This is a genomic window from Pseudomonas sp. 5Ae-yellow (assembly GCF_014077575.1).
In the GTDB taxonomy this organism is placed as follows: Bacteria; Pseudomonadota; Gammaproteobacteria; order Pseudomonadales; family Pseudomonadaceae; genus Halopseudomonas; species Halopseudomonas neustonica.
Map to the genome: position 1 here is coordinate 1 of NZ_JACGWE010000026.1, position 41,006 is coordinate 41,006.

General features: G+C 56.8%; 33 protein-coding genes, 1 pseudogene and 1 other annotated feature. Of the genes and pseudogenes, 16 read left to right on the top strand and 18 right to left on the bottom strand.

Annotated elements, in window-relative coordinates:
- Window positions 1-1,130 precede the first annotated feature (1,130 nt).
- Both H4J77_RS14180 and H4J77_RS14185 read right to left on the bottom strand, forming a co-directional pair.
- Entirely contained in the window at window positions 1,131-2,201 is a 1,071-nt protein-coding gene (locus H4J77_RS14180; protein ID WP_182249055.1) for a BMP family ABC transporter substrate-binding protein, read from the bottom strand.
- A gap of 237 nt (window positions 2,202-2,438) precedes the next feature.
- Entirely contained in the window at window positions 2,439-3,488 is a 1,050-nt protein-coding gene (locus H4J77_RS14185; protein ID WP_182249057.1) for an MBL fold metallo-hydrolase, read from the bottom strand.
- A gap of 202 nt (window positions 3,489-3,690) precedes the next feature.
- On the opposite strand from H4J77_RS14185, the gene H4J77_RS14190 reads away from it, so the two are divergent.
- The 3 genes from H4J77_RS14190 (at window position 3,691) to H4J77_RS14200 (ending at window position 8,888) form a co-directional block, all read left to right on the top strand.
- Window positions 3,691-4,797, top strand: coding sequence for an efflux RND transporter periplasmic adaptor subunit (locus tag H4J77_RS14190; RefSeq protein ID WP_123888006.1), 1,107 nt, complete (start codon window positions 3,691-3,693; stop codon window positions 4,795-4,797).
- Window positions 4,797-7,871: an efflux RND transporter permease subunit gene (locus tag H4J77_RS14195; RefSeq protein WP_182249059.1), complete on the top strand. Its 3,075-nt coding sequence runs from the start codon at window positions 4,797-4,799 to the stop codon at window positions 7,869-7,871. Before H4J77_RS14190 ends, H4J77_RS14195 begins: the two co-directional genes overlap by 1 nt.
- Window positions 7,872-7,952: 81 nt before the next feature.
- Window positions 7,953-8,888: a pirin family protein gene (locus H4J77_RS14200; RefSeq protein WP_182249061.1), complete on the top strand. Its 936-nt coding sequence runs from the start codon at window positions 7,953-7,955 to the stop codon at window positions 8,886-8,888.
- A 21-nt stretch (window positions 8,889-8,909) separates the two neighbouring features.
- Here the strand turns inward: H4J77_RS14200 and aroE are convergent, their stop codons facing one another.
- The 5 genes from aroE to H4J77_RS14225 form a co-directional block, all read right to left on the bottom strand.
- Window positions 8,910-9,722: a shikimate dehydrogenase gene (gene aroE / locus H4J77_RS14205; protein ID WP_182249063.1), complete on the bottom strand. Its 813-nt coding sequence runs from the start codon at window positions 9,720-9,722 to the stop codon at window positions 8,910-8,912.
- Window positions 9,723-9,736: 14 nt separating this feature from the next.
- Window positions 9,737-10,642: an oxygen-dependent coproporphyrinogen oxidase gene (gene hemF, locus H4J77_RS14210; protein ID WP_310734983.1), complete on the bottom strand. Its 906-nt coding sequence runs from the start codon at window positions 10,640-10,642 to the stop codon at window positions 9,737-9,739.
- 66 nt (window positions 10,643-10,708) lie between these two features.
- Window positions 10,709-11,266 carry an L-threonylcarbamoyladenylate synthase gene (locus H4J77_RS14215; protein WP_123888010.1) on the bottom strand — a complete coding sequence of 186 codons (558 nt, stop codon included), beginning with the start codon at window positions 11,264-11,266 and terminating at the stop codon, window positions 10,709-10,711.
- A gap of 54 nt (window positions 11,267-11,320) precedes the next feature.
- On the bottom strand, window positions 11,321-12,430 hold the full coding sequence (gene dprA, locus H4J77_RS14220) for a DNA-processing protein DprA (protein ID WP_182249065.1): 1,110 nt from the start codon (window positions 12,428-12,430) through the stop codon (window positions 11,321-11,323).
- A 63-nt stretch (window positions 12,431-12,493) separates the two neighbouring features.
- Window positions 12,494-13,519: a LysM peptidoglycan-binding domain-containing protein gene (locus tag H4J77_RS14225; RefSeq protein ID WP_182249067.1), complete on the bottom strand. Its 1,026-nt coding sequence runs from the start codon at window positions 13,517-13,519 to the stop codon at window positions 12,494-12,496.
- Between the two features lie 139 nt (window positions 13,520-13,658).
- On the opposite strand from H4J77_RS14225, the gene def reads away from it, so the two are divergent.
- From def to H4J77_RS14250, 5 genes are all read left to right on the top strand, one after another.
- Window positions 13,659-14,171, top strand: a complete 513-nt coding sequence (def, locus tag H4J77_RS14230; protein ID WP_182249069.1) for a peptide deformylase — start codon at window positions 13,659-13,661, stop codon at window positions 14,169-14,171.
- 69 nt (window positions 14,172-14,240) lie between these two features.
- Window positions 14,241-15,179, top strand: coding sequence for a methionyl-tRNA formyltransferase (gene fmt, locus H4J77_RS14235; protein ID WP_177412293.1), 939 nt, complete (start codon window positions 14,241-14,243; stop codon window positions 15,177-15,179).
- Window positions 15,176-16,507 carry a 16S rRNA (cytosine(967)-C(5))-methyltransferase RsmB gene (gene rsmB, locus H4J77_RS14240; protein ID WP_182249071.1) on the top strand — a complete coding sequence of 444 codons (1,332 nt, stop codon included), beginning with the start codon at window positions 15,176-15,178 and terminating at the stop codon, window positions 16,505-16,507. The genes fmt and rsmB overlap by 4 nt, the downstream gene beginning before the upstream one ends.
- Window positions 16,507-17,880 carry a Trk system potassium transporter TrkA gene (gene trkA, locus H4J77_RS14245; RefSeq protein WP_123888016.1) on the top strand — a complete coding sequence of 458 codons (1,374 nt, stop codon included), beginning with the start codon at window positions 16,507-16,509 and terminating at the stop codon, window positions 17,878-17,880. Before rsmB ends, trkA begins: the two co-directional genes overlap by 1 nt.
- 13 nt (window positions 17,881-17,893) lie before the next feature.
- Window positions 17,894-19,342: a TrkH family potassium uptake protein gene (locus H4J77_RS14250; protein WP_182249073.1), complete on the top strand. Its 1,449-nt coding sequence runs from the start codon at window positions 17,894-17,896 to the stop codon at window positions 19,340-19,342.
- 12 nt (window positions 19,343-19,354) lie between these two features.
- Here H4J77_RS14250 and H4J77_RS14255 read toward each other — a convergent pair whose 3' ends face one another.
- From H4J77_RS14255 to H4J77_RS14265, 3 genes are all read right to left on the bottom strand, one after another.
- Complete coding sequence (locus H4J77_RS14255) at window positions 19,355-19,624, bottom strand: PilZ domain-containing protein (RefSeq protein ID WP_123888018.1); 270 nt, start codon at window positions 19,622-19,624, stop codon at window positions 19,355-19,357.
- A 99-nt stretch (window positions 19,625-19,723) separates the two neighbouring features.
- Window positions 19,724-20,611, bottom strand: coding sequence for a lysophospholipid acyltransferase (locus H4J77_RS14260; RefSeq protein WP_182249075.1), 888 nt, complete (start codon window positions 20,609-20,611; stop codon window positions 19,724-19,726).
- Window positions 20,612-20,676: 65 nt separating this feature from the next.
- Complete coding sequence (locus tag H4J77_RS14265; protein WP_310734982.1) at window positions 20,677-21,273, bottom strand: DNA-3-methyladenine glycosylase I; 597 nt, start codon at window positions 21,271-21,273, stop codon at window positions 20,677-20,679.
- 113 nt (window positions 21,274-21,386) lie between these two features.
- On the opposite strand from H4J77_RS14265, the gene H4J77_RS14270 reads away from it, so the two are divergent.
- The 3 genes and pseudogenes from H4J77_RS14270 to ilvA form a co-directional block, all read left to right on the top strand.
- Complete coding sequence (locus tag H4J77_RS14270) at window positions 21,387-21,728, top strand: FKBP-type peptidyl-prolyl cis-trans isomerase (protein ID WP_182249077.1); 342 nt, start codon at window positions 21,387-21,389, stop codon at window positions 21,726-21,728.
- 36 nt (window positions 21,729-21,764) lie between these two features.
- Window positions 21,765-22,778 carry a mechanosensitive ion channel family protein gene (locus H4J77_RS14275; RefSeq protein WP_123888021.1) on the top strand — a complete coding sequence of 338 codons (1,014 nt, stop codon included), beginning with the start codon at window positions 21,765-21,767 and terminating at the stop codon, window positions 22,776-22,778.
- A 291-nt stretch (window positions 22,779-23,069) separates the two neighbouring features.
- Window positions 23,070-24,041: pseudogene (gene ilvA, locus H4J77_RS14280) on the top strand (threonine ammonia-lyase, biosynthetic); the annotation flags it as partial.
- 174 nt (window positions 24,042-24,215) lie between these two features.
- Here ilvA and H4J77_RS14285 read toward each other — a convergent pair.
- Window positions 24,216-25,610 carry an autotransporter outer membrane beta-barrel domain-containing protein gene (locus tag H4J77_RS14285; protein WP_182249081.1) on the bottom strand — a complete coding sequence of 465 codons (1,395 nt, stop codon included), beginning with the start codon at window positions 25,608-25,610 and terminating at the stop codon, window positions 24,216-24,218.
- 246 nt (window positions 25,611-25,856) lie between these two features.
- Between H4J77_RS14285 and glyQ the strand changes: the two genes are divergently transcribed.
- From glyQ to H4J77_RS14310, 5 genes are all read left to right on the top strand, one after another.
- Window positions 25,857-26,804, top strand: a complete 948-nt coding sequence (glyQ, locus tag H4J77_RS14290; protein WP_123888024.1) for a glycine--tRNA ligase subunit alpha — start codon at window positions 25,857-25,859, stop codon at window positions 26,802-26,804.
- The gene (gene glyS, locus H4J77_RS14295; RefSeq protein WP_182249083.1) at window positions 26,804-28,858 is read left to right on the top strand and encodes a glycine--tRNA ligase subunit beta; all 2,055 of its coding nucleotides are present in this window, start codon (window positions 26,804-26,806) and stop codon (window positions 28,856-28,858) included. Before glyQ ends, glyS begins: the two co-directional genes overlap by 1 nt.
- Before the next feature lie 76 nt (window positions 28,859-28,934).
- Window positions 28,935-29,468 (top strand): D-glycero-beta-D-manno-heptose 1,7-bisphosphate 7-phosphatase, encoded by a 534-nt coding sequence (gene gmhB, locus H4J77_RS14300; RefSeq protein ID WP_123888026.1) that lies wholly within the window; start codon window positions 28,935-28,937, stop codon window positions 29,466-29,468.
- A 3-nt stretch (window positions 29,469-29,471) separates the two neighbouring features.
- Window positions 29,472-30,206: a 1-acyl-sn-glycerol-3-phosphate acyltransferase gene (locus H4J77_RS14305; RefSeq protein WP_182249085.1), complete on the top strand. Its 735-nt coding sequence runs from the start codon at window positions 29,472-29,474 to the stop codon at window positions 30,204-30,206.
- A gap of 75 nt (window positions 30,207-30,281) precedes the next feature.
- Complete coding sequence (locus tag H4J77_RS14310) at window positions 30,282-31,457, top strand: PilT/PilU family type 4a pilus ATPase (protein ID WP_182249087.1); 1,176 nt, start codon at window positions 30,282-30,284, stop codon at window positions 31,455-31,457.
- 741 nt (window positions 31,458-32,198) lie between these two features.
- Here the strand turns inward: H4J77_RS14310 and H4J77_RS14315 are convergent.
- From H4J77_RS14315 to H4J77_RS14345, 7 genes are all read right to left on the bottom strand, one after another.
- Window positions 32,199-33,421 (bottom strand): IS3 family transposase gene (locus H4J77_RS14315; RefSeq protein ID WP_182249089.1). Its coding sequence is split into 2 segments (ribosomal slippage): window positions 32,199-33,136 and window positions 33,136-33,421, totalling 1,224 coding nucleotides; the frame shifts between segments, so codons are not numbered across the junction.
- Window positions 33,027-33,143, bottom strand: a sequence feature (AL1L pseudoknot). (Overlaps the previous gene by 117 nt.)
- Window positions 33,422-33,495: 74 nt before the next feature.
- Entirely contained in the window at window positions 33,496-34,392 is an 897-nt protein-coding gene (locus tag H4J77_RS14320; RefSeq protein WP_182249091.1) for a hypothetical protein, read from the bottom strand.
- Window positions 34,393-34,662: 270 nt separating this feature from the next.
- The gene (locus H4J77_RS14325; protein WP_182249093.1) at window positions 34,663-36,684 is read right to left on the bottom strand and encodes an EAL domain-containing protein; all 2,022 of its coding nucleotides are present in this window, start codon (window positions 36,682-36,684) and stop codon (window positions 34,663-34,665) included.
- A 23-nt stretch (window positions 36,685-36,707) separates the two neighbouring features.
- Window positions 36,708-38,261 carry a PAS domain-containing methyl-accepting chemotaxis protein gene (locus H4J77_RS14330; protein WP_182249095.1) on the bottom strand — a complete coding sequence of 518 codons (1,554 nt, stop codon included), beginning with the start codon at window positions 38,259-38,261 and terminating at the stop codon, window positions 36,708-36,710.
- 397 nt (window positions 38,262-38,658) lie between these two features.
- Window positions 38,659-39,396, bottom strand: coding sequence for an alpha/beta fold hydrolase (locus H4J77_RS14335; RefSeq protein WP_220469368.1), 738 nt, complete (start codon window positions 39,394-39,396; stop codon window positions 38,659-38,661).
- Window positions 39,397-39,469: 73 nt separating this feature from the next.
- Window positions 39,470-40,879: a bifunctional diguanylate cyclase/phosphodiesterase gene (locus H4J77_RS14340; protein WP_182249103.1), complete on the bottom strand. Its 1,410-nt coding sequence runs from the start codon at window positions 40,877-40,879 to the stop codon at window positions 39,470-39,472.
- A gap of 19 nt (window positions 40,880-40,898) precedes the next feature.
- Window positions 40,899-41,006 (bottom strand): IS3 family transposase (locus H4J77_RS14345; RefSeq protein WP_148079639.1); only part of this gene is annotated, 108 nt, incomplete at its 5' end.

The following is a 41,006-nucleotide window of genomic DNA, read 5'->3' on the forward strand; positions in this document are numbered from 1 at the left end:
GATAGCGCGCACATCCTTAACTTCTCGGTAGGTTGATGTGATCAGCCTTTCGCCCTGATGGCGAGTCAGGGGAAATGCCTGGCCATTTCCCCCGACACCCCCTAGGCCACCCCAACTGCCCGGCCCTGCGGGTTCGCTGCGTTGCTCGGTCTGGCGGGGGCACTCGCAAACTCGGCGCTACGCACCTCAAACACCGCGAGCACCTTATCCCGCCAGTCCTGTGCTACTCGCCCGTGCAGATGGGGAATTAGGGTCCGTGCATTCTGGTCGATCTTTTCGTGGTGTTGCTCACCCTCGCCCTAGCCATAGGCTCACTGAATGATCGTTCCCACGCTCCAGCCTGGGAACGTGTGCGGCAATTGAGCAGAGGATTTTGGTTTCTGTGGTGTTAGTTACGCAGTGACGGACTGGGCTGCTCTTTAACCCGGCCTTGGCAGGTTGTTCTGATCAGCTTTTCGCCCTGACGGCGAGCAGGGGGAAAGGCTGACCAAAACAATTCACCGAAGCATGCATTTCCTCGCAGAGCTGTGGGCGCGATCAGACTCTTGTGGTGCAAATGGCCGCAATGGACACGGGGCATCGAGGGCTGCGTTCCCACGCCGGAGCGTGGGAACGATCACTGCACAAGCAACGCTATGCAAGCAGCACCAGAAAAATCCACCAGAATGCACGGACCCTAATTCCCCATCTGCACGGGCGAGTAGCGCAGGGCTGGCGGGAATAAGCCCGAGGACTGTCTAAGGAGCGCAGCGACGAGTTCCGCAGGGCCCCGCCAGACCGAGCAACGCAGCGAACCCAAAGGGCCGCGCAGTTGGGGTGGCCTAGGGGGTGTCGGGGGAAATGGCCAAGCATTTCCCCTGACTCGCCATCAGGGCGAAAGGCTGATCAGATCAACCCACCAAGTGTGCGTTCCGACGCTGTAACATGGGAACAATCTGGTTCTGGCCGTGCAGGTTGCGGGTAGGGTCGTGGAGCGTCCGCGGCTGCGTTCCCACGCCGGAGCATGGGAACGATCACCATCCAGTATGTAGCCCATAAAAAAACCCGAACCAAAGTCCGGGTTTTTCACTACCTGCGAATCCCACTGACAGCCACGTGATGAGCGCGCTGTTAGCAAGAGCACATCAAGATTACTGCGGAATAGTGGCCGTCATACCCTCAACGTACCAATCCATACCCGCCAACTCCTCATGTGTCATCTCCACACCATCAGCAACGCGAACGGTACCGCTCTGATCCTTGATCGGACCAGTGAAGGGGTGGAACTCACCGCTACCGATAGACGCGATCATGGCATCAACCTTGGTGCGTTGTTCAGCGGTCAGCTTGTCACTGATGGATTCAATCTTGATCACGCCATCGTGGATGCCGCCCCAATAGTCAGCGGACTCCCAGGTGCCGTCCATTACGTCCTGCACGCTCTTGATGTAGTAAGGGCCCCAGTCGTTAACCACTGACAGCAGGTGCGCTTCAGGAGCAAAGTGGCTCATGTCCGATGCTTGACCTACACCCCATACGCCGCGTTTCTGAGCAGCCAAAAGAGGAGCTGGGCTATCGGTATGCTGCACGATCACGTCCACGCCCTGGTCGATCAGCGTGTTGGCGGCATCAGCTTCCTTGGCCGGGTCGAACCAGGTGTTGACCCATACCACTTTCATTTCTACATCCGGGTTGACCGCACGCGCGCCCATGAATGTGGCGTTGATGTCGCGGATCACTTCCGGAATCGGGAAGGAGGCGATGTAACCGATGGTGTTGCTCTTGGTCACCATACCAGCGGCGGTGCCGGTGACGTAACGGCCTTCATAGGTAACTGACAGGTAAGTGCCCAGGTTGTCGGCCTGCTTATAGCCCGTAGCGTGCATAAAGGTTTTATCAGGGTAGTCTGCGGCAACGCGCGCAGTCGCGTTCATGAAACCGAAAGACGTGGTGAAAATGACGTCATTACCGGCCTGCGCCAAGCGACGGATGGTACGCTCGGCATCAGCGCCTTCGTTGACGTTCTCAACGTAGGTGGTCTGTACCTTGTCGCCGAAGTGGGCTTCGAGCTCCTTGCGGCCCTGATCGTGCTGGTAGCTCCAGCCGTGGTCACCAATGGGACCAACGTAGACAAAACCCACTTTTAATGGATCTTCCGCTGCCGTTACCTGCATGGGCAGCACCAGTGCGGCTGCCAGTGCGAGAGTGCGTTTCAAACTCATGGGTACTTCTCCTGGGATCTAGTTATCGGCGACCGCCACACTTGCGTTGAGAACGGCGGATACAAGCTTGCAGCAAAAAGCTGGCCATTTGTTCAGGAAATGACAAAAAAATTTCACCTGCCCTGATAGCATGCCGTTGGCCTGACTCTACTGCACCCGACCACGTTGGCAGGCAAAGCATCATGCGATCGACCCGCACTATTATAGTGCGGGCAAGCAATTCATGCACCGCAGCGATCAGCCATGCGCCAACGGCAGCAAGCCTCCGCGCAGGCTGGCAACCTGCTCCAGGCCCTGTTCCCGCAGGATCGACGTTGCCAACGCCGAGCGCCGGCCGGAGCGACAGAGGGTAACCACCGGAAGGTCGGTCGGCACTTCTGTGACGCGCTGGCGCAGCTGATCCAGCGGGATTTGCAGCGCCGTGCCGAGCACCTCCGGCAGCTCACCGGGAATCACCTCTCCGGCCTGCCGCACATCCAGCAGTGTTACCCGATCCGCATGCAACAGCAGCCACTCAGAGCCGATCTCTGGCACACCGGCATAGGTGACGCGCAGGTCCTCGGCCCAGTTCGGTTCGGGCGGCACCTGACCATCTGCCGGGCAACCGCTGCGCAGATTGGCTGGCACTGCCTCGTCGATCTTCTTTGGATGCGGCAAGCTCATGGCCTGCATGTAGCCGACAAAATCTGCTTCATTGGCGCTACCACCTACTCTGGCGTTGTAGCTGCGCTCTTCGCCAATGCTGCTTTGCGTGCGGCCGTTGTAGTCGTGCGCCGGGTAAACCTGGCAGTCATCCGGCAGACTGAACAGTTGCTCGGTGATCGAATGAAAAAGAGTGGCCGCATTGCCCTGCTGAAAGTCACTACGGCCACAGCCCCGAATCAATAGCGCATCACCGGTAAATACCATCGAATGGTCGGCCAGCACATAGCTCATACAACCGTCGGTATGACCGGGAGTAGCCCGCGCCTCCAGGCTCACACCGGCAACGCCAAACGTCTGACCATGGGATAACGGCAGATCGAGGTGCTCTGCGTTGATAACGGCCGCAGAGGCAATCAGACAACCGGTTTTCTGCTTGAGCAGCCAGGCTGCGGTGATGTGGTCGGCGTGGGCGTGGGTGTCGACGACCAACTTAAGGTGCAGGCCCAGCTCACGGATCAGTGACAGATCACGCTGGGTCTGCTCAAACACCGGATCGATCAATAGCGCTTCTCCGCTGGTAGTGTCACCCAGCAGGTAGGTGTAGGTTGATGACGCGGCATCGAATAATTGACGAAAGACCATGGCAAAGTACCTCTGGGCTATTATTAACGAAAATATAATATATAAAAATATAGATTGTTTGCTGATCACGCGCAAGCGGCAAAACGCCACAGGTCTCTAGCCACATGAAATACCGACGATATTGCTTCGTTTTCCTGCCATTTATCCGGTATTTACCTATAATCTGTGCTGATATTTCCCGTCATAAGAACACGGATTACCTATGCATCGCGCCAATCAACTTTGCCGTATTTCTGTCTTGGTCACCGTCTGCCTCGCCCTGCTCAGTGGCTGCGCAGACGAACAACCACCTGCGGCAACGCAAGCGCGTCCAGTCAAGCTGTTTACCGTCGCAGACCCCAGTAGCCAACGCGTGCGTGAGTTCCCGGCAAGGCTGCAGGCGCCGGAACAGGCCGAGCTGTCCTTCCGACTTGGAGGCGAACTGCAGGCGCTGAAAGTGCTGGAAGGTCAGCAGGTAAAGAAAGGCGAGTTAATTGCCTTGCTCGACGATACCGATTACCAGCTCAAGGTCAGCGACCGTCAGGCCAGTTATGACCTGACGCAAAGCCAGTTCGCGCGCATGCAGCAGCTGCTTGAAAAGCAGATGGTCTCGCGCGCCGAATACGACCAGCGCAAAGCGCAGTTCAACTCTGCCGAGGCGGCGCTGAACCTGGCCAAACAGGAACTGGCCTATACCCGGCTAACAGCACCTTTCCCCGGCATCATAGCTCGCACCCACGTAGAGCAATATCAGGTGGTGCAACCGAATCAGCCCATCGCCACCTTGTATGCCCGCGAGAGCATGGACGTTGTCTTTCAGGTCCCGGAGGGGTTGTTGTCGAGCCTGCGCCGCGATCTGATTCCGGCGGACATACACCCGCGTGTGCGTCTGGACAATCTCAATGGCGAACTGGTGCAGGCTGTCTACAAGGAGCACGCCAGCCAACCAGATCCAAAGACCCTGACCTACGATGTCACCCTGAGCATGCCGATGCCCGAAGGCATAGTACTGCTGCCCGGCATGAGTGCCACTGTGATCATCGATTTTGCTTTGCTCAGTCGTAACGGCAATATCCCGATTATAGTGCCGGTAGAAGCCGTGTTCAGCCCGGATACCCGCGATAGCAGTCAGCAGCAAGTCTGGGTGACCGAAGAGACTGACGAGGGCTTGCAGGTGGTTGCCCGCAAGGTGGAAGTTGGCCAATTGACCCACGATGGTATTGAAGTCACCTCAGGGCTTGAAGCAGGAGAGCGGGTGGTCGCCGCCGGAGGCGCCGAACTGCAGGCGGGCCAACGCGTCCGGCCCTGGGTGCGTGAGCGGGGTCTGTAATGGATATCGCTGGTTACTTCATCAAGCACAAGGTTACCAGTTGGCTGGTAGCCCTGATCATGGGCGTTGGCGGCGCTATTGCCTTTGTCGAGCTGGGTCGACTGGAGGATCCGGCCTTTACCCTGAAAATGGCTATGGTCGTCACGCCCTATCCAGGCGCTTCGCCGGAGCAAGTAGAAGAAGAGCTCACCTACCCGCTGGAAAACGCCATTCAGCAGCTCCCCTATATCGATAAGGTCACCTCCATCAGCAGCGCCGGGTTGTCGCAGATCACCGTTGAGGTGCAAAGCAGCTACGGCGCAGACCAGCTGCCACAGATCTGGGACGAATTGCGTCGTCGCATCAACGATCTGCAACCCAGTCTGCCGCCCGGCGTCGGGGAGCCGCAGATCAAAGACGACTTTGCCGACGTGTACGGCATCTTCCTCATGGTCAGCGGGGAAGGCTACGACTATAGCGAGCTGCGTGATTTTGCCGAGCACCTGCGCCGTGAGCTGGTGTTGGTGGATGGCGTGGGTAAGGTCAGCCTGGCTGGAGTGCCACAGGAGCAGGTGTATGTAGAGATATCTCGCGCGCGGATGACGGCCCTGGGCATTGCACCGCAGCGCTTGCAACAACTGCTGAGCAACCAGAATGTGGTCTCGGATGCGGGCAAGATACTGGTAGGTAGCGAATCCATTCGCCTGCACCCCACCGGCGAGTTTCAGGATGTTAACGAACTGGAGCGCCTGATCATCAGCGAGCCGGGTAGCTCGCGCCGGGTCTACCTCGGCGACATGGCGACCGTCAGCCGCGGCTTTGCCGAAGAGCCAACCAATCTGTATCGCGCTCAAGGTCGGCCCGCCCTGGGCTTGGGCGTATCCTTTGCCAATCACGTAAACGTAGTGGATGTTGGTAATGCGGTCACCGCAAGACTGGCGCAACTGGACGCAGACCGTCCTGCGGGTATGCAGGTTGAGATGTTCTACAACCAGGCGCATGAGGTTGAGGCGTCGGTCAGCGGCTTTGTCTTCAACTTCATCATGTCTGTCGCCATCGTGATTGCCGTGCTGCTGCTGTTCATGGGACTGCGCAGCGGACTGCTGATCGGCCTGATACTGGCGCTCACGGTACTCGGCACCTTCATTTTCATGCGCCTGCTGGACATCGAGTTGCAGCGCATTTCCCTGGGCGCACTGGTTATCGCACTAGGAATGCTGGTTGATAACGCCATTGTTATTGTCGAGGGGGTTCTGGTCGGGCGCCAGCGCGGGCGGAGCACACTGCAATCGGCCCGTGACATCGTCCAGCAAACCCAACTGCCGCTGCTGGGTGCAACCGCAATCGCCATTATTGCCTTTGCGCCCATCGGCCTGTCGGATGACGCTACCGGCGAATACTGTCTGTCGCTGTTTCAGGTATTGCTGATCTCGTTACTGCTCAGCTGGGTCACCGCCATCACCCTGACGCCCTTCTTTGCCAGCCTGTTTTTCCGCGACCAACCAAGCCAGGCGGACGCTACGGACAACCAACAGGATCCGTACAAGGGACTGATATTTACCGTCTATCGTCGCCTACTGGGCAGTGCGCTACGCCATCGAGTCGTCACCCTGGTGATGCTCGTGGTGATGCTGGGCGCCTCGGTTTATGGCTTTAGCCTGGTACGTCAGAGCTTCTTTCCACCCTCCAATACGCCCATGTTCTTCATCGATATCTGGCTGCCCAAGGGCAGCGATATCCGCTACACCGAGCAGGTAACTGCCGAAGTCGACCAGTATGTATTGGCGCAGCCGGGCGTGACGTCGGTGACCTCGACCATCGGCCAGGGTGCGCTGCGCTTTATCCTCACCTACTTCCCGCAACGTATCCACGCCAACTACGCGCAGCTACTGGTGCGAACCGAGGAGCGCGAGCAGATAACGCCCTTGATTGCCGAGCTGGACAGCTATTTCAAACGCCAGCATCCGACCGCCCGGGTAAAACTCAAGCAGTTGATGCTCGGACCGGGCAGCGACAGCAAGATCGAAGCACGCTTTACCGGGCCGGATCCGCAGGTTCTGCGCCGGCTCGGCGCCGAGACTATCGCCATCATGCGCGCGGACCCGGTGTCCGACGCGGTGATGCATGACTGGCGCGAGCGGACAAAGCTGGTGCGCCCGCAGTTCGTAGAGGCTCAGGCCCGTGAACTGGGGGTCGATAAGCGCGATCTCGATGCGCTGCTGAAAATGAACTTCAGCGGTCTGAACGTCGGTCTCTACCGCGACGGCACCCGCATGCTGCCGATTGTGGCCCGCACCCCGGATGACGAGCGACTGGATGCCAGCACACTGAACGACCTGCAGGTCTGGAGCGGCGCACGCAGTACCTATATCCCGGTCGAGCAAGTGGTCAGCGGCTTCGTAACCCTGTGGGAAGATCCGATGATCATACGCGAGAACCGCAAGCGTACCCTTACCGTGCAGGCCGACCCGAGCATCATCAGCCAGGCAACCGCGACTGAACTGTTCAGCCGCCTGAGGCCGCAGATCGAAGCAATAGAACTGCCGCGCGGCTACAGCCTGGAATGGGGCGGCGAATACGAAAACTCGCGGGATGCCCAGAAAGCCGTATTCAGCAATCTGCCATTGGGTTATCTGGCGATGTTTCTGATCACGGCACTGCTGTTTGACTCGATCAAGCGTGCTGGCATCATCTGGGCCACAGTGCCACTGGCTGTCATCGGCGTCACCCTGGGTTTTCTGCTGACCGGTATCCCCTTCGGCTTCATGGCGCTACTGGGCTTTCTCAGCCTGAGTGGCATGCTGGTGAAGAACGGTATCGTATTGGTCGATGAGATAGGCCAGCAGATCGATAGCGGCAAGGACCGCTACTCGGCCCTGGTCGATGCGTCCATTAGCCGGGTACGGCCGGTCGCAATGGCGGCGCTGACCACCATACTCGGCATGGCGCCACTGCTGACCGATGCCTTCTTCCAGAGCATGGCGGTGGTCATCATGTTTGGCCTTGGCTTTGCCACCCTGCTTACGCTACTGATACTGCCGTTGCTCTATAGCATGGTGTACCGCATTGCTGCGCCCCAAGAGGGCGCCGCTTGAGTCAGGCTGAACAGGACACCGGTCGCCAGTCGGTGCGGCAATAACCCTACTGCAATACATTACGCCGTGAGGAACCTGCCCATGAGCAATCAGGAAACCCGGAGCCAGCTGTCCTCGTCCAGCGACTGCCTGAATGAGGTAGCCAGTGTGCAGCGTATCAATGCGCGCAGCGCCGAGATTGGCGGCACACTAACCGTCAATCGCGTACTGCCGACTCGGCAGCGGCGCATGATAGGCGCCTGGTGCTTTCTCGATCATGCCGGTCCGGCGCGCTTTGCACCGGGCGAAGGCATGCATGTGGGAGCGCACCCGCACACCTGTCTGCAGACCTTCACCTGGATGATTGAGGGCGAGGTGATGCATAGGGACAGTCTGGGCAATGAGCAGGTGCTGCGCCCCGGCGAGGTCAACCTGATGACCGCAGGACGCGGTATCAGCCACACCGAGGACTCCCTGCCAAGCGCCAGCGGCCTGCACGCTGCGCAGCTATGGATTGCCCTGCCAAAGACGCATGGCAACTGCGACCCCGACTTTACTCATTATCCGGATTTACCGCGCTGGACGGCGCAAGGCGTGGAACACAGTCTGCTGGTGGGCTACTACGCCGGCCATCGTTCTCCGGTGCAGGTGCATTCGCCGCTACTGGCGATTGACCTCGAATCCACTCAGGGCGCTGCGCTTGAGCTCGATCTTGACCCGCGATTCGAGCACGGTATTTTGCTGCTGGAAGGGGAGTTGAGCATCGGCACCGAGGTGTTCAGCGAAAACCAGTTGGCCTATATGGGCTGCGGGCACCAATCACTGAAGGTGCACCTGGCGCCCGGCTGCCGCGCCATTCTGCTGGGCGGCGAGCCCTTTACCGATGAGATTCTGATGTTCTGGAATTTTGTCGGTTACAGCAAGGCAGAGATTGCCGACGCATGGCGCGACTGGAACGCTGGTGATGCGCGCTTCGGGCGCGTCACCGGCTACCAGGGTGAACCCTTGCAGGCGCCAGCCCTGCCTTGGCGCGCGTGAGCGCCGGGCAGGCAAGCTAGCTCAACTGGTGCGTAGCTTGGCCAGCACCGGCGCGGTATCAGGACGCACGCCGCGCCAAAGGTAAAAGGCCTCAGCCGCTTGCTCGACCAGCATGCCCAGGCCGTCGATGCAGCGCGCCGCACCCTGCTCACGCGCCCACCGGTTGAACGCGGTTTCATCGCTGCTGTACATCATGTCATAACACCAGGTGTGACCCGGTTTGATCAGACTCTCCGGGATCGGCGGCACGTCCCCGGCGAGACTGGCTGAGGTCGCATTGATGATCAGATCAACCGGCTCGACCAGCCACTGCAAACCGGCTGCCGCAATAGGGCCCTGATCAACAAACAGGGCTGCCAGCTCTTCCGCCTTGCTCACTGTGCGGTTGATCACGCACAGATGCGCTGGCTCCGCCGCCAGCAAGGGCTGAATCACGCCGCGTGCTGCGCCGCCGGCGCCTACCAGCAGCACACTCAGGCCCCGCAGTGACAAGCCCGCGTTAACTTGAATATCACGCACCAGTCCCTTGCCGTCGGTGTTATCGCCCAGCAGGCTGCCATCAGCGCGGCGCACTATGGTATTCACCGCGCCCGCCCGTTCAGCGGCAGCCGAGTGCTCATCGACCAGCGCCCAGGCCTGCTCCTTGAAAGGTACGGTGACATTGACGCCGCGTCCGCTACGCAAGAATTCACGTACGCTCGACTCAAAGCTATCCAGCGGCGCCAGCAAGGTGCCGTATTCGAGCTGCTGCCCGGTCTGCTCGGCAAACATGGCGTGAATCAGCGGCGACTTGCTGTGCTCAATCGGATTACCTACAACGGCATAATTATCCATCGTCTCGGCTCCCATCAGTCGGCCTGCGCCAGCCAATCGCGTGGCGTCAGGTATTGCTCGGCCAGCAGGGCTTCGGGGCTATCGGCCTCAGGCTGCCAGTTGTAGCCCCAGCGCACTTTTGGCGGTAGCGACATCAGGATGGACTCGGTGCGTCCGCCGGTCTGCAGACCAAACAGGGTACCGCGGTCGTAGACCAGATTGAATTCGACATAGCGACCACGGCGATACTCCTGAAACGCCTTCTGCTGTGCGTTGAAGGCGGCTGCACGGCGGCGCTCGATAATCGGCAGGTAAGCCTCCAGGTAGGCATCACCAATCGCACGCTGAAACGCAAAGCAGCGCTCAAAGCCCCACTCGTTCAGGTCATCAAAGAACAAGCCGCCAATACCCCGTGCTTCATTGCGATGCTTGAGATAAAAGTACTCATCACACCATTTTTTATAACGCGGGTAGACGTCATCACCAAAGGGCGCACAAGCGTCGCGCGCGACCCGATGCCAGTGCACGCAGTCGGCGTCATTGGCGTAGTAGGGCGTGAGGTCAAAACCGCCGCCAAACCACCAGACCGGATCGGCACCCTCTTTCTCGGCAATGAAAAAACGCACGTTGGCATGCGAGGTGGGTACAAAGGGATTTTCCGGATGCATCACCAGAGACACGCCCATGGCCTGAAAATGACGGCCAGCCAGCTCGGGGCGGTGCGCCGTCGCGGAGGGCGGCATACCGTCGCCAAATACGTGGGAAAAGCCCACCCCGCCTTTTTCCAGCAGGCCGCCGTCTTCGATAATACGCGACCGACCACCCCCACCACCCGGCCGCTGCCAGCTGTCTTCAACGAAACGAGACTGACCATCGGCCGCCTCCAGTGCGCTGCAGATTCGGTCCTGCAGGTTCATCAAATAGTCTTTGACCGCAGCCACATCGGCGGGGGTAGGAAGATCATGTTTCACAGAGATTCTCTCTTGCTGGCTTGCGGGCGCGCCTGCTCAGGACGCCCGAATGACTTTTTCAGTACGCAGATCACGAATGATACTGGGATTGCGCTGCGCACCCAACGCGCCAGGCACGATAGCGTCCAGCTCGTTATGAAAATACTGCTCAACCCGCAACCGTGAACGCGCCGGAGGGTGGCCCGCCGGATTGGCTGACGTAGAGACCAGCGGTCCGACGGCGGCACAGAGTTGGCGAATCACCGGATGGCTGCTGACGCGCAGCGCCACGGTGTCATGCTGCCCGGTAATCCAGGCCGGCAGGCGGCCCTGATGAGGTACCAGCCAGGTATTGGGACCTGGCCAGGACAGCCGCAATTTGGCCAGCTGCGCGTCGGGTAGATCCCAGAGTAGAAAGTCGAACTGCTCGATATGGCCAGCGACCAGTATCAGTCCCTTGGCCACCGGACGCTGTTTGATCAACAGCAGCCGTTCAACCGCCGAACCAACCCAGGGGTTGCAGCCCAGCCCCCAGACTGCCTCAGTGGGGTAAGCAATCACGCCGCCAGCCTGTAGCAGCGAGTTCAGACGGGTAGTACGCCAGTGTGCCAGCATGGAAGTTCCTCAACGGGTCAATGCCTGCGACAGTAGCGGCTCGCGGCCAAAGGCTCAAGGTCGCGCGCGGCAAAAACCCTGAGCGGTATTCAATATCAGCCCATCCAGCTCCCATTCCAGCAGCGCTGGCATCACCTCCTGCACCGCCAGGCCGCTGCGCTGCACCAACCAATCGATACTGACCGGATCATAACCGAGCCATTGCCACAGGGGGCTATCCGGCTCACTCGGAGCAGTGCTCTCGAGCTGCAGCGCGGTCTGTAATGGCAGCTGCAGCACATCGAGCACATCCTGCACGCACTCCACCAAATTGGCGCCTTCACGCAACAGGCGGTGACAACCCCGCGCCTGCACGTTATGAATTGAGCCCGGCATGGCAAAGACCTCACGGTCCTGCTCCAACGCCAGTCGCGCCGTAATCAATGAACCGCTATTGAGGCTGGCCTCCACCACCAGTGTGCCTAATGACAACCCGCTGATGATGCGATTACGCCGCGGAAACTGCCCCGCCTGTGGGCCGATATCAGGCCACATCTCCGATACCAGCACGCCGCCTTGCGCCACAATCTGCTCTGCTAACTTACGATGACGCGCCGGATAGCAGCGGTCCAGCCCGGTGCCCCACACCGCCAGCGTTTGCCCGCCAGCATCCAGTGCGCCCTGATGACAGGCTGCATCCACGCCCAACGCCATGCCACTGGTCACACTCAGGCCAGCCTGGGTAAAGCTGCGGGCAAAAGCACGAGCGGTTTCCGCGCCAAGCGGGCTGGGGTGCCGCGTTCCGACCATGGCTATCTGTGGATCGCCCAATAGCCCGGCATTACCCCGCACAAAGAGTACCGCTGGCGGATCGGCGATCTGCCGCAAAAGGGCAGGGTAGTCTGTCTCATCCAGACAGATGATCTGCTGGCCAGCGCTGGTCTGCCATTCCAGGGCCAACTGCAAACGGGCCAGCAGCGATGATTCGCCACGCTGTAACGCAGCGAGACTATTAAGCACACGCGGTACTACACCCAACGCACGCAGCGTTGCGGGCTCAGCATTGAGAAAGGCAGAAGGAGAGGTAAATTCTTGCAACAGACGCTGGATAAAGCGGGGACCAACACCATCGAGCAGTGTCAGCGCCAACCAGGCCTGCCGCGAATCGGACAGGTCGGGAAACATGGATCATCCTTGATCTACAGAAACAACAAGGCCGCCTTGCGGCGGCCTTGAACAGCGTTCAACTCAGGGGTTGCGTACCTGATCGAGAACCGCCATCTGGCGAGTCGCGTTGAGCACGATGCCATAGCTCATCTTGTCGTACACACGGAACACCATCAGCAGGCCGGCACGCTCGGCAGGCAACTGCACCCGCTCGTTGCGTACCCGGTCGCGGACGATTTCGCCGGTCTTGTAGATGGCCAGTACGTTGCCTTCAATCAAGCCTTCGCGCGAACCCTTGTCAAGCAGTACCACATCATACTGACCAATCTGGGTAACGCCGTTTGGTACGTCCATGATCAGACCATTGATTTCCTGACTAGGCTCGCTGGGGAAGAAGGTAGAGGCAACAGAGCGCTCTTCCGATTCCAGCAGACGATCTTCTACCAATACTTCCTGACGGCTGCGGGTGATATTCAGCGTGGCGATATCATCGTTGACTGCCGCAACAGTACCGTTACCCACTTCCTGCAGGTGGATACCCAGCAATTCACCGGTTTCCGGGTTGGTGTAGGCCTTGCCGCGACGATAGATCTCGTAGGCAGGAACGTTGGTGGAAAAATCACCACGCGCATACACCTTGCTGCCCGCACCAGCGACCACACTTTCAGCCGCGCCACCGATAACATAGGGCGCCTGCTCAATCTCGGAAGGGTCATTGATCACACGGCCAGCGCGCAGGAAGGAATTGATCGCTTCCAGCGGAATAGTCGGAATGGCCTCGGCAATCGGACGCACGCGAGCCTGCGGCGACAGCTTGATCTTGCCGCCGTTACCACGGTTAACCATCAGGCGCGGTTGACCATCGATATACACCAGGGAAATAAGATCACCGGGGTAGATCAGGTGTGGGTTATCGATTTGCGGGTTAGCGTGCCAGATTTCCGGCCACTTCCATGGCAAGTTGAGGAAACGTCCCGAGATATCCCATAGAGTGTCTCCCCTGACCACTGTGTAGGTATCTGGATGATTTTCCTTAAAAACAGGCTCTTGAGCCTGTACCCAAACGCTCACTGCGAGCAACAGGAGGCCGAGTAATGTTTTCCTCATGACGCGAATCCCTTTATTATAGAGGCCAGCACTTAGGCCTGGCACGTGCTCCCACACGCTAGACCTGCATTATTCCAAGCTGCTCATCATCTTAGCAGCACAAATTAGATTTGTTCCACATAAAGCATCACAAACCGATATGGCCATACTGAACATACTTGAATTTCCAGATCCACGGCTGCGCACCATCGCCAAGCCAGTCACCGCGGTGGATGCGCGCATCAAGCAACTGATCGACGACATGTTCGAGACCATGTATGACGCGCCCGGCATTGGCCTGGCCGCATCCCAGGTCAATGTGCATGAGCGCGTCGTGGTGATTGATCTGTCCGAGGATCACAGCGAGCCACGGGTGTTCATCAACCCCGAGCTAGAGCCGCTGACCGAGGATTTGGAAGAGATGCAGGAGGGCTGCTTGTCGGTCCCCGGTTTCTACGAAAGCATCAACCGCCCCGAGCGCGTGCGGGTCAAGGCGCTGGACCGCGACGGCAACACCTTTGACGAGGTATATGAAGGCCTGCTGGCGGTCTGCATTCAGCATGAATGCGACCACCTCAACGGCAAGCTATTCGTCGATTACCTGTCTAACCTGAAGCGTGACCGGATTCGCAAAAAACTGGAAAAAATTCACCGGACCCAGGCTACCTCCTGATTCGGACCTGATCATCAAGGCTTGCTTCGGCAAGCCTTTTCTTTACGGAACCTCATGAAGTCGACTGAACTGCGCATCCTGTTTGCCGGCACGCCCGAATTCGCTGCAGCACACCTGCAAGCCCTGATTGACGCCGGACTGAACATTGTCGGCGTGTATACCCAACCGGACCGGCCAGCGGGGCGCGGCCACAAACTGGCGATGAGCGCAGTCAAGCAACTGGCGCAACAACACGCACTACCGGTATACCAGCCAGAAAAGCTGCGTAGCGCCGAAGCCCAGCAGGAACTGGCCGCGCTCAAGCCCGACCTGATGGTGGTCGTCGCCTACGGGCTGATTCTGCCGCAGGCGGTGCTGGATATTCCGCGTTTGGGCTGTATCAACAGCCATGCCTCGCTGCTGCCACGCTGGCGCGGTGCCGCGCCCATTCAACGCGCGATCGAAGCGGGCGATAGCCAGTCGGGGGTCACCGTCATGCAAATGGAGGCCGGCCTGGATACCGGCCCCATGCTGCTCAAGGTAACCACCCCCATCAGCCCCGCCGATACCGGCGGCAGTCTGCACGACCGGCTTGCCGAACTGGGGCCACCGGCGGTACTGCAAGCGATAGATGGACTGGCTGCCGGTAGCCTCATGGCAGAGGTGCAGGACGATGCGCTCGCTACCTACGCGCATAAACTGAACAAGCAAGCCGCTGCTATCGATTGGCAACGCAGTGCCACTGAGCTGGACTGCCTGATCCGCGCCTTTAACCCCTGGCCTCTGGCGCATGCCGGCCTGGATGGGAAACCACTCAAGATCTGGGCAGCACAAGCGGCTGAAGGCAAAGGCCAACCCGGTGAAGTGCTGAAATGCAGCAAAGAAGGCCTGCTGGTTGCCTGCGGCGAACAGGCATTACTGCTGACCCGTCTGCAATTGCCCGGCGGCAAACCGCTCGCTTTCAGTGACCTGTACAACGCCCGCCGCGACCAGTTTGCTCCCGGCTTGCTGTTGAGTAACGGTCTGTGAGCCCACGTCTGGCGGCTGCCCGTGCACTCACGGCGGTAATGGCAGGCAAAGCGTCACTGGGCAGTAGCTTGCCCACCCAGCTAAAAGAGGTGGCAGCGCGTGATCAGGCACTGGTACAGGAGCTGGCCTTTGGCACCGCTCGTTGGTATACACGCCTGGATGCGCTGACCCGCGATCTACTGAATAAGCCCATGAAGGCAGCCGACCTCGACTTGCAGGCACTGCTGCTGGTGGGGCTCTACCAACTACTTTACCTGCGTGTGCCAGCTCATGCAGCCATTGCCGCCACGGTGGAGTGCGCCGCCGAGATGGGTAAGCCCTGGGCCAAAGGCATGCTCAACGCCGTTCTGCGCCGCGTACAGCGTGAAAGTGCAGCGCTACTAGCGGCCGTCGACCAATCACCCTCAGAGCGCGTTTCGCATCCCGGCTGGCTGTTCAAACGCCTACAGCGTGCCTGGCCCGAGCAGTTGGACGCCATCACCCACGCCAACAATCTGCACCCGCCGATGACCCTGCGCGTCAATCAACAGCAGGTCAGCCGCGACGACTACCTGCTTGCCTTGCAAAACGCAGGCATTGTCGCCACGGCCTGTAACTTCAGCACTCTGGGCATTCAGCTAGCGCAAGCCTGCGATGTGCTGCAATTACCAGGCTTTGCCCAAGGCCAGGTCAGCGTGCAAGACGAGGCCGCTCAGTTGGCTGCGCCCTTGCTGGACCTGCAACCGGGTCAGCGAGTACTCGACGCCTGTTGCGCCCCCGGTGGCAAGACCTGCCAGATGCTGGAGCAGCAGCCAGCGCTGAGCGAAATGCTGGCTCTGGATCTGGAACCTCAGCGCCTGAAGCGCGTGGCGGAGAATCTCCAGCGCCTGCAGTTAACAGCTACGCTGAAGGCAGCAGATGCACGCGACCTGGCAGACTGGTGGGATGGCACGCCATTCCAGCGTATCCTGCTGGACGCGCCCTGCTCGGCGACCGGCGTGATTCGCCGCCATCCCGATATCAAGTTGACGCGCAAGGCGGCTGATATCAGCGCACTGGCCAGTCTGCAGGGCGAGATATTGGACCAACTGTGGCAAACATTGGCGGTCGGCGGAATTCTGGTTTATGCCACCTGTTCTGTGCTACCCGAGGAGAATACCCAGGTGATCGAAGCTTTTCTCGCACGCCAGCCCGGAGCAAGGGCGTTGGATATCGCCGCCGACTACGGCATTGCACAACCCTGTGGCCGCCAGTTGCTGCCGCAGGCTGACGGGCACGACGGCTTTTATCTGGCCAAGCTGGTCAAACTGTCCGCCAGCCCGGCGGCGACCAGGCAGGAGTCTGCTTAATGAAGATCATCATTCTCGGCGCGGGGCAGGTCGGTGGCAGTCTTGCCGCGCAACTGGCGAGTGAAGCCAACGACATCACCGTCATCGACACCGATGCTGTAAGGCTACGCGAGCTAGGCGATCGCCTGGATATCCGTACGGTGCAGGGCAAGGGCTCCTTCCCGACTATTCTGCGTCAGGCCGGCGCCGACGACGCCGACATGCTGATTGCCGTGACCAGTAGCGACGAAACCAACATGATCGCCTGTCAGGTCGCCTATACCCTGTTCCGCACACCGACCAAGATCGCCCGCGTGCGCGAATCCGCTTACCTCACGCGTGGCGGACTCTTTCACAATGAGGCCGTGCCTATCGACGTGCTGATCAGCCCGGAACAGGTGGTCACCAATTACGTCAAACGTCTGATCGAAACCCCCGGCGCACTGCAGGTGCTCGACTTTGCAGAGGGCAAGGCGCAGCTGGTCGCGGTACGCGCCTACTATGGCGGCCCGCTGGTTGGTCAGGAGCTACGTTTCCTGCGTCAACATATGCCGGGCGTGGATACACGGGTTGCCGCCATCTTCCGCAAGGACCGCCCCATTATCCCCAAGGGCGATACCATCATCGAGGCCGATGACGAGGTGTTTTTCATCGCCGCCACGCGGGATATTCGCGCGGTCATGAGCGAATTGCGCCGCGTCGAGAAAACCCACAAGCGGGTCGTGATCGCCGGCGGTGGCAACATCGGTGAACGCCTCGCCGAGGCGATCGAAAATCGTTATCAGGTCAAAATCATCGAAGCCAGCAAAGCCCGCGCCGACTACCTGTCACAGAATCTTGATCGCGCCATAGTGCTGCACGGTAGCGCCTCCGACCGTGAGCTACTGATTGAAGAAAACATCGAGGAAGTCGATATTTTCTGCGCCGTGACCAACGATGACGAGGCCAACATCATGTCCTCGATGCTGGCCAAGCGCCTGGGGGCACGCAAGGTGATGACGCTGATCAACAATCCAGCCTACGTCGACCTGGTGCAGGGCGGGGAGATCGACATTGCCATCTCCCCGTCGCAAACCACCATTGGCACGCTGCTGACGCATGTGCGCCGTGGCGACATCGTCAATGTCTACTCCCTGCGCCGCGGTGCAGCCGAAGCTATTGAAGCGGTAGCCCATGGCGACGCACGTTCATCCAAGGTGGTGGGCAAGGCCATCGGCCAGATTGATCTGCCACCGGGCACCACCATCGGCGCCATCGTACGCGATGATGAAGTACTGATCGCCCACGACTCTACGGTCATCGAGTCAGACGATCACGTGATTCTCTTTGTGATCGATAAAAAACACATCCGTGATGTCGAGCGCCTGTTCCAGGTCGGCCTGACATTCTTCTGAGGTAAGCAGCTGCATGCAGTATCCCCAGATACAACGCATCATCGGCATTCTATTGATGCTGTTTTCTACCAGCATGTTGCCGGCGGCGGGCGTTGGTCTCTATTACAACGAACCGGCGATGAACGCCTTTCTCAGCGGCTTCGCAATCACCATGGTCGCAGGCGCGCTGATCTGGTATCCGGTACATGGCCGACGCAACGAGCTTAGAACCCGCGACGGTTATCTGATTACGGTCCTGTTCTGGCTGGTACTGGGGTTGTTCGGTGCGGTGCCATTGTGGCTGCTGGAGATGCCCGATCTGAGCGTGGCCGATGCTGTGTTCGAGTCGTTCTCCGGCCTGACGACCACGGGCGCCACCGTAATTACCGGGCTGGATACACTGCCCCGCGCTCTGCTGTATTACCGCCAGCAGCTGCAGTGGTTTGGCGGCATGGGGATCATCGTCTTGGCGGTGGCGATTCTGCCCATGCTTGGCGTGGGCGGTATGCAGCTATACCGTGCCGAAATGCCCGGCCCCTTGAAGGAAAACAAGCTGACGCCGCGTATCGCCGAGACCGCCAAGGTACTCTGGTACATCTACGCAGGTCTGACCCTGGCCTGCGCGCTGGCTTACTGGGCGGCGGGCATGGACCTGTTTAACGCCATAGGTCACAGCTTCTCGACGGTCGCCATCGGCGGCTTCTCGACCCATGACGCCAGTATCGGCTACTACAACAGCCCGCTGATCGAGGGTATCTGCATCCTGTTCATGCTGATCTCCGGCATCAACTTCGCTCTGCACTTTCTGGCCTGGCGCTTTCGCTCGCTGAAGAACTACTGGCAGGACCCGGAATGCAGGGCCTATGTGTTGATTTTGTTTGGGCTCTTTGTGGTCTGTACCGCAGTGCTGATTCACTTTCAGCACCACGATGTCTGGACCTCAATTCGCTACGCCGCCTTTGAAACCGTCTCCATCGCCACCACCACCGGCTTTGGCGTAACCGACTTCTCCACCTGGCCGACGTTGCTGCCTTACCTGCTGCTATACGCGAGTTTCATTGGCGCCTGCGCTGGCTCAACCGGCGGCGGCATGAAGGTTATTCGGGTGTTGCTGCTGTACAAGCAAGGCTCGCGCGAAACCAAGCGGCTGCTGCATCCGCACGGGGTGTTCCCGGTAAAACTGGGCAACAAACCTGTGCCAGATCGGGTAGTAGAAGCAGTTTGGGGGTTTTGCGCAGTCTACGTCTTCACCTTTGCCATGCTGTTTCTGCTGCTGCTCGGCACTGGGCTGGACTTCGTCACCGCCTTTTCCGCGCTGACCGCCTGTATCAACAACCTGGGCCCAGGTCTCGGTGAAGTGGCGGTGCACTACGGCAATCTGGAAGCGTCGGTAAAATGGATATTGACCTTCGCCATGCTGCTCGGGCGGCTCGAAGTCTTTACCCTGCTGGTGCTGCTCACTCCCATGTTCTGGCGCCGCTAGGCGCCGACTGCCTCAGGCTTCGTCGAGAAACTGCATACCAGCGCCTTCGCCAGCGACGATGCGCTGCACCACCATACGCAGCACCGGGGCTTCGAAAGGCATACCTTGCACCTGACCGGTAACCTCGTCACCCGGCTGCAAGGCCGTCATATTCACATGCTCAACAAAGACGCCCCCATCAGACAGGTCCTTGGTATACGCCAGCAGTTCACCGAAGCTGTCGTGCCAAATTTTAATCTGCGCCCGCATCGGCGTGCGCGGGTGCTGCCGCTGGTTACTCAATCCATGACCCCCTGATACATCGCGTTCGGTTTTTTCCAACCTGGCCCTTTACGGTGTGGTTGCGTGTATGTCTGCGCGTCGTTCAGCTCAAGCTATGACTTAATACCATCTTTTTTCGCCCGGCGGGCGTTTCTTGAACCGTTTCATGCTCCACATGTACTGACTGGGCCAGCGCCGAACATAACCTTCAATAACCGCGCTCATGCAGGCGACCGCCTCATATTCATCACCACTATAGAGTGCCGCGGGCGCTTCTTCGAGAATCACCTTGAAGCCGCTGTTGTCCGGCAGGCGCAGGCAGTGGAAGAAGATTGCCCTGGCATCGTTACCTTTCAACAGGTTTGGGACAAATTTACTGGTCAATGCCTGGGTGGCAAAGAAGGGCACAAAAACGCCACTTTTGACTGCTGGCTCCGGGTCGGCAGGAATTCCCACCGCGCCACCGCGCCGCACTTCACGCATCACGCTGATAATACCTTCACGGGTCGAGGCCGCGACCTTATTGCCCAGTTGCGTGCGCTGACGCTGCAGTAACTCATCGACGGCCTTCTGCTTTGGCGGTCGATAGAAAATGACTGGTTTGGCCCGCGAGCAGTACCAGTGGTTGAGTACCTCCCAGTTACCCAGGTGGCTGGTAATACCTACCACGCCCTTGCCTGCCGCGATGGCCTCAGCAAGCAGGTGCTCACCTTCCACCTCTTTGATCAAACCGACGGTTTTGCTCGGCGACCACATCCAGGCACAGGCACTTTCTGCCATGCTACGCCCGGTGTCGAGTAGCGTCCGCCGCACCAGCGCGTTGAGCTCCGGCTCACTCAGCTCTGGCATACAGTGGCTGAGGTTGATCCGGGTGACATCCCGCGAACGGTTGGGCAAGATCCACATCAGCCAGCCAACAAAGGCCCCCAGTCCCTGCGCAGCCGAAAATGGCAACAGGGCAAAGAGCTTGAGAAATCCAATAATGAATGTGCCTTTCAACCGCTCCACTGCAACGCTCCAAGCAAAAATGAAAGCAATATTGTAAGTCGCCCAAGGCGACAGAGCGAGCGAGGCTAGTCTGCCCCGCGCAAAGCATTGTAGCGAAAGCACTCGGTCACGTGATCCATCACCATACCGGTGGCCTGCATGAAGGCATAACAGATAGTCGGCCCCACGAAGGTAAACCCGGCCTTTTTCAGTGCCTTGCTCATGGCCTCTGCCGCCGGCGTACTGGTAGGCGCATCGCGCAGGCTGGCCAAATGGTTGATCTGGGGTGTACCGCCGACAAACTGCCAGAGCCACTCAACCGGGTCGTGCTGCTCACTCAGTACCAACCAGGCTTGGGCATTGCGCCGCGCGCCATAAACTTTCAGCCGATTGCGAATGATGCCCGCATCCTGCAGCAGCTCCTGCAACTCGGTATCCGTCTGGTTCGCCATAAACCCGGCATCAAAACCGCGATAAATAAGCCGATAGTGCGCGCGCTTGCGCAGCACCGTAATCCACGACAGTCCGGCCTGAAAGCCCTCCAGCAGGAGCATCTCGAACAGCTTCTGCGCATCTCGACAGGGCACACCCCATTCGTGATCGTGGTACTGCTGATATAAAGGGTCGTCGCCACACCAGCTGCAACGCAGCGGCGCTATCGATCTATCGTTCCGGTGATCCACAAAGACTCCTGTATCGCATCAATCACAACATCGACTCCAGAGCTGTTTATACTCCCTATGCGCGCCGTTGCCAAAACGGCCGACTGACTAAGGACTGCATTCGGGAAACGGCCATGAGTAACGAACTGACGATAACCGACCTCTGTGTTGGCGAAGGCAAGGAGTGCGTCAAAGGCGCACTCATCACCACCCACTACACCGGGTGGTTGGAGGACGGCAGCGTATTCGACTCGTCACACCAGCGCGGCAAGCCCTTCCAGTGTGTGATCGGCACCGGCCGGGTGATCAAGGGGTGGGATCAGGGCCTGATGGGCATGCGGGTCGGCGGCACGCGACGCTTGTCAGTACCCGCGCACCTGGCCTACGGGGAACGATCAGTAGGTGAGCACATCAAAGCCAACAGCGATCTGCAGTTTGAAATCGAACTGCTGGAGGTTCTAACCCGGGATGACTGATCCCCGCCACACCACCGCACCGCAGAGGAAGCGCGCATGCCAGATACCCTGACATTCAATATGGACGCCGTACTGCAGCGTCTGCTGGAAGAGTGTTACAGCCTGCTGGCGGCGCTACCGCTGTTTCTACTCGCGCTCGTGGTGGTCGCGGTGTTCTGGCTCCTGGGTAGCTGGCTAGCCCGCCGGCAGGTGCTCGACCGCGTCGCCCAGCGCAACCCTTTCCTGCGTGACCTGACCCGCACCACCATACGTTGGGTCATCAGCCTGATCGGTATCCTGATCGCACTGGAAGTCATGAATGCCACCGCACTGGTTGGTGCGGTACTGGGCACCGCAGGGGTCATGGGGGTGGCGCTCGGCTTCGCCTTCAAGAGCACCATGGAGAACTATCTGGCCGGTATTCTCATGAGCTTGAGGCAACCCTTTTCGCCAAAGGATCATGTCACCATTGATGGCAATGAAGGCATTGTGGTCGCGCTGACCTCGCGGGCGACCATTCTTATGACGCTGGACGGCAATCACCTGCGCATCCCCAACGCCCTGGTGTTCAGCAGTGTCATGCTCAACTACACCCGCAACCCCAGCCGCCGCTTTGCCTTTGATGTTGGTATCGGCGTCAACGAAGATCTGGTGCGCGCCCAGCAGATTGGCGTCGAGGTCCTCATCGAACTGGAGGGCGTGATGGATACTCCGCCGCCGCGCGCCTATATCACCGCGCTGGGCGACTCCAACGTACAGATTCGCTATCAAGCCTGGGTGGACCAGCGCAGTCACGACTTTGCCAGCGTCAAGAGTGAGGGTATCCGCCTGGTCAAACTGGCCCTGGAAGCCGCCGAGATGGATATGCCTGAACCCATCTACCGCGTGCAACTCAGCGAACGGGGCGCGCCCGCCAAACCGAGTAGCACCGCACCAACAGTGCCGCTGCAGGAAAACATAACCAGCACAGTGGATACCCGCGTTCAGGCCGATCTCGACGAGCAGATCGCAGCAGACCAGCGTAAGCGCGGGAGCGAAGACTTGCTTGATCCCAGCGCCCCGAAAGAATAAGAGGTTGACCGCTACCAGCACAGCCGCTAGATTCGATGACATGAACTGCACACGCGCACTGACAGCTCGAATGATTATTACCGCCATTCCCATATCGGCGGGCTAGCTACGTGCGCACCCAAACCCGCCTCCGAGGCGGGTTTTTTGTACTGTCTTTGAGGTAAAAAAGCGTCAGGAGACAGTATGACAACCGCAGCATCCCCCCTCGATAGCGCACAGAGCGCAGACGACGACAGGCAACCCGAACACCCGGTTGATGCCCGGTCTGCATCCGCTGATTGTCCCTCCCTACTGCAGGCCAGGCTCAAGCAGCAGGTCGCCAGCATTCTGTCGGCTCCGGTTTACGACGTCGCCATCGAAACCCCGTTACAGCCCGCCCAGCGCCTTTCAGCCCAACTGGGCAGTCAGGTATTGCTCAAGCGCGAAGACCTGCAACCCGTGTTCTCTTTCAAGATCCGCGGTGCCTATACCCGCGTCGCGCGCTTAAGTCCCGAGGCCAGAGCACGGGGGGTTATCACTGCCTCCGCCGGCAACCACGCCCAGGGCCTGGCGTTGGCGGCGCAGAAACTTGGCATCAAGGCGCTGATTGTCATGCCCACCACCACGCCCGCACTCAAGATAGAAGGTGTGCGCTCACGGGGCGCCACTGCGCTGCTGCACGGCGAAGCCTTCCCCGAGGCACTGACCCGTGCATTGCAACTGGCCGAAGAGCACGGCTACACCTTCGTGCCGCCGTTCGATGACCCAGATGTGATCGCCGGGCAGGGCACCGTCGGCATGGAAGTGCTGCGTCAGCAGGGCGGCCAGCTCGACGCCATCTTTGTACCCGTGGGCGGCGGCGGTCTGATTGCCGGTATCGCCGCCTACGTGAAGTATCTGCGCCCCGAGATCTGCATCATCGGCGTCGAATCGGAGGAGTCCAACTGCCTGCAAGCAGCGCTGGCGGCGGGCAGTCGCGTGGTGCTACCCAAGGTCGGCCGCTTCGCTGACGGCGTCGCCGTGGCGCAGGTGGGGGAACACAACTTTGCGCTCTGCCGCCACTACGTGGATGAAGTGATTACGGTCAGCAACGACGACATCTGCGCCGCGGTGCGCGACATTTACGACGACACCCGATCCATCACCGAACCCTCTGGCGCACTGGCGGTTGCCGGGCTAAAAGCCTACGTCGCACGCGAAGAGATCAAGGATCAGGTGCTGGTTGCCATCAACTCGGGCGCCAACATCGACTTTGACAGCCTGCGGCATGTGATTGAGCGGGCAGGACAATGCGGCCGATAAGCACCAGCACAGACAAGGGAGAAGAAAGGCGGAAGACGGGATGAGAAAACAGCAGGGGACAATCGAAGCGCCAATGACTCCGGCCTGAACCGGAGCATGGTAAAGCACACCGTCACGGCGCCATCGGACGCCGTATCAGGTTATCTGCAAGCGCTATCAGAAGGACAACTGGTAGCTCGCCGCAACCCACATGTCAGGTTGGTCGCTATCGGTGGTGCCGTTCAGCATCAGCGAGGCCTTGCCGTCGCCCAGCAAACCTTCGATACCAACACCGGCCTTCAACCAATCGTTCTGGTAATCTTCGCCGGGCAGGTTGAAAGTGAAGAGTCCATTCACATTGCCGCTGACGCCGGCGCTGCGATCTTCAAACCGATGCGCCGCCTCAAGATTGGCAACCAGGTTATAGCCAGACCACCAGCTCAGCGGTGTTTCTGTGCCAAAGCCCAGGCGCGCTTCGGTATAGCGGTCTGTCCGACTATCAAAACTGGCCGGATTCGCACCGCCTTTCTCGGTGTAACCATCAAGCTTTGAGTGGGTATAGCTCAGATCCGCGTAGGGGCTGATTCCGGTATTACCCAGCGACAGCGCATCGACCCAGTCCAAACGTGCCCGCAGGCCCCAGGTTTGACTATCGGCATTACCCTTGGAGGAATCCAGCGCGCTGGCGCTGATGTAGCCACGACGCATGTCTATCTCGCCCCAGTGACCAAAGGCACCCAGGGTCGCGAACAGGTTTTGCTCTGCAGAGACCGGGACTATGCCTTCTACCAGCAGATACTGGCCGTCACTTTCGGCACGGCCATTGCTGCTCAAATTCTGCCGCGCCCAGGTTTGACCCAGTGACGCATTAAGCTGAACGCTACCGTAGTTGTGACCCACCCCCACTTCCGCCAGCCCAGCGGAGCCGGAACGCTGGGCATGCTCATCAGTACCCCAATCACCCGCCGCCCAGAAGGTGCTCTTGCCCGGCGCAACCATGCGCGACAACGGACGGCTGTGAGCGCCATTGACCATCATATTCAGGCCGCTATTGAGCGAGCTTAAACCTTGCGAGGTTGATTGCAGGCTATTGGCCATGGATGCCTGCGTTATCAGCTCGTTGAGGATGGCGTAACTATAGTCAACATCAAGAGTTGGGCAGGTAGATGGGCAATTAATTACTATAGGTCCAGGTCCAGGTCCAGGTCCAGGTCCAGGTCCAGGTCCAGGTCCAGGTCCAGATACGCCATCATAATAATCAATAGATACGTTAGTACCCTGAATGCCGTATCCAAAGAGCAAAAAGGTATCCAGGTTCCCTGCTTGCCCCACTAGTCCGGCAAGGGCAAAGGACAGGCTGGAGTTGCCCCACCAAGGCTGGGCACTCAGGATGTCGGGGCTATCCGTGTACGACGTATTCAGATAGGTGATGCTGTAGGTGCTGCCGCCGTATTCAACAGTCACGAACGGATTCATACTCGGGTCAACCGGGCCCGGCTCAGCAAAGCCGACCATCGGCAAACACAAACCAGCCACAAAGCTGAACGGCAAAAGTCTATTTTTAAGTTTCAAGCTTACCTCCATGTTTGAACATGCATCATCTGATATCAACGCAATATTAGAATCGTGACATAGTGCTCAAAAGACAAAAAAAAGGCAATAAACAAGAAACCACTCTTTTCTGCCGTAATATTGACGACCAGTACTCGTCAACCGTCTGCAGCCAACCCGGCAAGGCAGCAGCACCGTCGCTGTCTGCGCCCATAATCCTGTATACTGCGCCCTTTCTTTATTTCGCAGCCTATCCGGGTGAAACACGTGACTCAGACCAATCCAGCCGTCCACACCTTTCAAGGACTGATCCTTGCCCTGCAAAGCTATTGGGCAGAACGGGGTTGTGTGGTGATGCAACCCTACGACATGGAAATGGGTGCCGGCACCTTCCACACCGCCACCTTCCTGCGCGCCATTGGCCCGGAGAAGTGGAACGCCGCCTATGTGCAGCCCAGCCGCCGCCCGGCTGATGGTCGCTACGGCGAGAATCCCAACCGCCTGCAGCACTACTACCAGTTTCAAGTGGTACTCAAACCGAACCCGGACAACATCCAGGAGCTATACCTGGATTCCCTGCGTCACATCGGCATCGACCCGCTGGTACACGATATCCGCTTTGTCGAAGACAACTGGGAATCCCCTACGCTGGGTGCCTGGGGTCTGGGTTGGGAAGTCTGGCTGAACGGCATGGAAGTGACCCAGTTCACTTACTTCCAGCAGGTCGGTGGCGTCGAGTGCTACCCGGTAACCGGTGAGATCACCTACGGTCTTGAGCGCCTGGCGATGTACCTGCAGGGCGTCGATTCAGTCTACGATCTGGTGTACTCCGATGGCCCGTTCGGCAAGGTCACCTACGGCGATGTGTTCCATCAGAACGAAGTGGAGCAGTCGACCTACAACTTTGAACACGCGAACGTCGATAAGCTGTTTGGCCTGTTCGACTTCTATGAAAGCGAAGCCAACCGGCTGATTGAATTGGCGTTACCGCTGCCAGCCTACGAGATGGTCATCAAGGCATCGCACACTTTCAACCTGCTGGATGCGCGCCGCGCTATCTCGGTAACCGAGCGTCAGCGCTACATTTTACGTGTGCGCTCACTGTCTCGTGCCATCGCCCAGAGTTACCTGCTGGCTCGCGCCCGCCTCGGTTTCCCGATGGCTACCCCCGAATTGCGTGATGAAGTACTGGCCAAGCTGAAGGAGGCCGAATAATGCAGGCTCAGGATTTTCTGGTTGAACTGGGTACCGAAGAGCTGCCGCCCAAGGCGCTGAAAAAGCTCGCCGAGGCCTTTCTTGCAGGTGTTGAAAAAGGGCTGAAAGAAGCCGCTCTGGATTACCGCGCGGCGCGTTACTTTGCGGCGCCGCGTCGTCTGGCCATTCAGGTGGACCAGCTTGCCAGCCAGCAACCCGACCGCAGCAATCAAATGGACGGCCCGCCGGTCCAAGCCGCTTTTGATAAGGACGGCAACCCAACCAAAGCCGCCGAAGGCTTTGCCCGCAAGTGTGGTGTCAGCGTCGCCGAACTGGATCAAAGCGGCCCCAAGCTGCGCTTTGTACAGGCCATACCCGGTCAGCCCGCCGCTGACTTGCTACCTGGCATCGTTGATGCCGCATTGGCCGCGTTGCCGATCCCCAAGCGCATGCGCTGGGCCGATCGCAAAACCGAATTTGTTCGCCCCACCCAATGGCTGGTGATGCTGCTGGGTGAGCAGGTGATCCCCTGTGAGATTCTGGCCCAGAGCGCTGGAAACCAGTCGCGCGGCCATCGCTTCCATCATCCGGACAACATCACCATCAGCTCGCCATCCGCGTATGCCGATGCGCTGCGCAAGACCTATGTGGTTGCCGATTTCGCCGAGCGTCGCGAGCTGATCAGCCAGCGGGTAGCAGAGCTGGCCGCCGAGCAGCAGGGCACCGCAATCGTACCGCCAGATCTGCTGGACGAAGTGACCGCGCTGGTCGAGTGGCCGGTACCTTTGGTGTGCAGCTTTGAAGAGCGATTCCTTGATGTGCCACAGGAAGCTCTGATTTCCACCATGCAGGATAACCAGAAGTACTTCTGCCTGCTGGATGCCAGCGGCAAGCTGCTGCCCCGCTTTATTACCGTCTCTAACCTGGAAAGCAAAGACCCACGGCAGATCATCGAGGGTAACGAGAAAGTCGTGCGCCCGCGCCTGACCGACGCCGAGTTTTTCTTCAAGCAGGATAAAAAGCAGCCGCTGGAAAGCCACAATGAGCGCTTGGCCAATGTGGTATTCCAGGCCGAGTTAGGCAGCGTGTTTGATAAGGCCACCCGCGTCTCTAACCTGGCTGGCTTTATCGCTGAACAGATTGGCGGCGACGAGAGCAAAGCGCAGCGCGCGGGCTTGCTAAGCAAGTGTGATCTCTCGACCGAGATGGTCGGTGAGTTCCCGGAGCTACAAGGTATCGCCGGTTATTACTACGCCAAACACGACGGCGAGGCCGAGGATGTTGCCCTGGCGCTGAACGAACAATACATGCCGCGTGGTGCGGGCGCCGAGCTGCCCAGCACCCTGACCGGGGCCGCTGTCGCGCTGGCTGACAAAATCGATACCCTGGTCGGCATTTTCGGCATCGGCATGCTACCCACCGGTTCCAAGGACCCCTATGCGCTGCGTCGTGCGGCACTGGGTGTGCTGCGTATCCTGATCGAGAAGCAGCTGGAACTGAATCTGAACGCCGCCCTGCAGGTTGCCATTCAACAGTACGGCGAACGGGTAAAAGCCGACGGTCTGATCGCGCTGGTGCAGGACTTCATCTTTGATCGCCTGCGCGCACGTTACGAAGACGAAGGCATCGACGTTGCCGTTTACCAGTCGGTGCGCGCCGTCAGCCCGGTATCGCCGCTGGACTTTGATCAGCGCGTGCAGGCCGTACAGGCTTTCCGCCGCTTACCCGAAGCCGACACCCTGGCCGCTGCCAACAAGCGCGTATCCAACATTCTATCCAAGGCTGACGGCGAGGTTTCTATCGCCATCGACAGCGCGTTGCTGCAGGAAACGGCGGAGCAAGCGCTGGCCAGCGCCGTAGCGGCTGCTGAACAGCACGTCGCGCCGCTAGCAGCTGACCGGCAGTATCAGCAGGCACTCGAGCGCCTGGCAGGGCTGCGCGAGCCTGTGGATGCCTTCTTCGATCAGGTGCTGGTCAACGCCGAAGACCCCGCAGTAAAAGCCAACCGCTACGCGCTGCTGGCACGTTTGCGCGGGTTGTTCCTCGGTGTCGCCGATATATCGCTATTGGGTTGAAGCAGCAACAGGCTACGAGCACTGGGCGGCGATGCGTCCGCTTTGGCTTGTAGCTTGCCGCTAGGAGCTTGCCGCTGTGAAGCTGATCATTCTCGACCGCGACGGTGTCATCAATCAGGATTCCGACGCCTACATCAAGACGCTGGATGAGTGGATTCCCATCCCCGGCTCTATCGCGGCAATGGCGCGCCTTAGCCTGGCTGGCTGGACCGTCGCTGTGGCAACCAATCAGTCGGGAGTAGGCCGCGGCTATTACTCCGAGGCCACCCTGGAAAGCATGCATCAGCGCCTGCGCGAGTTAGTGGCAGAGCAGGGCGGCACGGTAGATCTGATTCGCTATTGCCCGCACACCCCTGAGGCCGGCTGCGACTGCCGCAAACCGGCCCCGGGGTTATTTCGCCAGATTGCCCAATTGCTGCACACTGAACTGACCGGTGTACCGACCGTAGGTGACAGCCTGCGGGATCTCGAAGCGGGCGTTGCCCTTGGCTGCACGCCTTACCTGGTACGTACTGGCAAAGGCGAGAGCACTCAGTACAAAGCGCTGCCCGCAGGCACTCAGGTTTTTGATAACCTGAGCGCCGTTGTCGATCATCTTCTGGAAACCTGAATCATGTCATTGCTGATGCGCCTACGCGTCACCCTGTTCTATCTATTGTTGGCCTCAAGTGCTGGTATCTGGTGCGTTCTGGTCGTGTTTGTCGCCCCTTTTCTCAGTACCCGCTGGCGGATCAAGGTAATTATCGAGTGGTGGACCCGCGCAGCGGTCTGGCTGACCAAGACCATCGTAGGGATCAAGCACGAAGTGATCGGGCGAGAGAATATACCCGACCAGCCGGGCGTGATCTTGTCCAACCATCAAAGCACCTGGGAGACCTTCTTTCTTCCCCAACTGTTTCGCCCGCAAACGCAGCTGATCAAGAAGGAGCTACTCTACGTGCCCTTCTTTGGCTGGGCTTTTGCTCTGGCCAAACCCATCGCGATCGACCGCAGCAAGGCCCGCAACTCACTGCAACAACTGACGCGTATCGGCGGTCAGCGCCTCGCCGAGGGTATATGGATTCTGGTCTTCCCCGAAGGCACCCGCAAAGAGCCTGGAGAGCAGGTCAAGTTCTCTCGCGGCGGAGCCGCACTGGCGTGTGCCAACAACGCGCCCATCGTCCCCATCGCGCACAATGCCGGTGAGTACTGGCCCAAGCACGGCTGGAGCAAGAAGCCAGGCACCATCAAGGTCATGATCGGGCCTGCTATCTATCCTGCGGGTAGCGACCCACGCTCTATTGTCGCAGCCAACAAACAGGCCGAAGCCTGGATCAATGGCGCGTTACAAAGCCTGCGCGACGCCTGAACAGGATATGGTCCATAATGGCGAATCAACGGTCGCCACGGCTACCGATGAACACTAATCTGACGGTGTCTTGCTATGGATATTTATCGCTACCTGAAAGCTCTGGTAGAAAAGGAAGGATCTGATCTGTTCTTCAGCGTCGGCGCTCCGGTCACGCTGAAACGTGAAGGTGATTTTTTTGCGTTTGGCAATCAGCCACTAGGCAGCGGCTCAGTCAAGGAGCTGGCCTATCAGGTCATGAGTGAGAAGCAGATCGAGGAGTTTGAAGAAGAGCAGGAAATGAACCTCGCCGTTGGGCTGCCCAACTACGGTCGCTTTCGTATCAACGTCTACTACCAGCGCAGCGAAGTCGGCATGGTGGTTCGCCACATCAGCCACAAGATTCCACCCTTCGCCGAGCTCGGCCTACCCAAGCAGCTGGAAAAGCTCGCCCTGAAAGATCGCGGTCTGGTGCTGGTGGTTGGCGCTACCGGGTCAGGTAAATCGACTACCCTGGCGGCCATGCTGGACTACCGCAACACCCATCGTGCTGGCCACATTGTTTGCATTGAAGATCCGATAGAGTTTCTGCATAAACACAAGAAAGCCATCGTCGATCAGCGCGAAGTCGGCCTGGACACCAAAAGCTTTGGGCACGCCCTGCGTAACGTACTGCGCGAATCACCCGACGTCATCATGATCGGTGAAATTCGTGACAAGGCGACCATGCAGCACGCTCTGCATTACAGCGAAACCGGTCACCTGGTAGTGTCAACACTGCACGCCACTAACAGCGTGCAGGCCGTTGAGCGCATCGTTAACCTATTTCCGGAAGGGGAGCGCAAGCAAACGCTAAGCGATATCTCGATGAACCTGGCCGGCATCGTGGCCCAACGCTTGGTACCAGGCAAAGAGAAAAAGCGCGTTGCTGCTGTCGAAGTACTCTTACGCACACCCTATATCCGCACGCTGATTGGCCGTGACGAGCTGTCGGAAATAAAGGATTCGATGAACCGGGGTCAGGAGCCGGGTCTACAGAGTTTCGATCAGCATCTTCATGAGCTGGTTACCGCCGGCAGCGTGACGCTGGAAACGGCGCTGCGCTACGCCGACTCACCTACCGATCTCAAGCTGAAATCCAAGTTCAACGACACCCGATCCGAGTCACCGCTCGCCACCGGCGAAGAGGAAAAGCCGACAGCAGCCGAACCAGAGCAACAAGCCGCACCCTCTGGCTTTTCTGATTCCGATCTGACTGACGACTTTCGTTAGACCTCAGCTGACCAGCAGTATAAAAAAACCCCTTAACGCATTTGCCTTAAGGGGTTTTTATTATCGCCGACCGGGTGTAGGTGGGCAAAGTTATGCGACCCTTACCTAACCAAAAATCACGCTTCTAAGCGACTTTGGCCAAAGTTATTTTCCGCTTCGGTCAAAGTAAATCGGCCAAAACCTATGTTCGGTCAAAGTTAAACGACGCAAATCTTGATGCTCATAAAACCCTATATAAACCAGTGCCTTGCGATCCGAAATTGACTTTTTGTCAATACGGTAATTGTAGACCATTGGTAATGCAGTAGAAAGCGTAGGGCCCGGATGAGATTAATGTCGCAACCGGGTTCTCTGACCGTCCGGAGTAACGGGGTAGAACCCGATAGAGATCTTGCCTTTGAAACCGCAAGCTATAATGATCCTATCGCAATGGTTAACCCACGCGAGGGGCTAGCAATGAATGAAGACCACAATTCCGATCCCCCTGGGTTCGAAGCTGTGTATGACGACGACGCCACGACTGATCCTCTAAATAAGTCGACCGAGAAACCTGCTTCCGTAGGCGATCTGAAGGGAAGAATTAAGTCCACCCGCACTGTAAGCATCGAAGAGATGAATAGATCCATCGACGCCGGCTGGTCCGGCGAACACGATAATTAGTCATTGGGAAGACGTTCGAAACCAGGTTTGAGCTGTGCCCAGTGAATCACACCGGGTTTTATGAAGGCCATTCCGTTTAAGTCAGGCGGCCACGGCCTGACCGGTGTGTTGCTGGTAGAAGTTTGCCTCAGCTTCTGCTGGCGGTATATGTCCAATCGATCCAAGAAGGCGCTGATGATTGAACCAGTGAACCCATTTCAAGGTGGCTATTTCTACTGCTTCGCGACTCCGCCATGATTGCCGGTATATCAGTTCCGCCTTGCACAATCCGTTGATGGTCTCAGCCAAAGCGTTGTCGTAGCCGTCTCCTTTGCTACCAACAGAGGGCTCTACTCCAGCCTCCGCGAGACGCTCTGTATAGCGGATGGAGACGTGTTGACTGCCACGGTCACTATGTTGGGTCAGATTATCTGCTCGCCATGGCTGCCGTGCATACAGCGCCTGCTCCAGCGCATCCAGCACAAACTCAGTCTGCATGTTGTTGCTGACGCGCCAGCCAACGATTCTTCGTGCAAAGACATCTATCACGAAGGCCACGTACAGCCAGCCCTGCCACGTTGAAACGTAGGTAAAGTCTGAGACCCACAGCTCGTTTGGGCGACTGGCATGGAATTGGCGATTGACCTTGTCGAGCGGGCACACAAGCTTCCCATCAGGGACCGTAGTACGGATTACCTGGCCGCGGCTAACACCCTGTAACCCAAGCCGGCGCATCAACCTTTGCACCGTGCAACACGCGACGTTGATACGCTCTCGATGTAGCTGCTTCCACACCTTCACGACGCCATAACACTGCATGTTGTCATCCCAGACGCGTAGGATCTCACTACTCAGCAGCTCGTCTTGTCTGGCCCGCATGCTGCGTAGCGCTGGCTGACGAGCTCGAGCTGTATGGCGGTAGTAACCGGACGGAGCGATCTGCACCACTCGACAGACCGCCTCGACTCCATACTGGTCACGATATTCGTCGACGAAGGCGTTCAGGGTTTGTTGCGGCGGTCGAGCTCCGCCTGGGCAAAATAAGCGCTGGCCAAGCGCAGAATCTCGTTCGCCTTGCGCAGTTCACGGTTCTCATGTTTCAGGGCTTTGAGCCGCTCTCGTTCGTCAGTCGTCTGACCAGGCCGTTGGCCGGTATTAGGCTGATGTTTGCGCACCCAGCCATGTAGCGTCTGCGGGACACACCCAATCTTGGACGCGATGGATTCAATGGCTGCCCACTCGGATGGGTAGTCCTTCAAGTTCTCCAGAACCAAGCGCACAGCACGTTCACGGACTTCAGGGGAGTAGCTATTAGATTTAGTCATGCCTCATACTCTCAAGAGTTGAGGCCTCCACCAAACCCCGCGTGATTCATATCCAATGTGGGAACCGGGTCGGATTAAACTCTCGGTTCCATCTCATTAGAGACGAAACTCAGGCACTCCGACAGCTTTGAGAACTCCTTGTACCGGCATACCCAGGCTATTAGTGCACCGTAGCCGACCGAAGTGGCGGCTATACCCAAGCGGCTCTCCCTCACTGCCCTTCGGTTGCGTGCCTCCGCCTGGGCGCGGCTCTCATCCTTGAAACGGGTCGGCATCTGCGCGAACAGAAAAACCGCTATTAAAATGAAGAAAGCGGCCGCGAGGGTCAGCTTTGCAACAATGGACAGGAGACACCGGTAGCTATAGCCATTAGACGTGACCGACGATACGGTAGCGAATCCCACAGCCGATGCGACTCCTAGGAGGGCTGCATACATAGGAACGGGAGACGGAAATTCCAGAAACCATAGCAACAATCCCACGGCGCCGCCCACCATAGGCAAGACGTTGGTGACAATCGCATCGGTAAAGTCAATGTAGATCGTAAGACTGTCGTTGCGATGCATCAGCACCGCCAGGCCCGTTAACAAGGCCAAGAGAACCAGCCCATATTTCCAGATGGGCAGCTCCTCCGCTGGGGAGGCAGCTACTACCGGCTCATACGCTTCTGGTGGCGGGTACGTGACGCCTTCTTCCGCATACTCGTTTTCAACAGAGAGCTCAGGTTGGGTCGCGATCAGGCTGACAGCCTCGTCCCTGGGAAAAGAGGCCTTGTCGGCAGCGTTAGGTTGAGCAAAGGTAGACGCCTTTTTTCGCTGTAATTCCGTTTCAGCAGCAACCATCGCGGATTCATTTTCCTGGGCAGCTCGTTCGCCACGCGCAGCGCTGGCGATTTTTGAAAGCTCGTTGATTCGGCTGCCTATGGCTACGTCGACGCAGTCTCTGTCCAAGCATTGATCGCGGATCTTCAACCATTCGCGTTGGGATGCTCGTAACGCTGCTGTATCTGTCACTAAAGACATCGCATCGGAATATTCTCGGGCCAGCCATTCGTCCAGGTGACCTGTGTAGGAATCTGAGCAGATGGTTTTTTCGACGAAGCTGGTGGCCTTGGCACAATCGAAACTTTGAGCCGAAGCGGGGGCGGCCCATGCTACGATTAACAGTGCGCCGAGGAGGTTCGTAAGGCTATTCTATTTCATTGTACTTTCCATTCTTTAAAGGGGCTTGAAATGATTGTATTACATAAAAGCCTCTTGCCATGGTATCGGTCGACTAAAAAAGTAGCCCTGACCAAGTGTGCAGCCCATGTCAGTTAGTATTCTAGCTTGAGCCGCTGTTTCCACCCCTTCTGCGGTAACAGTAAGACCATATGCCTGAGCAATAGTCATTATTGCTTGAATGACAACCTCTCCATTTCTTTCTTCGATATCATCAATAAAGGACTTATCAATCTTAATCTCATCAACCTCAAGCTTTTTTAAATAGCTTAAGGAGGAGTAACCAGTGCCGAAATCATCAATGCTGATTTTTATTCCTGCCTGTCGTAATCGCTTGAAGTTTTCAGTGGCAATAGCACAGGTGCTAAGTATAGCCCGTTCGGTTATTTCCAACTCAATGAGATCCGGCGGAAGAGAATATTCTTTAAGTATATCTGAAAGATAGTCGAAAATATTGATATCAGAAAAATGCGCTGCGGTAATATTCACCGCGACCGGAATGCAAGCTTGTCCTTCTGAAAGTCTGTCTGAAAGTATTTTTGCGACCGCCCTAAGTACATAAAAATCCAAGATTGAACCCAAACCATTCATCTCTGCAATCGGAACAAACTCCGCGGGAGAAATATGTCCAAGCTCGGCGTGTTTCCATCGTGCCAGAGCTTCATAAGAGCAGGTTTTTCTAGATCCGAGATCAATTTTAGGCTGCAAATAGATATCAATGGAATTATTTTTAAAAGCAGCTTTAAGCTCTTGTTCGATAATTATTCGCCTAAGAGAATCGGCATGGCTTTCTTTCTCATAGAATACGATAGCTCCACCATTTGCTTTCGCATCCTTGAGGGCCACCTCAGACAGCTCTATTGCACGGGATATGCGGCCAGCATCTGCGGGGAAAAGTGCAACTCCTATCTTGGTATCCAAGAGGTGATTTTGATCTGCTAAAGAATATGGTTCAGAAAATACTGCTAGAAGTTCCTCTCCTAGCCTTATTGCATAGGCCTGATCTTCTATTGGAGATATTGCGATGAACTCGTCACCACCTGCTCGAGAAAACAGAGAACCTTTTGGCAGTATCTTTTGAATTCGTGTTGTCACATCAACAAGCACCTGATCCCCAAAATTATATCCATGGCGCTGGTTAATTTGCCCGAAGCGAACCAAATCTAAGTGATAAATGCTATAGTTATTTTCATGATGAGCAAGGCCATTAAATCGTTCCGACAGGGAATCCGCCTTCAATAGACCAGTCAATTGATCATGACTTCTCATGTATTCGGCTTTTAAAATGGCTGCCTCTTTCTCTGAAACATCGATACCTATTCCCTGGAGTTCCTTAGAATCATTTTGCTGGTCTTCTACCTTACGAAAAGACCAGTCCGTAATTACCGTAGGTCCTTTTGTTTTCATTTCGATCTTTATATTAATCTCATATAAATCAGGATCTGAAAACAGCTCATTAAATGATAAAGAGAGGTTCTTGTAGCTTTTGTTAATAACGGTTTTCAATTGAGAACCAACTACCTCCTGATATGGCATACCCAACGCCTTAAGAAAGGAAGTATTGGCAAATGTAATATTAAGCAGCTTATCTATCCGGCAGATAAAATGCTTCTGACTTTCGACTATATCCTTGTATCGTTTTTCAGCCTGATGCAGTTTTTCAATAGCCTGATTGTAATCAGAGAGATCGTGACAGATCCCAACAAAATACGTCTCGCCAGCAAACTCAAACTCCCCAACTGATAGGTGCATCGGAAAGTTTTGGCCCGTTTTTTTTCGGCCTGTAGTTTTTCGCCCTATACCAATTATTTTTGGGCGGCCGCCATTCAAATAATTTGCAATATAACCATCATGAGCATGTCGATCCGGTGCCGGCATAAACATGCTGATATTCTTGCCTACGCACTCAAGGGGCGAATACTCAAATAGTCGCTCCACAGAGGCTGATACCTGTTGGATAATGCCTTTGTGATCGATAACCACCATGGCATCTACGGCTGCGCTCAAAACGGCAGCCAACGCCCCATCCTGTCGTAATGACATGAAATCCTAACTCCTAATGAGGCTTACTTAAATCTCACCACTAACTCATGTAAATCTTGAGCGATCACGCCGATTGCTTCAACACTTCCTGTGGTATCTTCGCCTTTTTTAAGGCTGGAGCGTGCCAAGGTGGAAATATTTTCAACCTGAGCGTTTATCTGATCCGATACTTGAGCCTGTTCTTCTACCGCTGCGGCCATCTGTAACGCCATGTCAGCGATGTCGCTTACAGCGCTTGCAATGCTTGAAAGCGTTCCTTCAGTTTCAAGCATTTTTTGTAAGCCAGACTCCGCTGCGGTCGTACCTTTCTCTGCAATGGCAACAGAACGTTCTGAGCCTTCCAGAAGTGTTTGCAACACAGAGTGAATCTCTTGAGTCGAGTCTTGCGTCCGGCGAGCTAAGTTTCTGACTTCATCCGCCACAACAGCAAAGCCTCGTCCATGCTCGCCCGCGCGAGCCGCCTCGATAGCCGCATTGAGCGCCAGCAGATTGGTCTGGTCGGCAATTTGTTCAATGATTGCCGCAGCAGAAGCAATACTGTGACTCTGCTTTGCCAAATCAGTAACTGACTGGCGAATGCCATCTACGGTGGTTTTAAGCTCTTCAATAGCCTTGCGGGTAGAACCCACAACGGATCTTCCACTGGTAGCTAGCTCTCGCGAGTTCTCAGCCTTTGTGGCTGTCATCTGAACATTCGCAGACACCTCTGCAATGGTGGTGGACATCTCATGAACCGCAGTTGCGACTTGCTCAGTCTCGGCCTGTTGTTTATGCAGCGCCTCCTGTGTTTCATGAGCAATCGCGAGTCCTGATACAGATCGAGCGGTGACCTGGCCAGCAGAGTCTTCTAACCGTGTCAGGATGGCGTCCAGATGGGCTCGCTGAGCCATAACCGCGACTTTGATGCGGCCTTGGTCGGGCGAGTCGTCTGTGTAGCTCTTGGCGGCAAGAGTATCTGTAAAACTTTTTTCCAGAAGCTTGGTAATGGAATTCCGCAAGGCTTTCTCAGCTGTCTCTTTCCAAACGACAGATGCCAGCAGGCTCAGTGAGAGCAGGCCAATCGCCAGGACAGGTAAGCTAAGAATGTGCAGGGTGCCGGCAACGGCGATCATCGCTAATAACAGGATCGTGGCTACTGGGATTTTTTCCCACCACTGCACGATGCCTTTCCCGTCATTGATTCGTTTGTATAACTTGGCCGCGCGCTCAACATCCTCTTTTCTCGGACAAGACCTGACTGACTCATAGCCAACAACCTTTCCGCTCTCGGTCACAGGCGTCACATAAGCACTTACCCAGTAATAGTCACCATTTTTACACCTGTTCTTAACTAAACCCATCCAAGGCCTACCTGCTTTTAAATGCGACCACATATTTTCGTAAGCAGCGGGCGGCATGTCTGGGTGACGAACGATGTTATGCGGCTGCCCAATCAGCTCCTCTCGATCAAAACCACTGACCTCCACAAAGGCCCTATTACAGTGCTTGATGGTGCCGTTTAGGTCGGTGGAAGAAATCAGCTTCTGGCCTGACGGAAATTGGCGCTCATTATTTGTGACCGGTAAATTTTTCCGCATTTTAAGTACTCACAGGGTGGTGGCGAAATGCCATAGCCAAGGCCGCCAAAATAGCCAATATAGAGTGGCAATTCACCTTCTATCGCCCGTTCGTGATGTTCCTTTAGCTTTATTTCCATAAAAGCTGACATAGATCAAGGAACTCGCAGATAAACCAGCCCCTAGCTGACTTTCCAATCTATATGATTTTTTTGGTACACAGATCGTGCTATCAAGAAAGGTCAAGATCGGTTTGCAAGCGCTGACCAACAGCGCCAGCATTGCCAGCATTGCCAGCGTCATAGATGGAAGCAGCATTATAAGTAGATGTTGGGACCGCCATCGACTAGACGTTGTCGATGACAAAAGTAGGCCATTAGTAATTTGGACCCTAGATCGAGTAACAAACAAAGCTTTGCTACCCCATCCAATCTACGATGTGCTGGGACACAAGGTCTGGATGTGTCATGTGGATACAGTGGCCCTGAGTGGGCAGTATCCGTAGTTCACTTTTAGGCATGTGGGCTTCCATGTATCTGCCCACACGTTCATCGGCAAGAGCATCGACACCGCTTTGAAGCAAAAGCGCCGGGTGCCTGTTTTTGGGGAGTAGATCTCGGTAATCGGAAAAAAAGGTAGCACGGGCAAAGGTTTTGGCTATCAATGGATCAGTCGAACAAAAACTATCAGCAAGCTGCCCAATTAATTTGTCAGAATTCCCAATACCCATAACAATGGGTGCCAGGTAGCTTGCCCAGCCGATGTAGTTTCGATCCATTAAACCGACCAACTCCTCCAAGTCCGCTATATCAAAGCCCCCATGGTAGCCAGGCGGCTCGTTGAGGAAGCATGGCGACGGACAAACCATTACCTGACTGGCGAAGCGATCCGGGTCGGCTAGAGCAGCTAACAAGCCAATTGTGCTGCTGACTGAATGGCCGACAAAATGCACTTGCTTGAGATCCATTGCTTCGCAGATCTCATTAACGTCCTGAGCGTGCCCTTCCAATGAGCTGTAGCGTGAGAGACTGAAGGCCGACAGGTCGGACTGGCCTGCGCCGACGTAATCAAAGAGGATTAATGTATAACGGTCGATCAAGCTAGGTACAAGGTATTGCCACATATTCTGATCACAACCGAAACCATGGCCTAGCATAAGCGTCTCCGGTCCTGATCCCATTGTAACCACATTGTTGCGAGCGATAATGCTGTCTCTTGTAAGCATCGTACTAACCTTTGTTACCCGCGGCCCTAGCGGTAAATTTGAATTTATTTTCATATTGCGATTGTTGCCAGGCATCAGTCCAAGCTGACAGATCCACGGCGGGCATAGGCCTGGCGATGTAATAGCCTTGGCCCATTTCGCATCCCAATTCAATGAGGCGCTGACCATGTTGCAACGTTTCCACACCCTCGGCGATAACATCGCATTCGAACGCTTGGGCGAAGCTGATCACGCCTTTCAATATTGCTAGGTCACCTTGGCTCGAGAGCATGTCTTTTACAAAGCTGCGATCAATTTTAAGCACATCCACCGTTAATACCTTGAGATGGCCAAGAGTGGAATAGCCTGTGCCAAAATCATCCAGCGAGATATTTACACCCAAATTTTTACACGCAGCGAGGACTATAGAAACCTGATCTATATCGTTGATCGCATTTGTTTCAAGGACCTCCAGCTCAAGCTGCTGCTTACGCAGCATGGGGAATTTGGCTAGCATTAGAGCAAGCTCTTCAACAAAGGAAGAATGTTGCAGGTGGTAGCCTGCAATGTTAACACTGACGTTGATGTTTCTCCCTTGATCATGCCAGCTCCCCATCTGTGCGAGCGCGGCAGCTATGACCCAACGGCCAAGCTCTACTCCTTGATGACTTTCACTGACGTCAGATAGAAAGCTTGCTGGACCTAAAAGCCCCTGAGTAGGGTGATTCCACCTAATAAGTGCCTCAGCTCCCAATACCTGACCGGTGCGCATATTCACTTTAGGTTGGAAATAAAGCTCGAACTGATGTTCAGCTATGGCAGCCTGAATTTCGGTTGCTTTCTGATGCTGGCCCTTCTGCGCTAGCTCTTTATCCAGGTTGAACATACATACTCGGTTTCGACCGGTTAGCTTGGCCTGATACATAGCTTGGTCCGCCTGGCGAATTAGCTGGTCAGAAGCAATAGGTTCAGTCTGCGGATAAAGTGTGATGCCCGCGCTAGCTGAAATACTGAGAGATAACGAACCTATATGAAAGGGCTGGGAAAGCTGATGAATCAGTCGGTCGAGCGAATCCATTGCTGAGCTGTCACCAAGATTACCCTGCATAATGACAACAAACTCGTCACCGCCGAACCTCGACACAATGTCGTGTGTCCTGAGATTTGCCGCCATCCGTTTAGCTACCAAGCGGAGCAGCTTGTCACCTACGTCATGCCCGTAAGCGTCATTGATTTCCTTGAATCCGTCTAAATCAAGAAACGCAAGGGCGAATGCGTTTTCGCTGGATCTCGAGCTACCCATTTGCTGATTTAAATGGCGAGTCAGGGCTGCTCGGTTAAGAAGCCCAGTCAACTCGTCAGTGTCCGCCAGCGAATGTAGAAGAGACACTTTTTGCTGCAAAAGCTCTTTTGCTGCGGCCAATTCTTTATACATCTGAATCGCCCCCAGTATTCTAGACACTCGCCAGACTCTGGTAATGACGCTTTTCGTACTCGACCGGTGACAGGTCACCACTCGTGCCGTGCCGGCGCCTTGGGTTATAAAACATCTCAATGTAATT

What these genes read in the sequence shown, in the direction of transcription:
- H4J77_RS14190 (WP_123888006.1), top strand. Translation starts at nt 3,691, where the DNA reads ATGCATCGCGCCAATCAACTTTGCCGTATTTCTGTCTTGGTCACCGTC.
- H4J77_RS14250 (WP_182249073.1), top strand. Translation starts at nt 17,894, where the DNA reads ATGCAGTATCCCCAGATACAACGCATCATCGGCATTCTATTGATGCTG.
- trkA (WP_123888016.1), top strand. Translation starts at nt 16,507, where the DNA reads ATGAAGATCATCATTCTCGGCGCGGGGCAGGTCGGTGGCAGTCTTGCC.
- H4J77_RS14225 (WP_182249067.1), bottom strand. Translation starts at nt 13,519, where the DNA reads ATGAGGAAAACATTACTCGGCCTCCTGTTGCTCGCAGTGAGCGTTTGG.
- H4J77_RS14305 (WP_182249085.1), top strand. Translation starts at nt 29,472, where the DNA reads ATGTCATTGCTGATGCGCCTACGCGTCACCCTGTTCTATCTATTGTTG.
- H4J77_RS14340 (WP_182249103.1), bottom strand. Translation starts at nt 40,879, where the DNA reads ATGTATAAAGAATTGGCCGCAGCAAAAGAGCTTTTGCAGCAAAAAGTG.
- H4J77_RS14185 (WP_182249057.1), bottom strand. Translation starts at nt 3,488, where the DNA reads ATGGTCTTTCGTCAATTATTCGATGCCGCGTCATCAACCTACACCTAC.
- dprA (WP_182249065.1), bottom strand. Translation starts at nt 12,430, where the DNA reads ATGTTTCCCGACCTGTCCGATTCGCGGCAGGCCTGGTTGGCGCTGACA.
- H4J77_RS14215 (WP_123888010.1), bottom strand. Translation starts at nt 11,266, where the DNA reads ATGCTGGCACACTGGCGTACTACCCGTCTGAACTCGCTGCTACAGGCT.
- H4J77_RS14325 (WP_182249093.1), bottom strand. Translation starts at nt 36,684, where the DNA reads ATGTCATTACGACAGGATGGGGCGTTGGCTGCCGTTTTGAGCGCAGCC.
- H4J77_RS14330 (WP_182249095.1), bottom strand. Translation starts at nt 38,261, where the DNA reads ATGCGGAAAAATTTACCGGTCACAAATAATGAGCGCCAATTTCCGTCA.
- def (WP_182249069.1), top strand. Translation starts at nt 13,659, where the DNA reads ATGGCCATACTGAACATACTTGAATTTCCAGATCCACGGCTGCGCACC.
- H4J77_RS14310 (WP_182249087.1), top strand. Translation starts at nt 30,282, where the DNA reads ATGGATATTTATCGCTACCTGAAAGCTCTGGTAGAAAAGGAAGGATCT.
- H4J77_RS14335 (WP_220469368.1), bottom strand. Translation starts at nt 39,396, where the DNA reads ATGCTAGGCCATGGTTTCGGTTGTGATCAGAATATGTGGCAATACCTT.
- H4J77_RS14180 (WP_182249055.1), bottom strand. Translation starts at nt 2,201, where the DNA reads ATGAGTTTGAAACGCACTCTCGCACTGGCAGCCGCACTGGTGCTGCCC.
- H4J77_RS14275 (WP_123888021.1), top strand. Translation starts at nt 21,765, where the DNA reads ATGCCAGATACCCTGACATTCAATATGGACGCCGTACTGCAGCGTCTG.
- H4J77_RS14195 (WP_182249059.1), top strand. Translation starts at nt 4,797, where the DNA reads ATGGATATCGCTGGTTACTTCATCAAGCACAAGGTTACCAGTTGGCTG.
- H4J77_RS14200 (WP_182249061.1), top strand. Translation starts at nt 7,953, where the DNA reads ATGAGCAATCAGGAAACCCGGAGCCAGCTGTCCTCGTCCAGCGACTGC.
- glyS (WP_182249083.1), top strand. Translation starts at nt 26,804, where the DNA reads ATGCAGGCTCAGGATTTTCTGGTTGAACTGGGTACCGAAGAGCTGCCG.
- H4J77_RS14270 (WP_182249077.1), top strand. Translation starts at nt 21,387, where the DNA reads ATGAGTAACGAACTGACGATAACCGACCTCTGTGTTGGCGAAGGCAAG.
- aroE (WP_182249063.1), bottom strand. Translation starts at nt 9,722, where the DNA reads ATGGATAATTATGCCGTTGTAGGTAATCCGATTGAGCACAGCAAGTCG.